This is a genomic window from Kitasatospora sp. NPDC032121 (assembly GCF_055580145.1).
Genome location: NZ_JBVILX010000002.1, coordinates 555,660 through 604,164 on the forward strand (window position 1 = coordinate 555,660; position 48,505 = coordinate 604,164).

Annotated in this window: 33 protein-coding genes and 1 tRNA gene (1 of these 34 running past the window's edge); 17 read left to right on the top strand and 17 right to left on the bottom strand. The window is 73.3% G+C overall.

What is annotated here, in order from left to right; all coding sequences use genetic code 11:
• The 9 genes from ACZ5OX_RS08380 to ACZ5OX_RS08420 all read left to right on the top strand — a co-directional run.
• Nucleotides 1-612: the 3' end of a DUF7059 domain-containing protein gene (locus ACZ5OX_RS08380; RefSeq protein ID WP_465629244.1), read on the top strand. It extends 921 nt beyond the left edge of the window; only the last 612 of its 1,533 coding nucleotides appear in the window; its start codon lies beyond the left edge, outside the window; the stop codon is at nt 610-612.
• Between the two features lie 252 nt (nt 613-864).
• Nucleotides 865-1,323: a hypothetical protein gene (locus ACZ5OX_RS08385; protein WP_465629245.1), complete on the top strand. Its 459-nt coding sequence runs from the start codon at nt 865-867 to the stop codon at nt 1,321-1,323.
• 512 nt (nt 1,324-1,835) lie between these two features.
• Nucleotides 1,836-4,733, top strand: a complete 2,898-nt coding sequence (gene topA, locus ACZ5OX_RS08390; protein WP_465629246.1) for a type I DNA topoisomerase — start codon at nt 1,836-1,838, stop codon at nt 4,731-4,733.
• 157 nt (nt 4,734-4,890) lie between these two features.
• A complete protein-coding gene (gene tmk, locus ACZ5OX_RS08395; protein WP_465629247.1) occupies nt 4,891-8,445 on the top strand; it encodes a dTMP kinase in 3,555 nt (1,184 codons plus the stop codon).
• Nucleotides 8,446-8,722: 277 nt separating this feature from the next.
• The gene (locus ACZ5OX_RS08400; RefSeq protein ID WP_449788533.1) at nt 8,723-9,934 is read left to right on the top strand and encodes a DNA polymerase III subunit delta'; all 1,212 of its coding nucleotides are present in this window, start codon (nt 8,723-8,725) and stop codon (nt 9,932-9,934) included.
• Nucleotides 9,935-10,231: 297 nt separating this feature from the next.
• On the top strand, nt 10,232-11,425 hold the full coding sequence (locus tag ACZ5OX_RS08405) for an alpha/beta hydrolase (protein ID WP_465629248.1): 1,194 nt from the start codon (nt 10,232-10,234) through the stop codon (nt 11,423-11,425).
• A 119-nt stretch (nt 11,426-11,544) separates the two neighbouring features.
• Nucleotides 11,545-13,209: an alpha/beta hydrolase gene (locus ACZ5OX_RS08410; protein ID WP_465629249.1), complete on the top strand. Its 1,665-nt coding sequence runs from the start codon at nt 11,545-11,547 to the stop codon at nt 13,207-13,209.
• Between the two features lie 108 nt (nt 13,210-13,317).
• Nucleotides 13,318-13,968, top strand: a complete 651-nt coding sequence (leuE, locus tag ACZ5OX_RS08415) for a leucine efflux protein LeuE (RefSeq protein WP_465629250.1) — start codon at nt 13,318-13,320, stop codon at nt 13,966-13,968.
• 81 nt (nt 13,969-14,049) lie between these two features.
• Nucleotides 14,050-14,123: transfer RNA gene (locus ACZ5OX_RS08420), tRNA-Thr, on the top strand.
• 15 nt (nt 14,124-14,138) lie between these two features.
• Here the strand turns inward: ACZ5OX_RS08420 and ACZ5OX_RS08425 are convergent.
• Complete coding sequence (locus ACZ5OX_RS08425; protein WP_465629251.1) at nt 14,139-14,486, bottom strand: helix-turn-helix domain-containing protein; 348 nt, start codon at nt 14,484-14,486, stop codon at nt 14,139-14,141.
• 29 nt (nt 14,487-14,515) lie between these two features.
• Entirely contained in the window at nt 14,516-15,289 is a 774-nt protein-coding gene (locus ACZ5OX_RS08430) for an aminotransferase class IV family protein (protein ID WP_465629252.1), read from the bottom strand.
• Between the two features lie 178 nt (nt 15,290-15,467).
• On the opposite strand from ACZ5OX_RS08430, the gene ACZ5OX_RS08435 reads away from it, so the two are divergent.
• The 5 genes from ACZ5OX_RS08435 to ACZ5OX_RS08455 all read left to right on the top strand — a co-directional run bounded on the left by ACZ5OX_RS08435 (nt 15,468) and on the right by ACZ5OX_RS08455 (nt 20,074).
• Nucleotides 15,468-16,097 (top strand): ATP-binding protein, encoded by a 630-nt coding sequence (locus ACZ5OX_RS08435; protein WP_465629253.1) that lies wholly within the window; start codon nt 15,468-15,470, stop codon nt 16,095-16,097.
• Between the two features lie 213 nt (nt 16,098-16,310).
• Nucleotides 16,311-17,213: a phosphotransferase gene (locus ACZ5OX_RS08440; RefSeq protein WP_465629254.1), complete on the top strand. Its 903-nt coding sequence runs from the start codon at nt 16,311-16,313 to the stop codon at nt 17,211-17,213.
• Between the two features lie 34 nt (nt 17,214-17,247).
• Complete coding sequence (locus ACZ5OX_RS08445; protein ID WP_465629255.1) at nt 17,248-18,243, top strand: nucleotidyltransferase domain-containing protein; 996 nt, start codon at nt 17,248-17,250, stop codon at nt 18,241-18,243.
• 10 nt (nt 18,244-18,253) lie between these two features.
• A complete protein-coding gene (locus tag ACZ5OX_RS08450) occupies nt 18,254-18,928 on the top strand; it encodes a histidine phosphatase family protein (RefSeq protein WP_465629256.1) in 675 nt (224 codons plus the stop codon).
• A 9-nt stretch (nt 18,929-18,937) separates the two neighbouring features.
• A complete protein-coding gene (locus ACZ5OX_RS08455; protein WP_465629257.1) occupies nt 18,938-20,074 on the top strand; it encodes a hypothetical protein in 1,137 nt (378 codons plus the stop codon).
• A 29-nt stretch (nt 20,075-20,103) separates the two neighbouring features.
• Here ACZ5OX_RS08455 and ACZ5OX_RS08460 read toward each other — a convergent pair whose 3' ends face one another.
• Together ACZ5OX_RS08460 and ACZ5OX_RS08465 are read right to left on the bottom strand one after the other, a co-directional pair.
• Entirely contained in the window at nt 20,104-20,760 is a 657-nt protein-coding gene (locus tag ACZ5OX_RS08460; RefSeq protein WP_465629258.1) for an Eco29kI family restriction endonuclease, read from the bottom strand.
• A gap of 91 nt (nt 20,761-20,851) precedes the next feature.
• Nucleotides 20,852-21,688 carry an Eco29kI family restriction endonuclease gene (locus ACZ5OX_RS08465; protein ID WP_465629259.1) on the bottom strand — a complete coding sequence of 279 codons (837 nt, stop codon included), beginning with the start codon at nt 21,686-21,688 and terminating at the stop codon, nt 20,852-20,854.
• A gap of 117 nt (nt 21,689-21,805) precedes the next feature.
• Between ACZ5OX_RS08465 and ACZ5OX_RS08470 the strand changes: the two genes are divergently transcribed.
• Together ACZ5OX_RS08470 and ACZ5OX_RS08475 are read left to right on the top strand one after the other, a co-directional pair.
• Nucleotides 21,806-23,155 carry a DNA cytosine methyltransferase gene (locus tag ACZ5OX_RS08470; RefSeq protein ID WP_465629260.1) on the top strand — a complete coding sequence of 450 codons (1,350 nt, stop codon included), beginning with the start codon at nt 21,806-21,808 and terminating at the stop codon, nt 23,153-23,155.
• Nucleotides 23,156-23,447: 292 nt separating this feature from the next.
• On the top strand, nt 23,448-23,960 hold the full coding sequence (locus ACZ5OX_RS08475; protein WP_465629261.1) for a very short patch repair endonuclease: 513 nt from the start codon (nt 23,448-23,450) through the stop codon (nt 23,958-23,960).
• A gap of 357 nt (nt 23,961-24,317) precedes the next feature.
• On the opposite strand, the gene ACZ5OX_RS08480 is transcribed toward ACZ5OX_RS08475, so the two are convergent.
• The 13 genes from ACZ5OX_RS08480 to ACZ5OX_RS08540 form a co-directional block, all read right to left on the bottom strand.
• Nucleotides 24,318-25,055, bottom strand: a complete 738-nt coding sequence (locus ACZ5OX_RS08480) for a DUF4097 family beta strand repeat-containing protein (RefSeq protein ID WP_465629262.1) — start codon at nt 25,053-25,055, stop codon at nt 24,318-24,320.
• Nucleotides 25,052-26,116, bottom strand: coding sequence for a 2,3-diaminopropionate biosynthesis protein SbnB (sbnB, locus tag ACZ5OX_RS08485; RefSeq protein ID WP_465629263.1), 1,065 nt, complete (start codon nt 26,114-26,116; stop codon nt 25,052-25,054). The genes ACZ5OX_RS08480 and sbnB overlap by 4 nt, the downstream gene beginning before the upstream one ends.
• Before the next feature lie 32 nt (nt 26,117-26,148).
• The gene (fabG, locus tag ACZ5OX_RS08490) at nt 26,149-26,877 is read right to left on the bottom strand and encodes a 3-oxoacyl-ACP reductase FabG (RefSeq protein ID WP_465629264.1); all 729 of its coding nucleotides are present in this window, start codon (nt 26,875-26,877) and stop codon (nt 26,149-26,151) included.
• Nucleotides 26,874-27,992 (bottom strand): beta-ketoacyl synthase N-terminal-like domain-containing protein, encoded by a 1,119-nt coding sequence (locus tag ACZ5OX_RS08495; protein ID WP_465629265.1) that lies wholly within the window; start codon nt 27,990-27,992, stop codon nt 26,874-26,876. Before ACZ5OX_RS08495 ends, fabG begins: the two co-directional genes overlap by 4 nt.
• The gene (locus ACZ5OX_RS08500; protein ID WP_465629266.1) at nt 27,992-29,257 is read right to left on the bottom strand and encodes a beta-ketoacyl-[acyl-carrier-protein] synthase family protein; all 1,266 of its coding nucleotides are present in this window, start codon (nt 29,255-29,257) and stop codon (nt 27,992-27,994) included. The genes ACZ5OX_RS08495 and ACZ5OX_RS08500 overlap by 1 nt, the downstream gene beginning before the upstream one ends.
• A complete protein-coding gene (locus ACZ5OX_RS08505) occupies nt 29,251-29,502 on the bottom strand; it encodes an acyl carrier protein (protein WP_465629267.1) in 252 nt (83 codons plus the stop codon). Before ACZ5OX_RS08505 ends, ACZ5OX_RS08500 begins: the two co-directional genes overlap by 7 nt.
• Before the next feature lie 97 nt (nt 29,503-29,599).
• Nucleotides 29,600-30,403 carry an ABC transporter permease gene (locus ACZ5OX_RS08510; RefSeq protein ID WP_465629268.1) on the bottom strand — a complete coding sequence of 268 codons (804 nt, stop codon included), beginning with the start codon at nt 30,401-30,403 and terminating at the stop codon, nt 29,600-29,602.
• Nucleotides 30,400-31,383 carry an ATP-binding cassette domain-containing protein gene (locus ACZ5OX_RS08515; protein WP_465629269.1) on the bottom strand — a complete coding sequence of 328 codons (984 nt, stop codon included), beginning with the start codon at nt 31,381-31,383 and terminating at the stop codon, nt 30,400-30,402. Before ACZ5OX_RS08515 ends, ACZ5OX_RS08510 begins: the two co-directional genes overlap by 4 nt.
• A gap of 3 nt (nt 31,384-31,386) precedes the next feature.
• Nucleotides 31,387-31,590: an MbtH family protein gene (locus ACZ5OX_RS08520; RefSeq protein ID WP_465629270.1), complete on the bottom strand. Its 204-nt coding sequence runs from the start codon at nt 31,588-31,590 to the stop codon at nt 31,387-31,389.
• A complete protein-coding gene (locus tag ACZ5OX_RS08525; protein WP_465629271.1) occupies nt 31,587-38,822 on the bottom strand; it encodes an amino acid adenylation domain-containing protein in 7,236 nt (2,411 codons plus the stop codon). Before ACZ5OX_RS08525 ends, ACZ5OX_RS08520 begins: the two co-directional genes overlap by 4 nt.
• A complete protein-coding gene (locus tag ACZ5OX_RS08530; RefSeq protein WP_465629613.1) occupies nt 38,819-45,313 on the bottom strand; it encodes an amino acid adenylation domain-containing protein in 6,495 nt (2,164 codons plus the stop codon). Before ACZ5OX_RS08530 ends, ACZ5OX_RS08525 begins: the two co-directional genes overlap by 4 nt.
• 2 nt (nt 45,314-45,315) lie before the next feature.
• Entirely contained in the window at nt 45,316-46,308 is a 993-nt protein-coding gene (gene sbnA, locus ACZ5OX_RS08535; RefSeq protein ID WP_465629272.1) for a 2,3-diaminopropionate biosynthesis protein SbnA, read from the bottom strand.
• Nucleotides 46,309-46,543: 235 nt separating this feature from the next.
• Nucleotides 46,544-47,140: an LmbU family transcriptional regulator gene (locus ACZ5OX_RS08540; protein ID WP_465629273.1), complete on the bottom strand. Its 597-nt coding sequence runs from the start codon at nt 47,138-47,140 to the stop codon at nt 46,544-46,546.
• A 472-nt stretch (nt 47,141-47,612) separates the two neighbouring features.
• On the opposite strand from ACZ5OX_RS08540, the gene ACZ5OX_RS08545 reads away from it, so the two are divergent.
• Nucleotides 47,613-48,377 carry an AfsR/SARP family transcriptional regulator gene (locus ACZ5OX_RS08545; protein WP_465629274.1) on the top strand — a complete coding sequence of 255 codons (765 nt, stop codon included), beginning with the start codon at nt 47,613-47,615 and terminating at the stop codon, nt 48,375-48,377.
• Nucleotides 48,378-48,505 lie beyond the last annotated feature (128 nt).

Genomic DNA, 48,505 nt, shown 5'->3' on the forward strand with positions numbered 1-48,505 from the left:
GGCCTGGACGCCTGGATCGTCCAGCGCGAGGTCCAGGACGTGGCCCAGTACGCCGAGTTGTGGCTGCGCGACGGCGGGGACCACCGCGGCCCCGGCGGCGACTACCAGGCCCGGTACGGCGAGTGGCTGGACGCCTTCGAGGCGGGCCGGGTCGAGGGCATCGGCATGGGCTGGATCACCCTGCGGGCGAGTGGCGCCGAGCGTCCGACCGTACGGGTCGAGGAGTGGCCGCACCCGGTGGAGCAGCCGCTCGGCCCGCACATCGAGGCCTGGTTCGACCGGCAGGACTTCCTCCGCTCGCACGACGACGCGGGCCTGCTCGCGGCCCGCTACGTGCTGGCCGACGAGGTGGTCCAGGAGCAGGTCGGCGCGCCGGGCGCGGAGGACCCGGAGCACGTGATCCTGCGTCACAACCGCGGCATGCGGCGGGCCACCAAGGTGGACACCGTGGGTGCCGGCTTCGTCGGGGTCTGCGACGGGACGCTGTCGGCGGGCGAGATCGTGGACGCCATCGCGCAGCTGCTCGGCGAGGACCGGGTGGTCCTGCGGGACCGGGTGCCGGAGTCGCTGCGCCTGCTGACCGAGCAGGGGTTCATCGAGCCGGTCCGCTGAGCCCGGGCACGTCGAGGCCAGGCACGTCGAACCCGGGCACGTCGAGGCCAGGCACGTCGAACCCGGGCACGTCGAGGCCGGCCCCCTCGAGGTGAGCCCTCGCCGGGACCGGCCCTGCCGTTGCCGGGCCGGTTCACCCGCCCGTACCCCCTGGTTCGTCCGGTCGCCGCCGAGCGGCTGTCTCCCGTTGGCTCTCCGCTGTGAAGCTCTGTCCACAGGCTGTGGACAGAGCTGGGGAGCCGGGGGCCAGGGGTGGACGCGACGACGGCGATGGTGGGCGGGTCGGTGCTCGCCCTCTTCGGTGGCGTGCTGCTGCTCTGGTGCGCCGCCGAAGTGAGCCTGCGCCTGCGGGTGCGCCGCCGGGGGACGCCGGCGGTGGCCACCGTGGTGGCCGAGGACGACGTGCACGGCCGGCTGGACAGCGCGCCGCTGCTCTCCTTCTCGGTGCCGCCCTCGGTCGGGGAGCCCGGCGCGTTCGGGATCGCGGGGCTCGTGATCGCCCGTCCGCGCGGGCACACCCCGCTGCGCCGTCCGGACCGTTTCGTGCCCGGCGCCTCGGTGCGGATCTGTTACGACCCGCGGCGCCCGAGCCGGGTGGTGCTGGCGGCGGAGGAGGTCGGCCGGGCGGTCGTCGTCGACCTGCTGTGGAGCGTCCTGGGCGTGGGTTGCCTGGCGGCGGGCGCCGGACTCCTGGCCGCGGCCGGCGGCTGAGCCACCGGCGGTCCCTGAGCACGCTCCCGAGCGCAACCCCTGCTCACACCCCCGAGCGCAACCCCTGCTCACACCGCCGAGCGCAACCCCTGTTCGCACCCCAGACGCACACCCGGCCCCTGTGATCCCGGAGCACCACCCCCGCAGCACCACCCCCGCAGCGCCACCCCCGGGTACCCGCGAGCGGTTCGCGGGCGAGTGCCCGTGCCCGCCCGTCGATTTTCCGTTGACAGATCTTGAAATCCGTCATTCCATCCTCCGGAACCTGCCGAAGGCCCCCCTCCGCGGGGCGCGAACCTCCGTCATCGGGTTACCGTTCGAGTGGCGTCGGAGAGCCCGGCAAGTGAAAAAGCGGGATCCGTCCGTTTGACAAGGGTGGCCGGGGTACGGTCACACTCCGCTGGTGGGGGTGTCGTGCCGCGGCAGCCCCGGGACGGTGAGGGGGTCGGGCGGAGCGCAGCCCGTGCTGCCGCGCCGACCAGCCCCATAAGGACCGGGAGAGAAGAGCGAAGGTGTCCCCGAGCAGCGAGACCGCGCACGGACAGCGACTCGTCATTGTCGAGTCGCCGGCCAAGGCGAAGACGATCAAGGGCTACCTGGGCCCCGGCTACATCGTCGAGGCGAGCGTCGGGCACATCCGCGACCTCCCCAGCACCGCGGCCGAGGTGCCGGACAAGTACACCGGCGAGGTGCGCCGCCTCGGGGTGGACGTCGACCACGACTTCGCGCCCATCTACGTGGTCAACGCGGACAAGAAGTCCCAGGTCAGCAAGTTGAAGTCGCTGCTCGCGGAGTCCGACGAGCTCTTCCTCGCCACCGATGAGGACCGCGAGGGCGAGGCCATCGCGTGGCACCTCCAGCAGGTGCTGAAGCCCAAGGTGCCGGTGCACCGCATGGTGTTCCACGAGATCACCAAGTCGGCGATCCAGGAGGCCGTGGCCAACCCGCGCGAGCTCAACCAGCGCCTGGTCGACGCCCAGGAGACCCGCCGCATCCTCGACCGGCTGTACGGCTTCGAGGTCTCGCCGGTGCTGTGGAAGAAGGTCATGCCGAAGCTGTCGGCGGGCCGCGTGCAGTCCGTCGCCACCCGTCTGGTGGTCGAGCGCGAGCGCGAGCGGATGGCCTTCCGCACCGCCTCGTACTGGGACCTGGTCGGCACCTTCGGCACCGGCCGCACCCCGGTCGACTCCGCCGATCCGGAGACCTTCGGCGCCCGGCTGGCCGCCGTCGACGGCAAGCGGATCGCCAGCGGCCGCGACTTCGGCCAGGACGGCCGGCTGAAGGCCGCCAGCGCGAACACCCTGCACCTGGACGAGCAGGCGGCCCGTCAGTTGGCCGCCGCCCTGGAGCAGACGGCGTTCGCCGTCCGCAGCGTCGAGTCCAAGCCGTACCGCCGCTCGCCGTACGCGCCGTTCCGCACCACGACGCTCCAGCAGGAGGCCAGCCGCAAGCTGGGCTTCGGCGCCAAGCGGACCATGCAGGTGGCCCAGAAGCTGTACGAGAACGGCTTCATCACCTATATGCGTACCGACTCCACCACGCTGTCGGACACCGCGATCACCGCGGCCCGGGCCCAGGTCACCCAGCTGTACGGCGCCGACTACCTGCCGGACGCCCCGCGCACCTACGCCAGCAAGGTCAAGAACGCGCAGGAGGCGCACGAGGCCGTCCGCCCGTCCGGCGACCGCTTCCGCACCCCCGCCGAGACCGGTCTGACCGGTGACGACTTCAAGCTGTACGAGCTGATCTGGATGCGCACCGTCGCCTCCCAGATGAAGGACGCGGTCGGCCAGTCCGTCACCGTCCGGGTCGGCGGCACCTCGGCCGACGGCCGAGACGTCGAGTTCTCCGCCTCCGGCAAGATCATCACCTTCCACGGCTTCCTCAAGGCCTACGTCGAGGGCGCCGACGACCCGAACGCCGAGCTCGACGACCGCGAGCGCCGACTGCCGCAGGTCGCCCAGGGCGACCCGCTGGCCGCCGAGCGGATCACCCCGGAGGGCCACGCCACCAAGCCGCCGGCCCGCTACACCGAGGCCTCGCTGGTCAAGGAGCTGGAGGACCGGGAGATCGGCCGCCCCTCCACCTACGCGTCGATCATCGACACGATCATCCAGCGCCGGTACGTCTTCAAGAAGGGGACGGCGCTCGTCCCGTCCTTCCTCTCCTTCGCCGTGGTCAACCTGCTGGAGAAGCACTTCGGCCGACTGGTCGACTACGACTTCACCGCCAAGATGGAGGACGACCTCGACCGGATCGCCGCCGGCGAGGCGCAGTCCGTGCCGTGGCTGAAGCGCTTCTACTTCGGCGAGGGCGAGGGCCACGCAGCGGGCGGGGCCGCCGAGGCCGGCAACGGCGACGGCGACCACCTGGGCGGCCTGAAGGAACTGGTCACCGACCTCGGCGCGATCGACGCCCGGGAGATCAGCTCGTTCAAGGTCAGCGATGACATCACCCTGCGGGTCGGCCGCTACGGCCCGTACGTCGAGCGCGCCTCGGCCGTCGAGGGCGAGCCCGGCCAGCGCGCCGACATCCCGGACGAGCTGCCGCCGGACGAGCTCACCGTCGAGCTGGCCGAGGAGCTGCTGGCCAAGCCCAGCGGCGACTTCGAGCTCGGCCCGGACCCGGTCAGCGGCAACATGCTGGTCGCCAAGGACGGCCGCTACGGCCCGTACGTGACCGAGATCCTGCCCGAGGGCACGCCGAAGACCGGCAAGAACGCGGTCAAGCCGCGCACCGCCTCGCTGTTCAAGACGATGTCGCTGGACACCGTCACGCTGGAGGACGCGCTGCGGCTGCTCTCGCTGCCGCGGGTGGTCGGCACCGACGCCGAGGGCGCGGAGATCACCGCGCAGAACGGCCGCTACGGCCCGTACCTCAAGCGCGGCACCGACTCCCGGTCGCTCACCAGTGAGGACCAGCTCTTCACGATCACCCTCGACGAGGCGCTGGCGATCTACGCCCAGCCGAAGCAGCGCGGTCGGGCCGCCGCCGCCCCGCCGCTCAAGGAGCTGGGCAACGACCCGGTCAGCGAGCGCCCGGTGGTGGTCAAGGACGGCCGCTTCGGCCCGTACGTGACCGATGGCGAGACCAACGCGACGCTCCGCAAGGACGACGACGTCGAGACCATCACGCCCGAGCGCGGGTACGAGCTGCTCGCCGAGAAGCGGGCGCGCGGACCGGTGAAGAAGGCCGCGAAGAAGGCCCCGGCGAAGAAGGCCGCGGCCAAGAAGACGACCACGGCCAAGACCGCGGCGACCAAGACCGCGGCGAAGAAGACCGCCGCGAAGAAGACCACCGCCACCAAGACGGCGGCGGCGAAGAAGACGGCGGCCAAGAAGACGGCGGCCAAGAAGACCGCCGCCACCAAGACGGCCGCGAGCGAGACCACCGCCACCGACGAGGGCTGAGCCCAGGTCACGGCAGCTGGGCCCGTGCCCCCGATCCCGGGGGTGCGGGCCCGGGGTCGTCCGGGTCCGTGCGGGGTACGTCACAACCCGGTGATGAGCGGGATCCGGAAGCCCGTTCGTCTCATTCCGGCCAGGCCCCGCCCGCTACGCTGACCGTATGACGAGCGAGGAGCAGCCCACCCCCAGCGCCGCCCCGGCCGCCAGAGCCTGGGCGTCCGACCTGCCCGAGGTCGCGCCCGCCGGGACTCCGATGGACCGTGCCCGGGCGCTGCTGCGGACACGTGCCTACCGGCGCCTGTGGACCACCCAGCTGATCGGCGGCACCGCCGACCGGCTCGGTCTGCTGGTGCTGCTCGCGCTCACCGTGATCGCCGCCGCCCAGGGCGGCCAGTTCGGCAGCCTGCCGCGCAGCCTCGCCTTCGCCGTCGCCGCGGTCCTCGCCGTCCGGGTGCTGGCCACCGGGCTGGTCGGCGTCGCGCTGCTCGGCCCGGTGCACCGGCTGGTCGCGGGCCGGCTGGACCGGCGCTGGACGATGTTCGGCGCCGACGTGCTGTGCGCCCTGCTGATCGGCCTCGCGCCCTGGTGGAGCGTCTGGCTGGGCTCCGCCGCCAAGCCCTCCGGGGCCGCCACCTACGTCCTGCTCGCCACCGTGTTCGTGACCGGTGCCGCCGAGCGGGTCCGGGGGATCGCCAGGTCCGCCGTCGTCCCGGGCCTGCTGCCGTCCGCCAACCCCCACCTCCCGGTCGCCGAGCAGCGCCCCTCCGCCGCCAACCTGGAGAGCGTCCGGAGCATCGACCGCTTCACCGGCTGGGTGACGGTGCCGCTCGGCGCCGTCGGCCTGGTGGCCTTCACCCTGCTCAACAACATCGGCGCGGCGCTCGGCTCCGACTGGCTCCGGGCCCACCAGCTCACCTTCACGGCGCTCGGCGCGGCCGGGATGTTCGTCGCCTCGGCGGTCCGCGGCCACCTCCAGCAGCTGCCCGGCGGCCCCGTGTCCGTCGCGCCGGTCTCCCCGCTGCAGGGCCTGCGCGCCCCGACCGACGCGGCCCCCGGCCCCGCGCTGAGCAAGGGCCGCACCGGCAGCGCCCCGTACTTCACCTTCGCCGTCGCGGCCGGCTACGCCTCGATGGCGGGCGTCGCCGCGCTGGCCCTGCTCACCGCCGCCGAGCACCGCGCCGGGCCGATCGGCTACGGCCTGCTGGTGCTCGCCGCCAGCGGGACGCCCGCCCTGGGCGCCCGGCTCACCCGGGCCACGCTGCCCTCGCTGTCCCGCCGCCGACTGCTCGCGCTGGCGCTGCTCACCCAGGGCGTCGCGCTGATCCTGGCCGGGCTGGTGCTCGACTTCGTGCTGGTCCTGCTGCTCACCGTGCTGGCCGGCCTGGCCACCGGGATCGTGGTCTCGGCCGGGCGCACCCTGCTCGCCCAGGAGGTCGAGGAGGCCCGGCTGCCGAAGGTCACCGAGCACCTGTTCGCGGTGCTCCGGGCCGTGGTCGCCGCCGCGCTGGTCGCCGTCCCGCTGATCGCCGCCGCCTACGGGGACGTCGAGTACGGCACCGTCGAGCCCGGCTCCTTCACCTTCATCCACGGCGGCGCGGCCCTGGCCGTCGCCACCGCGGGGCTGCTCACCCTGGTGCTCGCCGCGGTCGTGCTGCTGCGCACCGACGACCGCCGCGGCACCGCGCCGTTCGTCCGGGACCTGGTGGACTCGGTGCGCGGCCCGGGCGGCCCGGTGCCGCACCGGGGCACGGGCACCGGCTTCTTCATCGCGCTGGAGGGCGGCGACGGCGCCGGCAAGTCCACCCAGGCCCAGGCGCTCGCCGAGTGGATCCGCGGCAAGGGGCACGAGGTCGTGCTCACCCGCGAGCCCGGCGGCAGCCCGGTCGGCCAGCGGCTGCGCGGCCTCGTCCTGGACGTCGGCAACACCGGTCTGTCGCACCGCGCGGAGGCGCTGATCTACGCCGCCGACCGCGCCGAGCACGTCGAGAACGTCATCCGGCCGGCCCTCGCCCGCGGCGCCGTGGTGATCACCGACCGGTACATGGACTCCTCCATCGCCTACCAGGGCGCCGGCCGCGACCTGGCCGCGACCGAGGTCGCCCGGATCTCCCGCTGGGCCACCGGCGGGCTGCTGCCCGACCTGACCGTCGTCCTGGACGTCGACCCGACCCGGGCCCGCGAGCGCTTCACCGAGGCGCTGGACCGCCTGGAGTCCGAGCCCACCGAGTTCCACCAGCGGGTCCGGGCCGGCTTCCTCGCCCTCGCCGCCGCCGACCCGGCGCGCTACCTGGTCGTGGACGGCAGCCAGGCCCCCGGCTTCGTCACCACCGCCATCCGCCACCGGCTCGACCGCGAGCTGCCGCTCTCCGAGCAGGAGAAGGCCGCGCGCGCCGAGCGGGAGCGGCTGGCCAAGGAGGAGGCCGAGCGCCGCGCCGCCGAGGAGGCCCGCAAGAAGGCCGAGGAGGAGGCCGCCGAGCGCAAGCGGCAGGAGGTGCTGGCGCAGCTGCGGGCCGAGCAGGCGGAGCAGGAGCGGCTGGCCGAGGAGGAGGCCGAGCGGGCCGCCGCCGAGGCCCGGCGCAAGGCCGAGGAGGAGGCACGGCGCCGGGCGGAGGAGGAGGCCGAGCGCCGCGCCGCCGAGGAGGCCGAGCGCCGCAAGGCCGAGGAGGCCCGACTGGCCGCGGAGGCCGCCGAGCGCAAGCGGATCGCCGACGAGGCGGCCGCCCAGGCCGAACTCCAGCGGCAGCGCGAGCTCGCCCGCGAGGAGCAGCGCCGCCGGGCGGAGGAGGCGCTCCAGCGGGCCGAGGAGGCACGGCTGGCGCAGGCCGCCGCGCTGGCGGCCGCGGCCGCGGCGGCGGAGTCGGCGGAGGGCCGGGCCGTGGGGCGGCCGGGGTCGGAATCGGATTCGGGACCGGCTGACGGTTCGGGCTCGGGCTCGGGTCTGGGATCGGCGGCCGGGGAGACGACCACGGAGCTGCGGGCGGTCCGGGACGTCCCGAAGGACGCTCCGCAGGACTCGGCTCAACCGTCGGCGCAGGCTCCGTCGGGTGGCGGGCTCGGGGACGAGGCGACGCGCGAGCTGTCGCCGCGGGACCGGCAGGCGGCCGTCCGGGCGGCGGAGGCCGTCGAGGCGCGCAAGGCTGCCGAGGCGCGCCGGGCCGCGGGCGCGGACGCCGGCGCGAGCGCCGGTGCGAGCGCCGGTGCGAGCGCCGGTGCGAGTGCCGGTGCGGTGGACGAGACCGCCAAGCTGCCGGTGGTGCCGGCCTCGGCGGTGGACGAGACGGCCGTGCTGCCGAAGGTCCCGGCGGAGGCCGACCGCACCGAGGTACTGCCGCGGATCGAGCCGGGCCGTACCGATGGCCGTACCGATGGCCGGCCGGCGCAGGGGCCGCGGCGCGCGGAGCCGGTGGACAGCACCCGCGAGCTGCCGGTGGTCGGCGCGGAGCCGGCTGTCGAGCCGCAGTCGCAGCAGCAGCCGGGTGCCGATCGGCCGCGGCCGGAGTGGGCCGAGGAGACGCCGCTGGACGACCTGCCGAGCCTCACCGACACCCTGCTCGGTTCGCACGACGAGTGGACGCACTGGGAGCGCGGCGGCCCGGGCCAGGACGCTCCGTACGGCGGCCCGCAGGGTGGCGCGGAGCGGCCCGAGGGCCGTGGCGACGCCCGGGACAAGGGCGACGGCAAGGGCAAGGGCCGTCGCTGGGGCCGCCGGGGCTGACCGGACACGCGTGGGCGGCGCCGCCGGGACCGGTTCCCGGCGGCGCCGCCGCGTTCGGGGCAGGCGTGTTCCGGGCGGACCGCCTTCCGGTGGGGCCGCCCTCCCGTGGGACCGCCTTCCGGTGGGGCCGCGTTCCGTCGGGCGCCGGCCTGGCGTCCGTGAGCCGGCCCCCGCCCGCCGTGACCCGGACGGAGCAGTGGGTGTCGGAGCGGAGACGTATGCTCGACGGCGGGGAAGAGGCGCCACGAGCGCTGCCGTACGGAGCTTGGGAGCAGCAGTGGCCGTCTGGGACGACCTGGTGGGCCAGGAGCGGGTGGTCGAGCAGCTGACCGCCGCCGCCCGGGCGGCCGGGGCGACGGTCGAGGCCGGTCGCGGAGCCGCCCCGGCCGAGGGCGCGAACGCCTCCCTGATGACGCACGCCTGGCTGTTCACCGGCCCGCCCGGCGCCGGGCAGGTCACCGCCGCGCGTGCCTTCGCCGCCGCCCTCCAGTGCACCAGCCCCGACCTCGCGCTCGGCGGCACGCCCGGCTGCGGGTTCTGCGACGGCTGCCACACCGTGCTGGCCGGCAGCCACGCCGACGTGAAGTACGTCCGGACGGACGGCCTCTCCATCGGCGTCGGCGACATGCGTGACCTGGTGATGCGCGCCTCCAGCTACCCGACCGGCGGCCGCTGGTCGGTGATCCTGGTGGACGCCGCCCACCGGCTCACCGAGGCCGCCGCGAACGCGCTGCTCAAGGGCGTGGAGGAGCCCTCCCCGCGCACCGTCTGGCTGCTCTGCGCCCCCTCCGTCCAGGACGTGCTGCCGACCATCCGCTCGCGCTGCCGCCTGCTGGTGCTGCGCACCCCCGCGGCCGAGGCGGTCGCCGACACCCTCGTCCGCCGGGACGGCGTCGACCCGGAGACCGCCCGCCTCGCCGCGCTCGCCGGGCAGGGCGACATCGAGCGCTCGCGCCGCCTCGCCGTCGACGAGCAGGCCCGGACGCGCCGGGCGGAGGTGCTGCGCATCCCGCTGGAGGTCGGCGACATCGGCGGCTGCCTGGCCGCCGCCCAGCGCCTGGTCGACACCGCCAAGGCCGATGCCGAGGCGCTCGCCGAGACCCAGGACGCCAAGGAGACGGACGACCTCAAGGCCGCCTACGGCGCCGCCGAGGGCAGCAAGGCGCCGCGCGGCATGGCCGGCGCGGTCAAGGAGCTGGAGAAGCGGCAGAAGAGCCGGGCCACCCGCACCCGCCGGGAGACCCTCGGCGTCGCCCTGCTCGACCTGCTCGGCTTCTACCGGGACGTGCTCGCCATCCAGCTCGGCTCCACCGGCGCGCTCGCCAACGAGGACCAGCGGCAGGCGCTGAACCGGGTGGCCCAGGCGGGGCCGGCGGAGAGCACGCTGCGGCGGATCGAGGCGGTGCTGGCCTGCCGTCAGGCGCTGGACCGCAACGTGGACCCGCTGCTCGCGGTCGAGGCGATGACGGTGGCGCTGCGCGCGGGCTGAGCCCGGGCCGAGCGCGGTCTGGGTCCGGTCTGATCTGAGCCCGGGCCGAGCGCGGCCTGAGTCGGTCCGGTCTGAGCCCGGGCCGAGCGCGGGCTGCGGGCCTGGCGCCCGTACGCCTCCCGGAGGCGGGCCGCCGTCCCACCTTCGAGTGAACGAGCGACACTCGCCGGGAACACCGTCGTGTGACCGTCGGCCCGTTGTGCACGCTGGGGGCCGACTGCGCCCGCTGCCGGGGTGGTCGTCTCCCCTACGCGCCGGTTCCGGTTCGGCGCGGCCCCTCCAGAGGCGGTGCGTCCCGTGGTTCGTTCGCTCCTCGTCATCCCCCTGCTGGCCGCCGCCATCGGCGGAATCTGGCTGGCCAGGGGCGCCCTACAGCGCTGGCGCGACCTACGCGCCGCCCAGACCTACGAACTGGCCGGCGACCGCTGGCCGATGCTGGTGCGGGCGGCCGGGGCGATGGTCTGCGGGGTGTTCGTCACCGCTCTGACGGTGCTCACCGCGCTCGGCGCCTTCGGCGGCCTCGGCCGGAGCCCCCAGCAGCCGGACCGGGCGGAGCCGGTCATGGACACCGCTGGCTCCGGCTCCGGTGCGGGTCAAGGCGCGGGTGCGGACGCCGGGTCGGGCGGCGGGTCGGGTGCGGCGGCCGTCCGGCAGCAGCAGGCGGCGCCGCCCGCGGCCGCCGAGCCCGCCGCTGCGGCCGCCGGCGGGGCCGCCCCGGCCCCCGTTGCCGCCAGCCGCTTCGACAGCGTCGGCCACCCCGGCGGCGGCGAGCTGCTCCAGTCCGCCGTGCTCGGCCCGGACGGCCAGCCCCGCAACATCCGGGTCTGGCTCCCGCCGCAGTACACCAAGGAACCGAACGCCCGCTTCCCGGTCGTCGTGATGCACGCGGCCACGCCCCAGAAGACCGCCGACTCCGAGATCCCGGACGTCTTCGAGGGCGTCGGTTCGGCTCTCCAGAGCGGCAAGACCCACCCGTTCATCCTGGTCGCCCCCGAGGCGCCGAACGGCACCGCGCACCCCTGCGAACTGGTCGCCGCCGCCCCGGCCGCCGTCGCCGACGACGCGATGCTGCGCACCACCGTCGCGACCTCCTTCCGCACCCTGCCGCCCGGCCCGGCCTCCTGGGGCGTCCTCGGCGTCGAGGGCGGCGCGCCCTGCGCGGCCGCCGCCGGACTGTCCCGGCCCGACCTGTACGGCGTGGCCGCGGCGGTCTCCGGCCGCTACGACGCCCTCGCGCTCGCCGAGGCCGGCGCCGAGGCCCCGGCCGGCAGCGCGGCCAAGCTGCTGCTGGCCGCCGCCAAGGGCGACTCCGCCGGGCTGGACGCCGCGCGCAAGCTCCAGTCCGCGCTGAAGGCCGGCCCCGGAGCGGCGGCCAAGGCGGAGGTGCGGATCTCGGACAACGTGCAGGACTTCACCCCCGACCGGGAGCGGCTGCGGCTGGTCCGGCAGGCGGCGCAGTTCCTGGCCGAGGCGCTGGCCAAGGCGTCCTGAGGGCGGGTTCGGCGGCGCTACGCTGCCCGGTACCCCGGGGCGGGGTGCCGGGCAGCGGCGTTTCCTCCGGGGGCTTCCCCGGTTGTTCCACGTGCTGGTCGATGGCGGAGAGGTGGCGGATGAGGACCTTCGAGCGGGCCCTGGTACCGGTACGGGCGCGGGCGCGGGGATCGGCCGCGGCGCTGGTCGTCGCCGGGCTGCTGGCGGGCGGGTGCAGCCCGGACCCGTCCGGGGCCCCGACGGCGTCCGCCTCGGGCTCGGCGGCCCCGGCGGGCCCGGCGGCCGTCGGGGGCGCGGCGACCCCGCTGGAGCCGCTGCCCGCCGCCGTCCCGGCCGCGCTCGCGCCGTACTACGCGCAGCGCCCGGTCTGGCAGCCCTGCGACAGCGGGTTCGAGTGCACGACGTTCCGGGTGCCGTTGGACTACGACCGCCCGGGCGAGGGCGACCTCACGCTCGCGGCCGCCCGCGCGGCGGCGGAACCGCCGGGCTCCGCCTCCGCCTCCGCTTCTCCCTCCGCGTCCGCCGCTCCGGGCAGCACTCGGCTCGGCTCCCTGCTGCTCAACCCGGGCGGGCCGGGCGGCTCGGCGATCGAGTACCTGGAGACCGCCGCCCGGACGTACGACCGTGGCGTGCGGGCCCAGTACGACCTGGTCGGCCTCGACCCGCGCGGGGTGGGCCGCAGCAACCCCGTCAGCTGCCTGAGCGGCGACCGGATGGACGCCTACACCGCCGTCGGCCTGACCCCCGACGACCAGCCCGGGATCGACGCGCTGATCGCGGCCGACCGGGAGTTCGCCGAGGGCTGCCGGAAGCAGGCCGGGGCGGCGCTCGGCCACCTCAGCACCGTCGAGGCCGCCCGCGACATGGACGTGCTGCGCGCTCTGCTCGGCGACGAGAAGCTGAACTACGTCGGCAAGTCCTACGGCACCTTCCTCGGGGCCACCTACGCCGGGCTGTTCCCGAGCCGGGTCGGGCGGCTGGTGCTGGACGGCGCGATGGACCCGGCGCTCGACTCCGTCACCGGCAACCGCACCCAGGCGGGCGGCTTCGAGACCGCCTGGGCCGCCTTCGCCCAGGACTGCGCCAGGCGCGAGGGCTGCCCGCTCGGCCGTACCGAGCAGCAGGTCGGCGAGCGGCTCACCGCCCTGCTCGCGGGCATCCGCGCCGCCCCGCTGCCCACCACCGGCGGTGGCCGTCGGCTCACCGAGTCCCAGGCGACCACCGGCGTCATCCAGGCCATGTACGCCGACTTCCTCTGGCCCGAGCTGCGCACCGCGCTCGCCGACGCCGAGGCCGGCGACGGCACCGGGCTGCTGAGGCTCTCCGACGACTACTACGGGCGCGAGGCCGACGGCTCGTACCCCAACCTGATGTTCGCCAACACCGCGGTGAACTGCCTCGACCTGCCCGCCCCGTTCCGCGGGCCGGAGGACGTCCAGCGGGCGGTGCCGGAGTTCGAGCGGGTCTCGCCGCACTTCGGGCGCGACATGGCCTGGATGGCGCTGACCTGCGCCTACTGGCCGGTCCTGGCCACCGGCGCGGCGCACACCATCCGGGCCGCCGGCGCCGCCCCGATCGTCGTCATCGGCACCACCCGCGACCCGGCCACTCCGTACGCCTGGGCGCAGTCATTGGCCGGCCAGCTGGAGTCCGGCCGCCTGCTCACCTTCGACGGGGACGGCCACACCGCGTACGGGCGGCACAGCGCCTGCGTGGACGGCGCGGTGAACCGCTTCCTGCTGGCCGGGGAGGCCCCCGAGCCGGGCAAGCGCTGCGAGCGGTAGGGCGGGCCCGGTGCGGGCCGTCCGACAGGTGGTTTCCCCTTCAACCGACTACCGGTGCGACGTTACGATGAGCGCCCCCTGCCGCCCTCCCCTGCACCGGAGCTCATCGTGCTCGGAGTCAACGACCTGGCGACCTACGTCCTCGGCGCCCTCGTCATCATCCTGCTGCCCGGCCCCAACTCCCTGTACGTCCTGTCCGTCGCGGCCCGCAAGGGCATCCGCACCGGCTACCGGGCCGCGGCCGGCGTCTTCATCGGCGACCTCACCCTGATCAGCCTCACCTCGCTGGGCGCGGCCTCCCTGCTCAAGGCCAACCCGGCGGTCTTCGCGGTGGTCAAGTTCGGCGGCGCCGCCTACCTGCTCTGGATCGGCTACGGCATGCTCCGCGCCGCCCGCCAGCTCTGGCGCGAACGCCGGGCCGCGGCCGACCCCACCGCCGAACCGGCCCCCGAGAGCACCGAGAACCCCTTCCGCCGGGCCCTGGTGATCAGCCTCCTCAACCCGAAGGCCATTCTCTTCCTGCTCTCGTTCTTCACCCAGTTCGTCGACCCCTCCTACGGTCAGCCGGTCCTCTCCTTCGTCCTCCTCGGCGGCATCCTCCAGACCTTCAGCTTCCTCTACCTCTCCCTGCTGATCTTCGCGGGAACCACGCTCGCCGCCGCCTTCCGCCGCCGCAAGCGCCTCTCCGCCACCCTCACCAGCGGCGTCGCCGTCCTCTTCGCCGGCTTCGCCGTCAAGCTCGCCGTCTCCTCCGCCTGACCCCGCCCCGGGAAACCCGGGTACGGATCACCCGCGAACCTGTGTAGACTGGCCCGCGTTGCCGCCACACACGGCAGCGGCGCCGCCTTAGCTCAGTTGGCCAGAGCAACGCACTCGTAATGCGTAGGTCGCGGGTTCGAATCCCGCAGGCGGCTCAGTGAAGGCCCAGGTCACATAGCCCGTGACCTGGGTCTTTTGTCATTCCTTGGCGTGCGGGCAGGGGCCGGTAGCGCGCTACAAGATCGCTTGCGTGAGCGATGCGTGAGCGCGGGTGTTGATCTCGGCTCGTGAACCTCCGGGCCGGAGGCGGCCAGCGAGGTGTCCAGGGCGGCCTGGTTGACCGGGCGGGGCGTGATGTCCGCGCCACGCGCCTCCCATTTGGACACCATGCGGTCGCTGACGCCAAGGTGAGCCGCGAACGCCTCGATGCTCATCCGCTTCGCTTGCCGAAGCGCCTTGACCTCGATACCGGTCCATACCTCTACGGTCGCCAACGCGGCCCTCCACCCCACAGCCATCGCGCCCAGCGGTCCCCGCGCTGGGGCACCTACAGTAGATCGGCCGGGAGTTCCGTGTACTCCTTACGGAGTTGTTCGATCACGGGGTGTGTGTCCGGGAAGGCGGCGCCATCCACCGCGCTGATCGCTCGGACGCCGATCCCGATGTTGGTGGCGAAGGCAGCGTCGAAGTCGGCGAGGTCACCCAGGCGAACCGTCGCGGTCGACGACGGGTGAACCTGACGCAGCAGCTCCATCGTGGTGCCGACCAGGCACTCGGCGTCGGGCCAGATGACCTGATCTCCCTTGATGAAGCCGACGTTCCAGGTCCCGCCCTCTGAGATCACGGACGCGGCATCCGTGAAGAGCGCGTCGTCGAAGCCCGCCCGCTGGGCGTTGCGCCGGTGGCGGAGCGAACCGAAGAGGCCGACGCTCTTCACGGCCGGCATGTCACGGGTGTAGACCACGGACTGGACGCGCATTGAGGGAAGGGGCAACGGCCCGGCCGGGCGGGTCGTTACGAGAACGTGGGGGTGGGCGTTGTCACCGACGTGTCCGAGGTCGAGGGCGGGGTCGAAGACCGTCACCCTGACCACACAGTCCCCGGAGGACGGCACGGCGCGGCGGGCGAAGTCCCGGACGCGGTCGAGGTCGAGGTCCGTGTCGAAGACGGCGCGGCAGTCACGGGTCAGGCGCGTCATGTGGAGGGAGAGGCCGCGTACGTGGCCGTCCTCCACGCGGATCGAGGTGAAGTGCCCGTAGTTCGTCAGGGCAAGGGCCTGGAGGTGGTCCAGGCTGATCGGGCTACCGTTCAGTTCGGCCATGGCGCCAAGCATGGCATCGGCCCTGGAGGGCTGGGCGCGGTTCTCGCCCACCCGTTCGGTGAAAGTTCAGTGCCGGGGCAGTGCCAGGACGTACCGGCTTGGTCACCTTCAGCGCCAGCCTAGTCACACAACGTTGGCTTCCCGGCTGGACAGCTCACGGTCTGCATACCCCGAACGGGTGGGCGAGAACCGCGCGGCCAGCCTTCACCCCAAGCAGCTCCCGACCTGGGAGGACACCCCCGTGTCACAAGCACGCTCCGGTTTCAGCCAGTTGGCGCTGGCGGACACTCCGAACGCGGTCGGGTGGGCCCGGCGACACACCGCTGATGTGCTCCGCCATTGGCGAGTGCCGCCCGACACCGTCGACACGGCCCGTCTCGTCGTGTCCGAGCTGATGACCAACGCCATACGGCACACGCACACCGACGAGGGGCTCTCCCCGTACTCGCCGCTGTCGCCGGTGCGGACCGTCACCGTGACCCTCTGGCTCGACGGCGGGCGCCTCACCATCCTCGTTCACGACAACGACCGCCACCCGCCCGTGGTCAAGGCGGTGGGCGAGGACGCGGAGAGCGGTCGGGGTGTCTTCCTGGTCGAGGCGCTGAGCGAGCGATGGGGGTACTACTACCCGTCGCAGTGCTTCGGCAAGATCGTCTGGTCGGAGCTGCTCGTGGTTGCGCGAGACCCCAGATTCATGGACGGCCACTCCGGGCCTCGCCGCGCCGACAGCGGAGGCGAGGCCGCACGGTCCTACGAGGACACACCGTTGGTGATGGCTCGCGCGTTGGTCGGACTCCGCCAACTCTGACCACAAGAATTGCCCGCGCCCAGTGGGCCCACGATCGAGTGGCCGACGCCGAATTCCCCCACGGCAACGGCCACTCAGAGCGCCCCCGCAGCCCCCTGCGAACTCGACGCCCTGCGGGTTCCGCGTCGGGCCGGCGGGGGCGCTCACCCAGTAGCCGGGGCGACACAGCCGTACCTGCTCCACCCCAACTCGGCGCTACGGAAGGATGGATGGATGAGCGACTGGGAGTTTGTGAAGGACAGAACCGCCACCCAAGGCGCGGTGTGGAGGTCGGCCGATGGCCTGCTCTACAAGCGGACGGGTGGCGAGGACCTGCTGGCAGAGATCGAGTTCCAGCAGATGGCTTCAGGACTGGGCTATCCCGTGCCGGAGATCGTAGACAGCGGGTTGGAGGACGGCGGCTACTTCGTTGTCGAGCGCGCCATCGGTGACACCTCGCTACACGAGGAGGCGCTTGCCGACGCCCGGCGGGACGGGCAGGTTACCCACCAGGTGGTCGACACCGCGGCTGCTGTCGCATCGCGTCTCCTACGGGCCCAGGCGCGGCACCCACTGCCGGCAACGTCGTGGTTCGAGAAGGCCGCCTTCGCGGCAGAGGTCTTCGAGGAGAACCCGGACTTCGACACCTCGCGGGTCCACGAGGCGGTCAAGGTTGCCCTCGACCGGCTGGCCACGCTGCCGATGGTGCACGGGCACCTCGACTACGGCCTGCCGAACGTCCTGGAAGCCGGGGTCATCGACTGGCAGCACCACGGGCCGATCCCGCTCGGCTATGACGTCTACCCCGCGCTGGACATCGTGGCCTTCAAGGGCGGTGGCAAGGGCTACACGGTCACCTCGGGACAGCGCGCCGCCTACACCGCCGCGCTCGACGAGACCACCGCGTCCCTGATCGGGCAGCGGGTGAGCGAGCACCTGGGCGACTTCCTGCTCGTCAAGTGCTTCTTCTTCCTCGCCCTCATGCGGCCCACCGACCCCACGCGGCACGACAAGCACATCAAGTGGCAATACCGCCGCACCCTTTTCACGATGGGACTTGATCAGTATGAGTCGTCCAACACGATCGACACCGGCACCTTCCCCACTCTGGAACGGTTCACCGCTGAACACCGGTAGGCCGGTCCCCACCGTCCGCGATCGCGACTACTTGATGGACCATCACGGAGTGGTCTTCAAGGTCATCGGTGACAGCCACCCCGGCAGCCACTACCTCGGCTACGTCAAGTACCACCCCGACGAGAAGGGCGACCGGCGACTGTTCGGCCGGACCTACCGGCAGAACAGCGTGGTGTCGAAGTCCTTCGGCATCCTGGCCGGCAGGCCGGAGTGTTACGTCTACTCCGACACCCTCGGCTGCGTGATCACCGGTATCCCGCGCGAGGACGTCGCCGTCCACTACTCCTGCCGCCAAGCGCTCGCCGCCATCCACGAGGAGCCCGGCGCGGTCGCCGACAACCCGGCGGGCAAGGACCTCCTGGCGATCACCGAGTGGATCACCGCGAACGGCGTCCAGGGCTTGATCGGCGTCACCGGCTCCTTCCTCGTCGGCTGCTTCAACGAACGCTCGGACATCGACCTCGTCTGCTACGGACCGGAGGGCTATCAGGCCGCCCACGAGCTGTTCCAGCAGGCCGACCTGATCCGGCCGTACGACGGGGACGACCTCACCCGGCTGTACATCCGCCGGGCCAAGTACATGGAGGGCAGCTCCTTCGACGCCCTCATCAAGCAGGAACGCCGCAAGCTCCAAGGGCTCACCGCGAACGCCGGCGCGCACATCAACTGCGAACCCATCCGCTCCGACCGTGACAGGACCTTCGCCCGGATCTCCTCCAAGGAGATCGGCGAGATCTCCCTTCTCGCGAAGATCACCGACCACGCCGAGGGCCTCACCACCCCGGCCGTCTACGGGATCAAGGTCAAGACGATCCTCAGCTCCACCATCGACGAGGCCGACTCCTTCGCTCGCAGGATCACCCACATGCGGTCGTACCTCGGTGCCTACACGGGAGCCTTCAGGTCCGGCGACACCGTGCACCTGTCCGGCAAGCTCGTCCACACCCAGGACGGCGAACACAGCGGCTTCGGCATCGAACTCACCCCCTGGACCGTCAGCGGCTCCTACGTCGCCAACCTCGCCGGATAGGAGCCTCTTCTTGCCCCTGCTTGTCATCCGACACGCCGAGTCCGTCGAGAACGCCGACAAGTACAACGGCTTCTACCAGGACCCCCGCCCCTACAGCGGCCACGCCGCGCACGCCATCTCCCGCACCGTCGTCGGCCTGACCCCTCGCGGCTTCCGGCAGGCCCAGTGGCTGGCCGGCGTCCTGCCGGAGCTCGTCGGCCCGGAGCCGTGCGTTTACACCTCGACCTACCGCAGGGCGATCGACACCGCCACGATCGCCCTGCCCGACCTCCCTGACGGGTGGCCTCAGCAGACCGCGCTCCTGGACGAGCAGCACTACGGCGACGCCACCTACATGACCAAGCGCGAGCTCTACGACAGCTACCCCGAACTCGCCGAGGACCGCCGCCTGCGCAAGCACATCTGGACCGCGCCGGGCGGCGGCGAGTCGCTCGCCGAGGGCGTGCTCAACCGGGCCGCCGAGTTCGCCGCCCTCGCCCAGGCCGAACTCCAGCAATCCCGCACCGTCGTCGCCTTCACCCACCAGACCGCCGCGGTAGCCCTTCGATCCCTGCTCGAAGCCTGCACCTTGCCCGAGATCCTCGCCGAGGAGCGGAAGGGCAAGATGCCCAACGCCGCGATCCTCCACTACGAACTGCGAGACGGCCGGTTCACCCGGACGGGAACCACCACCCCGCCGATCTAGGAGGAGCCCGTGCGACACCTGTTCCTCAACGGGCCCGTCCAGAACGGCCCCTTCACCTTCGACACCCGCCCCGGCAAGGCCGTGGGCATCCGCCTCGCCGCCGCCCTCAACGCCATCCTGGGCTTACCGCCCGCACCCCACCTGTGGAACACCGTCACCCTCGCCGGAGACCTCCGCCACCGCCAGGCCGAGGGCCCGATGATCCCCCGCCAGCGGTTCGAGGCCGATCTGATCGCCGCCAAGTACACGTCCGGACAGTCCCCGGCGGGCGGCATCCTGACCGACACCGACGCGGAGGTCGCCAACCTCGCGCTGGAGATGATCGAGAACAACCTCCGCGCCGGCACCCTCACCATCGGCCGCGAGACCGTCCCCACCTGCCGGGCCTGCGGTCACATGACCGGCACCGGCAGCCACCCTTGCAACGCCTGTGGCAGCACCGACACCGAAGACCGCAGGGGCCTCCACCTCGTCGCCGAACTCGCGAGGGACCGCCCCGTCCTCGACCGCTCGGACATCCACGCCAGCCACCGCCAGCAGCCCAAGCACCTCCAGCACACTGCCGGCAATGTCGCCGAGCGGCTGATCCTCTCCCGAACCCGCGACCACGGCATCGACCTCTCGCCCCTCGGCCTCAACGGCCTCGTCCTCGACCCGCGCGTCGGCATCCATGCCACCGTCCTCGCCGCAGCCCGGCGGCGCGAAGCGGACACGGCCGTCATGACCATCACCGAGAACGCGGCCAACCACATCGCCGCCCATGGCCAGCACTTCCGCGAACACGAGGGCACCCGGCTTCAGTACGCCCTGCACGGTCACCTCCCCTACGACCACACGGCCAGCCTGCAGCCGCTGCATGAGGCGTACCGAGCCACCCAGGAGGTCAGGGACGGCTTCGAAGCGTGGTTCCTGCCGCTCTTCTCGCTGAGGACCAAGACCGTAACCGGGCCGGATCAGTTGCCCGCGCTCTTCAAGCACTTCATGCGGGCACACCTGGCCAAGCCTGTTGCGCTCGACGAAGCCGCCTTCGAAGCCGTTCAGCGCTCGGTTTCCGCTGGTGACACGGAATGGATCACGAACAAGCAAGCGCTGGCCAACGTGATGACTGCCCGTGAGACAGCGCCGCCCGCCGCTGCGAGTGCCTGACAAACCGCTCCGACGTTTTGTGCGCCAGATCAGGCAGTGTCGAGGTCGAGGAGCACATCGGCGGCTGGATGGGGCCATGCAAGTGAGTCGTAGCCGCTGACCTGCTGCTCGATATGCGCCTTGGCCGTGGCGATCAACGATTCGGAATCATGGACCACCCCGCCGTGTGTGCGCCGACGACCGTCGTGCACGGTGTCCCACATGCTCTTCTTGCTCTTGCGGGTGCTGGCGCCCTGCTCCTTGCTGCCGAAGCCCTTGAGCTTGCTGTTCCATATCGGTTGGTAGCCGACGCGCAGACCATTTTCGCCCAGATCGGCGTGCACGTCGGGGAGCAGGAGAGCCCGGAAGCGGAACTCGGCGATGGGCAGGCCGCCCTCGATGATCGAAAGCCGGTGCTGCTTGAGGCGGCTGTGAAGAGGGTACTTTTCCCGGACCTTCTCCCCGGTAGCGCTGTTACTGGAGAGTGCCTGGCCCGCGTACACGGGGATCTGCAGGTGAGCGAGAGGCAAATACAAATCCACGCTCGCGCCACGGTAGTAGAGCGCGTACAGCCCCGAACCCTCGAATCGCGGGATCTCGTGAGTCATGGAGACCAGCGGCTGTCGTTCGAACGTCTCGCAGATGGTGTTCGCGATCTGCTCGGTCGACAGAGGATCGAACGAGTTCGGTGTGTACTCGGAGGTCATGTCTTCCTGCTCATCCAGAGCCAGGTCCGACCTGGGGCCAACAGGTGCGGCCAGGTCCGGATCGGGCTCACTGACTGGTGTACGTACGCGATCATTCCTCGTCGAATAGGTCGTCCTGGCCGATCTCCTCGGGTGAGGCTTCGGGCTCAGCTTCGACCACAGTTCCGGACCGGAAGTATCTCCACGCGCTCTTGTACTCGTTTGGCGAGTCCGCATACATGATCACATAGCCCATGAGGGCCGCTACCTGCCATGCTTCGGGCAGCGCCTCGGAAAGCAGGCGGAACGCCTCGTTGGCCGAGAGCCCAGCGTGCGGCACCGTCACAAACGAGGACTTTGAGCGCGGTGGCTCCGCGTACCGGAAGTTGTAGGGCAGCCCGCTCTTGAGCGCCTTCAAGAAGGCGTGCAGAGAGGTATCTCCCGCGACAAGCCCCTCGACGGGTCGGTCCAGGTCGATCGGGAACACGACGTCGAAGTGGTTCTTCTTCAGGATCGTGCTGTCACGCTGGCGCCCCGGGTCTTTGTTACCGAAGCCGTTGTTGTTCCAGGGGATGCTGCCCATCTCCTTGTGATGGCTGATGAGCAGCTGTTCCGGCGCGAGCGCGGAGAAGTCCTCCGCGACGTACAGGCAGGAGAATGCGACGTCATCAAGGTCGATGTTGCGGCGCCCCGAGAGCTTGCGCAAGTGGTTCCGCAGCCGGCCAGGCAGGGTCTTGTCGGCCTTGCCGACGTAGACGAAGTCGCCACCTAGGTAGAGCTGGTACACGCCGGGCCGCTCGTCGAGTTGTACGAGGTTCTCGTCGGCCAGCGGCGCGCGTCCCAGATGGGAGAGCGCGTCGGCCAGCTGATCACCAAGTGCCTTGGTGATGCTCAGCCGGAAGTCGTCGTGGTAGGTGCCCCGACCGTTCGGCCTGGCCGCCTGTGTCATCTCGCACCGCTCCTCGTCCGGTATTGATCAAGGCAACCCTATGTTCTTGCTCACTATCAGGGGACACGTTCGGGTGAAATCCCGCCAAGATCACCAACTCCGCGGTATGGTTCTCGCATGGTTGACCAGCCTGAAGACATGAAGAAGCCGCGTACCAGTGTTGAGCTGTTCGCGGGCGGAGGCGGCCTTGCCATGGCGGTCCACCAGGCGGGCTTCCGCCCACTGCTGTTCAACGAGTTCAACAATCGGGCCTGCGAGACCCTTGTGGCCAGCGCGCGGAAGACCCTTGGCGTCGACGGCCTGCTGCGTACCGAGGAGCGCAGGCCCTCGCCGCCGAAGCCGGGCGAACCGGCCCCTCTCTACCCGGGGGACGTCCGCGATCTCGACATGAGCAAGCTCAAGGGGCAGGTCGACGTCCTCGCCGGTGGACCCCCATGCCAGCCGTTCAGCGCGGGCGGAGTCGCCAAGGGCGACGAGGACAAGCGCAACATGTTCCCCGCCATGTTCCAGGCGGTGCGGGAGATCCGGCCGAAGGCCGTCATCTGCGAGAACGTCCGAGGTCTGCTGCGGCCGTCGTTCGCGGAGTACTTCCAGTACATCCAGAACGAATTGAGCCTCCCGTTCGAGAAGCGGGACGATGAGGCGAGGTGGCAGGATCACAACGCCCACCTGACGCGCATCCTCGGGGGGCTCTCCGACGACGACGGCGACCCCGACCACTACAAGGTGGTGATGGTCCCGGTCAACGCCGCCGACTACGGCGTCCCGCAGATTCGGAATCGCGTGGTCCTTGTGGCCTTCCGGGCCGACCTGGGCGTCGACATCGAGGCTTTCACCAAGTACGTCAAGACGCAGCCGTTCTCGGAGCCGGCCCTGCAGCGCTCGATGCGGGACGAGGACGGTCCCTACTGGCAGCGCCATCCAGATGTGCCGGGGCATGTGCGTGACCGAGTTCGCGCGCGCCTGCCCAAGGTGATCAAGGAAGACGACTGCCAGCCGTGGCGCACGCTGCGCGACGCCATTGAGGGCTACGGCACAGACGAGAAGCTTCCGGCCCTGCCGGCGGTTGACCTGAGCCGACTCCACGAGAAGTTCAACTTCGGCAAGGAGATCGGCGTCGTCGATCACATCGGCTGGCCCGGTGCCCGGATCTACAAGGGCCACACGCCGAACGAGCTCGACCGGCCCGCCAAGACGGTCAAGGCCGGCGTCCACGGCGTCCCAGGAGGCGAGTCGGTAATGCTCACGGACAAGCTTGTCCGTGAGCCGTCCGCCGGCGGCGAGACCTACCAGCACCGCTACATGACCGTGCGGGAGACCGCCCGCGTCATGACATTCCCCGATGAGTGGCTCGGCTCCGGCCCTCGGGGCGAGCAAATGCGGCAACTCGGCAACGCGGTTCCGGTCGTGCTCGGCGAGTTCTTCGCCCACGCCGTCGCCGACGCCCTGACGGCAGCGGGACACTGATCGTATGCCGCAGATAGGGGATGGGGGGCACTGGAAAGAGCGGCTCCCCCCAGAGCGCGCGTACAAACGACGAGCTGGGGCCATCGCGCCAGCGCTGGAGCAGGACCGTGCGGCCGGAGGTCGCAACCATCGCAGTGTCGCTGTCGGCGACGGGCGCTTCGCACGTGCATCGATCACGCTTCGGCTGTACCGGCGTACGCGGCGCATTCGCGCGTACTTGCGCTGGTCACAGGACGGTGAAACCCAAGAGAGGTACATCTGCGAGGTCGAGCGAGACTCCCGGAAGGAGAACTTGGCCGACGCGTGGCGACACGCACGGGAGAAGGGCCTGGTGACGGAAGAGCCGCTGCCGCCCGAGTCGAAGGCATCCTCGCGGGAGGTCCGCGCATCCATGCGAGCGAACCGGGGCAAGGACACTGGGCCGGAACTGGCGCTGCGCAGCCTGCTCTACAGCCGTGGCCTGCGTTACAGGGTCAACGCCAGGCCGCTAGCTGAAATCCGACGCACTGCGGACCTGGTGTTTCCCGGCGACAAGGTCGCGGTCTTCGTGGACGGTTGTTTCTGGCACGGTTGCCCGGAGCACTACCGGCCGGCGACCAGGAACGCCGACTTCTGGCGAGAGAAGATCGATGGCAATCGGGCCCGGGATGCTGAGACAACAGAGAAGCTGAGTGCGGCTGGCTGGACGGTGATCCGAGTCTGGGAGCACGAAGACCCAGCCGCAGCCGCAGAACGGGTCGACCAGTTGATCCGACGGCGCCGGACCCCGGTGGCCTCGGGGAACGCTTCCACGGTTGGTCGTTGAAGCGGCCTCGCCGGTGCTGGGCTGGCCGCTCTCCGGGCCTTTACGCGAGAGTCCTTGCGTGAGCGATGCGTGAGCGGACGGTGCAACACGCAGCAGTTCGAGCGAGATCGTGAAACAGCAAACAGGGCCATGACCTGCGCAAACACCGCCAGGTGAGAGATGCTGGCAGCAGCCATCATGATCACTCTCGGGCTCGTAATGCGTAGGTCGCGGGTTCGAATCCCGCAGGCGGCTCCATGGTGAAACCCCAGGTCAGTTCTTTGACCTGGGGTTTTCTCGTTCCGGTGGCCGGTGGCCGGTGGCCGGTGGCCGGGGGCCGGGGCGGGCCCGCGGGTTGGGTGGGTGGGCCGCCGGGTGTCAGGGGGTGGGGAGGACGGAGACGTTGCCGACGTCGGAGTGCAGGTTCAGGCGGGTGGCCGCGGACGGGTCGTTGGTGACCCGTACGGTGCGGTCGCCGACGTCCGTCGAGGCTTCCACGGCGTAGTGGCCGTTCGGGACGCGGAGGGTGACGTCGCCCGCGGAGCTGGTGGCCTTCACGTTGCCCGGTGCCGTGGCGAAGGCCAGGTCGATGTCGCCGCCGTCGGTGCTCGCCGTCAGCGCGCCCGACACGCCGTCGGCCTTGATGTCGCCCGCCTCGCTGTGGAGTTCGCCGCCGCCGGTCGTTCCCGTCAGGGTGACGTCGCCGGCCGAGCCGCGGAGGTTGACCTTGGCCCCCTTGGGCACCTCGACGGTGTAGTCCACCGAGCAGGTCGCGTTCGCGCCCAGGGCGGAGCCGCAGCCGCCGGCCGACAGGGTGAGGGTGCCGCCGTTCCGGGTGCGGGTGGTGGTCGGCTTCGTCGACCGGTAGCGCACCGTCTCGGTGACCTTGGTGGTGCTGCCGCCGGCGGGACGGGTGACGATGTTCCCGTGGGCGGTGGTCACCACCAGTTCGGTGACCTGCTCGGTGAACTCGAACTCCGCCACGTGGGCGGGCCCGTCGCCGACGCCGGTCACGTCGCCGGCGTCGCAGCCGGCCGGGCCGGCGACGGCGATGACCGCGACGGCGGAGGCGACGGCGGTGCGCCGGACGCGCCGGACGCGCCGCGGCAGGGTCACTGTCGGCCTTCCGTGGGCGCCGGATCCGCGAGCGTCCGGCCGTAGCGGTCGGTGTCGTGGAAGAAGTCGGGCACGGTGCGGAGGTCGCCGGCGGTGGAGACGGCGTCGTAGACGTGCTTGGCGACGACGAGGTCGAGGACGCCGAGGCCGAAGGGGGAGAAGACGACGGGCTTGTCGGCGGGCGGGGTGATGCGGGCGGTGAGGACGTCGGCGAGGGTGCCCGCGATGAACTCGCGGTTGCCGACGGCCTGTTCGGTCAGGTGCGGGGAGGTGTCGGCCTTGAGGCAGTGTTCGACGTCGTCCACCGCGTTCCAGGCGGAGAGGATGATCTCGGTGGAGAGGTCGCGTAGGGAGAGGTGCAGGACCAGGGGGTTGTGGGAGAAGAAGGCCGGGTCGTGGACGTGGGGCTCGCCCGCGACGGTGGCGAAGACCACCAGGTCGCTGGACCGGATCAGGTCCTCGGCCGTGTCGTGCACGGTGACGTCCGAGGGCTGCGCCCCGCGCAGGTGGTCGGAGAGGCCCGCGGCGTGCTCGGCGGACAGGTCGTACACGCCGATCTCGTCGAAGCCGAACCCGGCCGCCGCGAGGTAGGTGTGCACGTAGCGGGCGATGAGCCCGGCCCCGACGAAGCCGAGGCGGCGCGGCTTGGTGCCGCGTGCCTCGCCGAGCGCGCGGGCGGCCAGGGCGGCCGACGCGGCGGTCCTGGCCGCGCTGATGATCGAACTCTCCAGCAGGGCGAACGGGTAGCCGGTCTCGGCGTCGTTCAGCACCAGCACCGCGGAGGCGCGCGGGATGCCGGCGGCCACGTTCTCCGGGAAGCTGGCGATCCACTTGAGGCCGTGCACGTCCACCTCCCCGCCCACCGAGGCGGGCAGGGCGATGATCCGTGACGAGGGCCGGTCGGGGAAGCGCAGGAAGTAGGAGTCGGGGTTGACGGTCTCACCGGCGCCGTGCAGCCGGTACGCCTTCTCGACCGCCGTGATGACGGCCTGCTCCCGGCCGGCCGTGGCGTGGTGCACTTGGGCGCCGGAGATCACGGCGAAACTGGGAATCCGGGACATGGTCACTTCTCCACGGGCTAGGGGTGGGTGGGTCAGAGGGTGAGGCCGCCGTGCACCTCGAACACCGATCCGGTCACGTAGGCCGCACGGTCGGAGGCGAGGAAGCCGACCAGTTCGGCGACCTCCTCGGGACGGCCCAGCCGACGCAGCGGCACGTTCTGCAGGATCCGCCCGATCGCGGCCTCGGAGGCGCCGCCCACCATGTCGGTGTCGATCAGGCCCGGCGCGACGGCGTTGGCCCGCACGCCGCGCGGACCGAGTTCCTTCGCCAGGCTCTTGGTGAAGGCGATGATCCCGGCCTTGGAGGCCGAGTAGTTGGCCTGCCCGGCGTTGCCGGAGATCCCGGAGACCGAGGAGAGGTTGACCACGCACCCGCGGCCGCGCTTGGCCATGCCGGGCACCGCCGCCCGGCACAGGTGGTAGACCCCGTCCAGGTTGACGTTCAGCACCTGCCGCCAGTCCTCGTCGCCCATCAGCACCAGCGGACGGTCCCGGGTGATGCCGGCCGACGCCACCACGGTGTCCACCGGCCCCAGTTCGCGCTCCGCCTCGCGCACCCAGGCCCTTACGGCGGCACCGTCCGAGGTGTCGCAGCGGGCCGCGACGACCCGGGTGCCCAGCTCCGCCGTCTCCTTCAGCAGCGACTCGGCGGCGGCCTCGTCGGACCGGTAGCAGAAGGCCACGTCGTGGCCGTCCCGGGCGAGCCGCAGCACGACCGCCCGTCCGATGCCCCGCGAACCTCCGGTCACCAACGCGGTCATGACGTCACCTCGAGGAGTCGCAGTACGGCGACGGCGACGGTGCCGTCCCGGTCCACCGCCGAGACCAGCGCCACGCGGCCGGCGGCCGTCGGGTCGGCCCCGGCGATCACGAGCAGCGCCGCGATCTGCAGCGTCGCGGACGCGGCGCCGGTGTCGCCGAGCAGTGCCATCGACGGGATCCGGTCCAGTGCCTCCGGCGGCACCAGCCCGGCCAGCGCGGCGTGCTCCGCCGCGCCCTCAGGGGTCGGCGCGGCCGTGGGGACGGCGGCCCACACCTCCTCCGGCGCGACGCCCGCCCGGTCGAGGGCGCGGCGCGCGCAGGAGGCCACGGCCGCCTGCGGGTCGTCGTCCACGTCGATGCCGGTGGAGACGTCCAACACCACGGCGAGCGGCGGCAGTCGGCCGGCGCCGGCCGGTTCCAGCAGCAGCAGCCCACAGCCCTCGCCGAGCAGCGGGGCGGGCTCCCCTCGGGTGCCGGCGGCCTGCTCCAGCCAGGCCTGGGTGGGGGCGAACTCCTCGGCGGAACCGACCAGGCAGTTGTCGGCGCGGCCCTGGTCGAGCAGGCGGCGCGCGTAGTTGAGGGCGAGCAGGCCGCTCACCCGGCCGCCGCCGACCGTGGCGTTGGGGCCGCGCAGGTCGTGCCGGATCGCGGCGGCACCGGCGGAGTGGTTCATCACGCAGCCCGGGATCAGGCCGACGTCGACGTAGAACGGCCGCGCGTTGGTCAGCGAGCCCCGGATGACCGCGGCCATGGTCTCCTTGCCGCCCATGGTGGTCCCCATGACCAGGCCGGTGCGTTCGTCGGTGTGCGGTACGGGTCCGCCCTCCGGGTCGGCCAGCAGCTGGTCCGTGGCGAGCAGGGCCATGACGGCCAGCCGGTCGAGGGTGTAGCTGTACTCCTGGCCGAGCAGGCCGGGACGGTCGAGGTCGGGTACCAGGCAGGCGTCGGGGCGGGGCAGTCGCGGGCCGTCGGGCTCGGTGCGGGCCGCGGCCAGGCCCGAGCGCACCCCGTCGGCGAAGTCCCGCCGGGAGAGGCCGTGCGCCGAGACCGCCGACCAGCCGGTGATGACGGGACCGTCGGCCGGCACGGGTACTGCTTCCGCGGGCGCGGACATCAGACACGCTCCTTGAGGGAACCGAGGATCAGGACGGCGTTGTTGCCGCCGAAGGCGCTGGAGTTGTTCTGGACGATCCGCACGTCAGCCGTGACCGCGTGGTTGGGGACGCAGTCCACCGGGCACTGCGGGTCGGTCTCCTGGTGGTTGATCGTCGGCGGGATGAACCCGTTGTGGATCGACAGCGCGCAGGCGGCGGCGGCCAGGGCGCTGGCCGCGCCCATCGAGTGGCCCAGCATCGACTTCAACCCGACGGTGCGGGGCGGGCGTTCGCCGTAGACGTCGACGATGGCGCCGGCCTCGGCGGCGTCGTTGGCGCGGGTGCCGGTGGCGTGCGCCGAGATGTAGTCCACCTGGTCCTTCTTGACTCCCGCGTCGGCCAGGGCGAGTTCCATGGCCCGGGCGACGCCGTCCCGGCTGGGCGCGGTGGGGTGCTGCGCGTCGCAGGAGAGCCCGTAGCCCAGGACCTCGGCGTAGATGCGGGCACCGCGGGCGAGGGCGGACTCCAGGGACTCCAGCACCAGGACGCCGCCGCCCTCGCCGGTGAGGATGCCCTTGCGGTGCACGTCGAACGGCCGCACCACGTCGGGGGTGATGGCGCCGAGCCGCTGGAAGGTGGCGAAGGTCTTGCGGCACACGGCGTCGGCGCCGCCGCACAGCGCGATGTCGGCCTCACCGGAACGGATGACGTCCAGGCCGTAGCCGATGGAGTAGTTGCCGGCCGCGCAGGCCGTGGTGAGGGTGACCGCCTCCGCGTCGCGGAGCCGCAGTTCGCGGGCGACCGCGGTGGACAGCCGGCCCGAGCCCAGGCGCCGGGCCAGCAACGGGTCCAACGCGTCGGGGCCGCCGTCCCCCAGCTCCTGCTCGACCAGGGTGCCGAGGTCGTGGGACTCGCCGTCGGTCGTGCCGATGCTGATCAGCACGTGCCGGGCCGCGAGCTCCTCGTCCGTCAGCCCGGCGTTCTCGACGGCCTGCCGGGCCGCGGCGACGGCGAAGTGCCCGGCGCGACCGGTGTAGTCGAGCGGGATGTTGCGGATCCAGCGGGCCGGCTCGAAGTCCTCGACCTCGGCGGCGTTCTTCCGCAGGAATCCGGTGGTGTCGATCCGGGTGAGCGGGCGGGCTCCGGAACGGCCCTCCCGCAGTGCCACGGCGTACTCGTCGGCACCCGTGCCTATGCTGCTGATGACGCCGATGCCGGTGACAACGACGGTGCGGCGGCTGCGGGCCGCCGGCCGGGAGGCAGTGGACAAGGGACTCCCTACCATCCCGCCGCGCGCGCGGTGACCCGGTGGATCGCCTCGACGTCGACCATCTCGGGCAGCTCCTCCATGTCGATGACGATGGTGAACTCCATCTCGATCGCGCTGAGGATGTCGATGAGCTTCAGCGAGTCCACGCCCAACTCGTCGACCAGGTGCGTCGAGTCGCCGAGGGCGGAGAACTCGACGCCGATCTGCTTCGCGACGATCTCCTTGATCCGGGTGTAGTGCTCAGGGGTGACGGTGGACATGGTTCTCCTTCGAGCTCGACGCTTCAGGCCCCGGTGGTTCCGGACGCCAACCTAGGAGGCTCCGATGATTGGCAACTGACATCCCGCTGACGTTGGATCACCGCCCCACGGCGCGCCGGAATCCGCGCAGCGCGGCGGGTACGACGGCCAGCAGCACGACTCCGAGCGAGAAGGCGACGACGACCCCGGGGTGGGTCGCCGGGAACCCGGCGGCCGCCGGCCCGGTCGGCTCGTTGCCCCACAGGTGGCGGCAGACGGTGATGACGGAACTGACCGGGTTCCACTCCGCCGCAGGGCGGAGCCAGCCCGGCAGCCCGCTCACCGAGACGTAGGCGTTGGACAGGAAGGAGAGCACGACCAGGATCAGCGCCCCGGTGCCGTCGATCGCCTCCACGTTCCGCATGGTGGTGCCGAGCAGGATGCCGACCCACAGCATGACGAAGGAGAAGGCAAGCAGCACCGCGAAGCCGGCCGCGATCCGCCCCGGCCCTCCGTGCGGGCGCCAGCCGAGCAGGAGGCCGAGACCGGAGACGGCCGCCAGCCCGGCCGCCGCGGTGAGCATGTCCGACAGGGCGCGGCCGACGAGCACGCTGCTGGCCGATATCGGCAGCGAGCGGTAGCGGTCGACCAGTCCGTCGCGCAGGTCGACGGCCACGCCCAGGGCGGTCGGCCCCACCCCGGCCAGGGCGACCTGGGCGGCGATCCCGGCCATGATGTAGTCCTCGTAGGAGGCCACGCCGGGGATGGCGATCGAGTCGCGGAACAGGTAGCCGATGGCGATCAGCATGACGGCGGGGGTCATGGTGACCAGCAGCAGCCTGCCCGGCGACCGGCGCAGATGGCGCAGGTGGCGGCCGGTCAGGACTGCGGTGTCGGCCAGATAGGCGGCCAGCGCCGTCATGGCTGATCGGTTCCTTCCGAGGAGGGGGCCCCGGTCGGGGCGGCGGCCCCGGTGAGGGCGAAGAACACGTCGTCGAGCGAGGGCCTGCGGACCCGGAAGTCCGCGGCGGTGATGCCGCGGCCGCGCAGCTCGGAGGCGGCCAACGCGACGTCGTCCAGCCCGTGTTCGAGCGGGACGGTGACCCGGCAGCCGTCCTCGTGGACGGTGGGGGCGCGGCCGCCGAGCGCGGCGAGCGCGGCGGCCGCCGCCCGCAGCTGTCCGGGCTGGGCCACGGTCACCTCCAGGCTGTCCGTGCCGACCTTGCGCTTCAGCTCGTCGGGGCTGCCCTCGGCGACGACCCGACCGGTGTCGATGACCACGACGCGGTCGGCCAGCTCGTCCGCCTCCTCCAGGTACTGGGTGGTCAGCAGTACGGTGACGCCGCCGGCGACCAGGCCGCGCACCTCGTTCCACAGCACGTTCCGGCTGACCGGGTCGAGGCCTGTGGTCGGCTCGTCGAGGAACAGCACCTCGGGCTCTCCGACGACGCAGGCGGCCAGGTCGAGCCGGCGGCGCATCCCGCCGGAGTAGGTGCCGACCGTCCGCTCCGCGGCGTCCAGCAGCCCGAAGCGGTCGAGCAGTTCCTGGGCGCGCGCCGCCGCGCCGCGTCGCCCGAGCCGCAGGAGCCGGCCCAGCAGCACCAGGTTCTCCCGGCCGGTCAGCAGCGCGTCCACAGCGGCGTACTGCCCGGCCAGGCCGATGCGGCGGCGCACCGCGCGGGGGTCGCGGGCGACGTCGTGTCCGGCCACCACGGCACGGCCGCCGTCCGGTTGCAGGAGGGTGGCGAGGATCCGGACGGTGGTGGTCTTGCCGGCGCCGTTCGGGCCGAGCACGCCCAGGACCGTCCCGGTCGGCACGGCCAGGTCGATGCCGTGCAGGGCGGTGTGGGTGGCGTAGCGCTTGCTCAGCCCCTCGGCGAGGATCGCCTTGTCGGTGGCCACCGGCTAGCCCCGGTTCCGCAGGCTCAGCGGTCGCATGTCGGTCCAGTGCCGCTCGATGTGCTCGACGGCGCCGGCGCGGTCGGTCTCGGCGAGTGCGACGGTCCAACCGTCCGGCAGGTCCGCGAAGGACGGCCACAGCGAGTACTGGTCCTCCTCGTTGACCAGCACGAGGAAGCGGCCCTCGGGGTTGTCGAAGGGGTTGCTCATGAGTCGTCTCCCAGGTCGTCGGAGGTCGTGCGGTGGGTGGCGGCGGGGGAGTGCAGGGCGGCCAGCCGGTGTTCGACCAACCGGCCGATCGCGGCGGCCGGGCCCGGGCCCAGCATGTCCGCGTGGGCACAGGGCACCGGGTGGACGTCGACCCCGCCGGTCACGTACCGCTCCCAGGTCTTGGCGCGGATCCGTACGTCCTGCCCGTCCGGGGACCCGGTGGCGACCAGCAGGGTCATCCCGCCGTCGAAGGTCTCCGGGGTGTGGCCGCGGAACAGGTCGACGTTGGCGCGCATGACCGTGAGCAGCCGGGCCAGGGCGGCTTCGTCGAAGGCCGCGAGCGGGCCGCCGGTCCGGGCGAGCAGGGCCGCGACGGCCTCGACGGTCGGCCGGGGCGGCACGTCGGCGCCGAGGCCCGCCTCGGTGAGGAAGTCCGTGAGGAACTCCTCGTCCGTGGGCTGCGACTCGGGGGCGGAGTCCGGGTAGGCGTCGAGGTTGGCGAGGAAGGCGACCTCCTCGCCCTCGGCGCGCAGCCGCACGGCCATCGCCTGCGCCACGATGCCTCCGTAGGACCAGCCGAGCAGGTGGTAGGGGCCGCTGGGCCGGACGGTCCGGATCCGGGCGACGTAGTCCTCGGCGACGGCGGCGAGGTCCCCCGGCGGGGTCTGCTCGCGGGCGAGGCCGGGTGCCTGGAGGGCGTGGACCGGCTGCTCCGGGTCGAGGTGACGGGCGAGTTCGGCGAAGGGCAGGCCGAAGCCCAGGCCGCCGTGCACGCAGAACAGCGGCGCCCTGGATCCGCCGGAGCGGATCGGCAGCAGCGGGGCGAGCAGGTCGACCGGGCCGTCGGCGGCGGCCGGCCGGCCGGACTCGTCGGGGCGGCCCGCCACGGCCAGTTCCGCCAGGGTGCGGTACTGGAAGACGGCGGCGAGGTCCAGCCGCAGCCCGGCCCGTCCGGCGGCGTTCACCAGGCGGATGGCCTTGAGGCTGTCGCCGCCGAGCGCGAAGAACCCGTCGTCGGGGCCGACCGCCGCCCGCCCCAGCACCTCGGCCGCCGCCTCGCAGATCACGCGCTCGGCCGGTGTGCGGGGCAGCGCGGGGGCCGCCTCCGCCGGCGCCGGGGCGGGCAGTGCCGCGGTGTCCAGCTTTCCGTTGGGCGTCAGCGGCAGCTCAGGGAGCAGCACGAACGCGCCGGGGACGGCGTGGGCGGGCAGGGTCCGGCCCAGGTCCCGCCGGAGGTCCGCCGGTTCGGGGTCGGGGCCGTTCGGCGCGGGCACCAGGTAGGCGACCAGCAGGCGGTCCCCGGAGCCGTCGTCCCGGACGGTGACGGCGGCCCGGGCGACCGACGGGTGCGCGGCCAGGGCCCGTTCGACCTCACCGGTCTCGATGCGGTATCCGCGGACCTTCACCTGGTGGTCGCTGCGGCCCGTGAAGTCCAGGCGGCCGTCCACGTCCCAGCGCACCAGGTCGCCCGTGCGGTACATCCGGGTGCCGGGCGGGCCGAAGGGGTTCGCGACGAAGTGCCCGGCGGTCAGCCCGGGGCGGCCGAGGTAGCCGCGGGCCAGGCCGGGGCCGGCCACGTACAGCTCGCCGACGGCGCCGTACGGGACGGGGCGCAGGGCCTCGTCCAGGACGTACACCGAGGTGTCGCCGATCGGCAGGCCGATGGGGACGGAGGAGGCCTCGGGCGCCAGCTCGTGCACCTGGTGGACGGTGGCGATGACGGCGGCCTCGGTCGGCCCGTAGGCGTCCACCACCGCCGTGCCGGGCAGCGCCCGGCACAGCCGGCGCACGTGCTCCGCCGAGACGGCCTCGCCGCCGGTGAGCAGCAGCCGCAGCGGGGCGAGGCAGGCCGGGTCGAGGTCGGCGATGACGTTGACCAGCCGGGGGGTGAGCAGGGAGACGGTGACGCCGGTGCCCCGCAGCAGTGCGCCGAGCCGTCCGGGGTCGGTCGGCCCCGGCGGGTTCACCGCCAGCCGGGCGCCGTGTGCCAGGGCCGTCCACACCTCGAACACCGAGGCGTCGAAGGCCGGCGAGGCGTTCCACAGGAAGGTGTCCGCGCGGGCGAAGCCCAGCGCGGGCATGCCGTGCACCAGCCGGGCGGTGGCCCGGTGGGAGACGCCGACGCCCTTGGGGGTGCCGGTCGAGCCGGAGGTGTAGATGACGTAGAGCAGGTCGTCCGGGTCGGGCCCGCCCTCCGGCGCGGTAGCGGGGAGGGCGTCGATCTCCCGGCGGGTGCGCGGGTCGTCCAGGCGGACGGCCGCGCAGCCGCCCTCCGGGTCGGCGCCCGCCGCCTCGGCGGCCAGGGACTGCTGGGTGAGCAGCACCCGGGCGCCGCTGTCGGTGACCATGTGCCGCAGCCGGGCGGCCGGGTAGGCAGGGTCGAGCGGCAGGTAGGCGGCACCGAGCCTTGCCGCCGCCAGCATGGCGACGACCGCGTCCGGCCCGCGTTCCAGGCACAGCGCCACGATGTCGCCCCGGCCGACGCCGCGGGACGCCAGATGGCGGGCGGTCCGGTTGGCGGCGGCGTCGAGTCGGCGGTACGTCATGGCGCCGTCGAGGCCGGTCCCGGTTCCGGTGGCGAACAGCAGCGCGGTCGCCTCGGGCGCGGTGGCCAGGTGGGCGTCGAACAGGGCGGTGACCGTGGTGCGGGGCGTGTCCACGGGCCCCTGTCCCAGGGCGCGCAGGTCGCTGCGCGCCTCGGGGGTGAGGACCTCCAGGTGGGAGAGCGGGCGGGTGGGCGCGTCGGTGGCCGAGGCCAGCAGCCGCAGCAGCGCGGCGGCGAGGCGCCGCACGGTGCGCTCCTCGAACAGGTCGCTCGCGTACTCGACCGCCAGGTCCATCCGGTCGGCCTCGGGGCCCGCGGTCAGCTGGACGAACAGGTCCCACTTGGCGGTGCTGCCCGCGGTCGGTACCGGCTCCATCGTGAGGTCCGGGCCGGTGTCGGGGACGGGATCGGCGTCCCGGCAGTCCAGGATGACCTGGAACAGCGGATTGCGGGACAGTGACCGCTCCGGATTGAGCGCCTCCACCAGGCGCTCGAACGGCAGGTCCTGGTTCTCGTAGGCGGCCAGGTCGAACTCCCGGACCCTGGATAGGAGTTCGGAGAACGACGGATCGCCGGAGGTGTCGGTGCGCAGCACCAGGGTGTTGACGAACATGCCGACCAGGCCGTGCAGTCGGGCGTCGCCGCGCCCCGCCACCGGGCTGCCGAGGGGGATGTCGGTGCCGGCGCCGTAGCGGGTGAGCAGGGCCGCGAGCCCGGCCTGCGCCACCATGAACAGGCTGGTGCCGGAGTCGCGGGCGAACGCCCTTAGCGCGCGGACGAGTTCGGCGGGCAGGGGTAGGTGCACCGTGCCGCCCCGGTGGGTGGCGAGGGCCTGCCGGGGCCGGTCGAAGGGCAGCCCGATCTCGACCGGCAGTCCGTCCAGTGCCTGGCTCCAGTGGGCGAGTTGGCGGGACAGCTCGCTGTGCGGGTCCTGCTCCGAGCCGAGCAGCTGCCGCTGCCACAGTGTGAAGTCGGCGTACTGGACGGGGAGTCGGGTGAAGGCGGGAGGCCGTCCGGCGAGCCGGGACCGGTACGCCTCGGCCAGGTCGTTCGCCAGCGGCCCGAGGGACCAGCCGTCGGCCGCGATGTGGTGCAGCACCAGCGCGAACACGTGGTCGTCGGGCGCCAGGGCGAACAGCGTGGCCCGCAGCGGGGGGCGGACGGCGAGGTCGAAGCCGCGGGCGGCCTCGGCGGCGAGCGCCCGCGACAGCTCCTCCTCGGTGCAGTCCACCAGGGGCAGCGGCAGGTCGACGGCCTCCGGGGCGAGCACGCGCTGCTCGGCGCCGGTGCCGTCGCCGCCGACGGCCGGGAAGACGGTCCGCAGGGACTCGTGGCGGGCGACCACGTCGTGCAGCGCCGCCCGCAGCGCGTCGGCGTCCAGCGCCCCGCGCATCCGCACCGCGAAGGGGACGGCGTACAGCCCGTCGGGCACCCCGAGCCGCTGCAGGAACCACAGCCGCTCCTGCGCGTGGGAGAGCGGGACGGACGCCGGCCGCTCCCCGGCGACGAGTTCGGGGAGCGCGCGGGGCTGCGCGCCGTCCGCGTCGGAGCGGTCCGGGCGGGCGGCCAGCAGGGCGGCCAGGGCTGCGGCGCTGGGGGCCTCGAACACCTCCCGCACCGACAGCGGGCTGCCGAGTCTGGCCCGCACCAGGTTGGCCACCCGCGCGGCCAGCAGCGAGTGCCCGCCGAGGGCGAAGAAGTCGTCGTCCGCGCCGACCGGGTCGAGGCCGAGCACCTCGCCGAGGATCGCGCACAGCTCCCGCTCCTCGGCGGTCCCGGGCGGCCGGCCGGCGGCGGTGTGTTCGGGGGCGGGCAGCGCCCGGACGTCCACCTTGCCGTTCGGGGTGACCGGCAGCGCCGCGAGCACGACCAGGGCGGCGGGCACCATGTGGGCCGGGAGGGCGGCGGCGGCGTGCGCCCGCAGCTCCTCCACGTCCAGCCCGGCGCGGCCGGAGGGCACCGCGTAGCCGACCAGGCGGCGGTCCCCGGGCCGGTCCTCCCGGACCGTCACCGCGACCTGGGCGACGGACGGGTGGCTCCCGAGCACGGCCTCGATCTCGCCCGGCTCGATGCGGAAGCCGCGCAGCTTGACCTGCTGGTCGGCGCGGCCGACGTAGTCCAGCGCGCCGTCCTCCAGCCGGCGCACCACGTCGCCGGTGCGGTACATCCGGGCGCCGGGCGGCCCGAACGGGCAGGCGGTGAACCGGGCGGCGGTCAGGCCGGGACGGTCGTGGTAGCCGCCGGCCAGCCCGGGGCCGGCCACGTACAACTCGCCGGCCACACCGGTCGGCACCGGCCGCAGGGCCGAGTCGAGGACGAACAGCCGGAAGGCCGAGACCGGTGAGCCGATCGGCGGCCTGCCCGCGCCGTGCAGCGGTTCGCTGACGCTCGCGCAGACCGAGGTCTCGCTCGGCCCGTAGGCGTTGCGCAGCTCGACGCGGGCCGACCAGCGTTCGGCCAGGGCCGCGGGCAGCGCCTCACCGGCGGTGAACAGGCGTAGGTCGGAGGGAAGTTCGGCGTCCCCGGGCAGGCCGGCCAGGACGGTCGGCGGCAGCACCGCGTGGTTGATCCGGTGCACGGTGAACAGGCGGGCCAGCGCCTCCCCGGACATCCGGCTCTCCGCCGTGGCCAGCACCAGGGCGCCGCCGGTGTAGAGCGAGGCGCACAGCTCCCACACCGTGGCGTCGAAGCTGAACGACGCGAACTGCAGGGCCCTGGCCCCCGGCCCCGCGCCCAGCCGGGCGGCGTGGTGGGCGGCCAGGTTGACGGCACCCTCGTGCGGGACCACGACGCCCTTGGGGCGGCCGGTCGACCCGGAGGTGTAGACGACGTAGGCGGGGCTGCCCGGTGCGGCGACGGCCGGGCGCACCGGGGCCCCCGGGGCCGGCGCCGGCCGGGAGCGCGGCAGGTCGAGGTCGACGCGCGGCGCGGCGCAGCCGTCCGGCAGCCGGGTCGCCGAGGTGGTGACCACCAGCGCGGGGGCCGCGTCGGCGAGCATGTAGGCGATCCGCTCGGGCGGATAGGCCAGGTCGACCGGCAGGTACGCGGCCCCGGCCTTGAGCACCGCGAGCAGCGCGACGATCATGTCGGCGCCGCGCGGCAGGGCCAGGGCCACGAAGGTGCCGGGGCGCGCGCCGGACGCAGCCAGCCGCTCGGCCAGCCGGTCCGAGGCGGTGTCGAGCTGCCCGTAGTCCAGGGTGCGCGCCGCGGCCGGGTCGTCCGGCCGGTCCTCGTCCGGGACGATCAGGGCGGGCACCCCGGGGTTCCGCTCCGCGTGCCCCCGGAACAGCTCGTGCAGGGTGGCGCCGCGGGTGCGGTCGTCGCGCAGGTCGGGGCCGGCGCCCGGCCCCTCGGGGGCCTCGCCGCCGCCGACGATCCGGGCCAGCGGGGTGTCGGGGGCCGCGGCCGTCCGCTCCAGGGCGTCGACGAACAGGTCGAGCGCGCGGGCGGCCGTGCGGGCGCCGTCGCCGTCGAACGCGCCGGGCGCGTGGGCGAGGGAGAGGTCGAGCCCGTCGCCCGGGGTCACGGTCAGGCCCAGCGCGAAGTGGGTGGCGGTGCGCACCCGGATGTCGTCGAGCACCAGGCCGCGGTCGTCGGAGGGCGCCGTCCGCGCCATGGGGTAGCTCTGGAAGGCGACCGCGGTGTCGAACAGTTCGCCGCGCAGGCCGGCCGCGGCCTGCACCTCGGCGAGCGGCAGGTGGGTGTGCGGCAGCAGGTGCACCTGCTGCCGGGCCAGGGCGCGGACCAGCTCGGCGACGGTCCGGTCGGGGCGCAGCTCGGCGCGCACCGGCACCGTGTTGGCGAACAGCCCGATCATCGTCTCGACGCCCGGCAGCTCGGCCGGACGGCCGGAGGTGACGGTGCCGAAGACCACGTCCTGGCGGCCGGACAGGTAGCCGATCGCCACCGCCCAGCAGGCCTGCACGGCCGAGTTGAGGGTGACGCCCTCGGCCGCGCACCAGGAGGAGAGCGCCCGGGTCAGCGCGGGGGAGAGGGCGGCCGAGCGGACCTCGGGCAGTGCCCCGGCGTCCTGTCCGACGGAGTGCGGCGCGAGGCGCAGCGGGCCGTCGAGGCCGGCCAGGGTCTCGGCCCAGGCGGCGCGGGCGGCCTCCCGGTCCTGCCCCGCCAGCCAGCGCAGGTACGTCCGGTACGGGGCGGGCTCGGGCAGCGGCTCGGCCCCGGCGAGGCCCGCCAGGGCGAGCAGCTCCCGCGCGGCGAGCGGCATCGACCAGCCGTCCAGCAGCAGGTGGTGCACCGACCACAGCAGCCGGTGGCGGCGCCGGCCGAGCCGGATCGCGGTGAACCGCATCAGCGGCGGCCGGGCCGGGTCGAAGCGCTCCAGCCGGTCCTCGTCGGCGATCCGGTCGGACTCGGCGCGGCGCCTGCGGTACGGGAGGCCCGCCAGGTCCACCTCCCGCCAGGGGACGTGGACCGAGCCCTCGTCCAGGACCACCTGGACGATCTCGCCGTTGCGGCGGGGCCGGAAGCAGCTCCGCAGGTGCGGGTGGCGGCCCAGCAGCGCCGCCGCCGCCTCCCGGAGGCGGTCGACGGGCAGCTCGCCCTCGACCCGCACCGACAGCTGGAGGACGTACGGGTCGGGTCCGCTTCCCTCGGCGGCGAGGTAGTGCAGCCCCTGCTGGAGCGGGGAGAGCGGCAGTGCTTCGACGATCCTCGGCTTGCCCGTCACAGCATGTCCTCGTTCAAGTCGTTCTCCATCAGGGCCAGTTCGTCGTCGTCGAGGGCCAGCAGGGGCTCCTGCGGCGCGGCGGGCGGCTCGGGCCGGTGCGCCTCGGCGACCTCGGCCAGGGCCGCGACCGTCCGGCCGGCGAACACGTCCCGCACGGCGAACACCAGGCCTTCGAGGTGCGCCCGGCTGACCACCTGGATCGCCCGGATGCTGTCGCCGCCGAGGGTGAAGAAGTCGTCGTCCGCGCCCACCCGTTCGACGCCCAGCACCTGCGCGAAGACGGCGCACAGGGCCTCCTCGCGGGCGGTCCGGGGCGCGCGCGGCGCGGCGGCGGGGCCGCCCGGTGCGGCGGCCGGCGCCGGGGCGGCCGCCGCACCGGCCAGCGGCCGCAGCGGCGAGCCCGTGCGGGCCAGCGTGGTGCCGGGGGCGGTGGCGGCTAGGTGCAGCAGCGCGGTGAACCGCTCGGCGACCGCGGCCACCCGGTCGGGCCGGAAGGCGGCGGGCAGGTAGTCCAGCCGCAGCCGCAGCCGGTCGCCGTCCGGCAGCACTGCCATGCTCAGCGGGTGGTGCCGGGCGTCGCGGGCCTCGGCGCGCAGCACCTGCACCCGGTCCGTTCCGGCGCCGCCCGAGGCCGCTCCGGAGCCGATCGGGAAGTTCTCGAACAGCAGCACGGTGTCGAAGACCTCGCCGACGAGCCCGGCGGCCCGGTGGATCTCGGCCAGCCCGAGGTGCTCGTGCGGCAGGAGCTCGGCGCGCTCGTCCTGCAGGGTGCGCAGCAGGCCGCCGAGCGTGGCGTCGGGGTGCAGCCGGACCCGTACCGGGACGGTGGTGAGGAACATGCCCACCATCGACTCGATCCCGGGGACCTCCGCGGGCCGGCCGGCCGTGATCGCGCCGAACACCACGTCCTGGGAGCCGGTCAGTTCGCCGAGCAGCAGGGCCCAGCAGCCCTGCACCACGGTGTTGACGGTCAGGCCGGCGGTGCGGGAGGTGGCGAGGAGCCGGGCGGTGAGCTCCGGGTCGAGGTCGAGGTGCAGCGACTCCGGGAGGGAGAGCGCCGCCGCGTCCGCGGCCGGGGCGACCAGGGTCGGGCCGGGGAGCTCGGCGAGCGAGCGCCGCCAGGCCTCGCGCGCCGCCTCGCGGTCGCGGGCGGCGAGCCAGGCGTGGTACCGGCGGTGCGGGGCGGGCCCCGGCAGCTCGGCCTTCTCGGTGACGGTGGCGCCCTCGCTGCCCTCGCCGCCCTCGCTGCCCTCGCCGCCCTCGCTGTACTCGGCGAGCAGGGCGAGCAGCTCCTCGACCAGGATCGGCATCGACCAGCCGTCGACCAGCAGGTGGTGGCTGGTCCACAGGAACCGGTACCGCTGCGGCCCGGTCCTGAGCAGGGTGAAGCGCAGCAGCGGCGGGGCCGCCAGGTCGAACCGGCGGGTGCGCTCCTCGTCGGTCAGGCGCTCCGTCTCGGCCGCCCGCTCCGACTCCGGAAGGTGCGTCAGGTCGACTTCCTCCCAGGGGAGTTCGGCGTCCGAGGGGATCAGCTGGACGGGGTCTCCGGAGGCGCGGTGGAGGAAGGCGGCCCGCAGCGCCGGGTGGCGCCGCAGCAGCGTCCGGCCCGCGGCCCGCAGCGCCGCGGGATCGAGCTCGCCCTCCAGGTCGGCGGCGATCTGCAGGGTGTAGACGTCCACCCCGTCCTGCTCGGCCTCGTGGTGGAACAGCAGCCCGCGCTGCAGCGGGGTGAGCGGCAGCACGTCCGAGAGCGCCTGCCCCGGGGCGAGCGCGGGGTTCGATCCGGCCAGCTCGGCCTCGTACCGTTCGATCTCCTCCTGGTCGAGGGCGACCAGCGGGAAGTCGGCCGGGGTGGCGCCGCCCGCGTCCGGCGACGCGGCGTACTCGGCCAGGGCGCGCAGCGCCCGGAACCAGGCGTCGGCCAGTTCCTCGACGGACTCCCGGTCGAGGATGCCGTCGGCGAAGGTCCAGTTGGCGACCAGGTGCGGTCCGTCGGCGCGGTCCTCGGTGGCCGGGGTGAGCGCGAGGACGTGCTCCAGCGGCATGGCCGGCTGGGTGCCGGTGCCGACGATGCCGTCCCCGGTGACCGGCGACCAGAGCACGTCCTCCCGGGCGTCGAAGCGGCCCATGTAGTTGAAGCCGATCTGCGGCCGGGGGTACCGGGAGAGCAGCCGCGCGGCCTGCGGGTTGAGGTGGCGCAGCAGGCCGTGGCCGATCCCGTGCTCGGGTACCTCCCGCAGCTGCTCCTTGACCAGCTTGACCGCCCGGCCGAGTGCCTCGTGGGGCCGGGGGCCCGGGTCGAGCCGGACCGGGTGGATGCTGGTGAACCAGCCGACGGTGCGGGACAGGTCCAGGCCGTCCGCGATCTCCTCGCGGCCGTGGCCCTCCAGTTCGATCAGCGTGGCGCTCGTGCCGTCGCCGCGGTGCCGGTGCCGCCACTCGGCGACGGCGACCGCCAGGGCGGTCAGCAGGACGTCGTTGACCTCGGCCCTCAGGGCCGCGGGGACGGTGCTCAGCAGCAGCCCGGTGACCTCGGGCGGGAGCTCGGTGCGCAGGGTGCCGGCGGTGGCCCTGACGTCCCGCGCCGGGTCCAGCCGGCGGGGGCCGAGCAGCGGGTCGGGGCCGGTCAGGATGCGCTGCCACACGGCCAGTTCGGCGCCGCGCAGCTCGGTGCGGGCCCGGTCGGTCAGCAGCCTGCTCCAGGCCCGGAAGGACGTGCCGACCGCCTGGGGCTCGGGCCGGCGTCCCTCGGCGAGGGCGGCGCAGGCGGCGGACAGGTCGGTCAGCAGGATGCGCCAGGACACTCCGTCGACGGCCAGGTGGTGCCCGACCAGGAGCAGGACCTGCTCGTCCGGCTCCGCCGCGGGGCCGGGGATCAGGACGGCGCGGACCATCCGGGCGGCCGCGGGGTCGAGCCGGCTGCGGGCGGCCGCGGCCTGCCGGTCGATCAGCCGGAGCAGCGCCGACCGGTCCGCGGGCGGTCGCTCGTCCGGCAGGGTGAGGACCAGGCCGTCGTCGGCGGGGACCGCGCCGCGCGGGAGCACCTCCGTCTGCCACAGGCCGGGGGCCGGCTCGGTGAGCCGCGTCCTGAGGGCGTCGTGGTGGTCGATCAGGGACCGCAGCGCGACGGTCAGCCGGTCGGCGTCCAGCCCGGCGGGCACCCGGACGGCGATGTGCTGGCTGAAGGCGGCGGCGGGGCCGGTCGTCGAGCCGGTGTCCTCCTGGAGGCGGGCGGCGATGGGGGTGAGGTCGAGGACGCCCACCGGCTCCACCTGCCCGCCGTCCTGCCCGGCGCCGGTGGCCGGTCGGGCGATCCGGGCGAGGACGCGGGCGGTGCGCCCGGTGAAGACGTCGCGGGTGCTGAGCACCAGGCCCGCGCGGCGGGCCGCGCCGACCACCTCGATGGCGCGGATGCTGTCGCCGCCGAGGGCGAAGAAGTCGTCGTCCGCGCCGACCCCGGCCAGGCCGAGGACCTGGGCGAACACCGTGCCCAGGGTCTGCTCGGCACCGTTGTGCGGCCCGCGCGGCGGGTCGGCGGGGGTGGCGTTCACAGCGTTCACGGTGTTCACGGCGTTCACGGCGTTGCCCACGGCCGGGCCGCTCGGTGCCGAAACGTTTCCGCTCGGCGCGGGCAGCGCCTTGCGGTCGACCTTGCCGTTCGCGGTCAGCGGCAGCGCGTCCAGGACGACCCACCGGCCCGGCACCATCCAGGCCGGCAGGACCGCGCCGACCCGGTCCCGCAGCAGGGCCGCGTCGACGCCGCTCGGGGCGGCCACGTAGCCGGCCAGTCCGGAGCCGTGCGCGACCACGACGGCGTCCAGGACGCCCGGTACCGCGCGCACCGCCGCCTCGATCTCGCCCAGCTCGACGCGCCGGCCGCGGACCTTCACCTGGAAGTCGCGCCGTTCGACGAACTCCAGCTGTCCGTCCGGACGCAGCACCACGCGGTCGCCGGTGCGGTACATCCGGGTGCCGCCGCCCGCGAACGGGTCGGCCGGGAAGACGGAGGCCGTGCGGACCGGGTCGCCCACGTAGCCGCGGCCCACCCCGACACCGCCCACCCAGAGCTCCCCGGGCACGCCGACGGGCATCGGGCGCAGCCCGTCCCCGAGCACGTACAGCCGGGTGCCGCGCACCGGGCGCCCGATCGGCACCCGCCCGGCGGCCGCGTCCTGCGGGGTGACGAAGGCGTGCGTCACGTCGTCGGAGCACTCCGTCGGCCCGTAGGCGTTGACCATGCCGATCCCCGGGAAGCGGGCGTACCAGCGGGAGCACAGGTCGGCCGGCAGGGCCTCCCCGGTGACCATCAGCCGGCGCAGACCCGGAAGCCGGGGTGCCTCCCCACGGGCGTCCCACAGGTCGAGCGCGGCGCGCAGCAGGGAGGGAACCACCTCCAGCACGGCGACGTCCTCGTCGACGGCCAGGGCGAACAGGGCGTCGGGGTCGGCGGCCGTCTCCGGGTCGGCGACCACGGTGCACCCGCCGACCAGCAGCGGCGACAGCAGCTGCCAGACGTGCACGTCGAAGGTGAGCGGGGCGTTGGCGACGACCCCCTCGCCGGGGCGCAGCGCCAGGTCGTCGACCTTGGCCCGCAGGTGGTTCAGCATGCCGTCCCGGTGCACCATCGCGCCCTTGGGGCGGCCGGTGGAGCCCGAGGTGAACATCACGTAGGCGAGGTCCTGGCCCGATCCGACCGGGGGCACGGCCGGGACCTGCGCCGCCCGGCCGTCCGAGGCCAGTTCCAGCGGCAGGACCGGGACGCCTCCGGCCAGTTCGGCGGCCTCCCGGCCCTGCTCGTCGAAGCCGTCGCCGGTGAGCAGCACCGTGACCCCGGCGTCGCCCAGCAGCGAGGCGGTGCGGGTGGCGGGCGCGGCGACCTCCAGCGGCAGCCAGGCCGCCCCCACCGTCTGAACGGCGAGGATCGCGGCGAGGTAGCCCGCGCCGGGCCGGGTCAGCAGGGCGACCACGGTGTCCGGGCCGCAGCCCGCGGCCCGCAGCCGGGCGGCCACGCCCTCGACGCGGCGCAGCAGTTCGGCGTGGGTCAGCCGGCGGGCGCCGTCGACCACGGCGACGGCGTCGGGCGTACGGGCGGCGGCGGCCCGCACCAGTGCGATCGTGTCCTCCGGGGTGGCCCCGGCGGCGGGGCCGGTGAGCAGCCCGCCCGGCTCCCCGGGCAGGACCACGTCCAGGCGGTCGACGACCGTGTCCGGCGGGCAGCTCGCGAAGGCGCGCAGGAAGGCCCCGAACCGGGCGGCGTGCGCGGCCAGTTCGTCGCCGTCGTACAGCTCGCTGTTGCCGTCCAGGTGCAGTTCCAGGGAGCCGTCGCCGGTGTTGAGGACGGTCAGGATCAGGTCGTTGACGATGCCGGTGGACAGGTTCACCACCTGGCCGCGGCACGCGCCGAACTCCAGCACCGGTTCCTGGTCCAGGACGTTGACGAAGGGCCCGAACGGGCGCCGGTCGTCCGTGCGCAGGCCGAGGTCGCGGCGGATCCGCTCGCCCCGGTAGCGCTGGTGCCGCAGCGCGTTGGCGATCTCGACCCAGGCGGCGCGCAGCAGTTCGTCGCGGGTCGCGCCGTGGCGGACCGGTACGGCCAGCGGGAGGTAGTTGGCGACCATCCCGGGGACGCCGCGGGCGGCCGCACCGACCCGGGCGGTGACCGGCAGGGTGAGCAGCGGCTCCTCCAGGCCGGTCATCCGCTGCACGTAGGCGGCCATCGCCGCGGCCACCAGGACGGCCGGGGTGGCCCCGGCCCCGGTGGCGGCGGTGCGCAGCCGGTCCGCGTCGGCGGCGTCCAGCACCTCGGTGCGGCGCAGGGCGACGAGGCCGGGGGCGGGTTCGCGGGTGGAGAGCGAGGACGGCTCGGGCGAGCCGGTGGTGAGCCGGGTGGTCCAGTAGGCGCGGTCCTTGGCGAGGCGCGGCGACTCCCGGTAGGCGGCCTCCGCGTCCAGCAGCAGCCGGAACGGCGGCGGCGCCGACGGGGCGAGACCCGCCTCGTCGCCGCCGGCCGCGAGGTGGCTGTAGATCGCCGCGAGGCGCGGGTGGACCAGGTTGCGGCTGTACCCGTCGGACAGGATGTGGTGCATGCACAGGTAAAGGCGGTGGTGCTCGGCGCCGAGGCGGAGCAGCGCGCTGCGCAGCAGCGGCGGTTCGGCGGCCTTCATCGGCAGGTCGAGGTCGCGGAGCATCCACGCCTCGGAGGCGGCCACCGGGTCCGGTTCGGCGCCGAGGTCGACCAGGGTGAGGGAGCCGTCCGCCGGCGGTGCGACGGACTGGCCGACCACCCCGTCGTGCTCGGTGAAGCGCACCCGCAGGCCCTCGGCCTCCACCGACAGCCGTCGCAGGGCGCGTTCCAGCAGCGCCGGGTCGAGGGGGCCGCGCAGGTCGATGTAGTCGCCCATGGCGTAGCCGAGCGGCCCGGTCGTGAACTGCTCGTCGTACCAGATCTCGGACTGCGCCGCGGTGAGCGGCAGGTTGCCGCCAGGGGACACGGTCAACGCGCTGCCCGCCCTTCGTTCCGCTCCTCGCCGCCGGCCAGCGCCGCGTCGCCGAAGGTGCCGCGGACCCAGTTGTCGTCGTAGAGGGTGTCGAGGTAGCGCTCGCCCAGGTCGGGGGCGATGGTGACGGCCGTGGTGCGGCGGTCGGCGCCGTTCTCCCGCAGCCAGGCGAGTGCGCCGCCGACCGCGGTCCCGGTCGATCCGCCGAAGTGGTAGCCGTGCGCGGCCAGTCGGCGGCAGATCCGCACCGTCTCCTCCTCGTCGACGTGGACGACGGAGTCGACGAAGGACTCGTCCAGGAGCGCCGGCCGGATGCTGGTGCCGAGACCGGGGATGTGCCGCGGGCCCGGGACCCCGCCGAAGGTGACGGAGCCGACCGCGTCGACGGCGACCACCCGCACGTCGGGCCGGTGCTCGTGGAAGTAGCGGGCACAGCCCATCAGGGTGCCGGTGGTGCCGGCGCCGATCAGCAGGACGTCGAGCCCGGGGAAGCGGTCGGCGATGGCGGGCGCGGTGGTGCGGTAGTGGGCCATCCAGTTGCCCGGCGCCTCGTACTGGTTGAGCCACACCACCTTCTCGTCGGCGGCGCACATCTCCTGGACGTAGCGGATCCGGGCGCCGAGGTAGCCCTCGGTGGGGTGTGCCTCGGTGATGACGTGGACGTCGGCGCCGAACGCCTTCATGGTGCGGCGGGTGGCCGCGTTGCAGCGGGAGTCCGTCACGCACACGAAGCGGTAACCGCGGTCGGCGGCGAGCATGCTGAGGGCGACGCCCATGTTCCCCGAGGAGGACTCGACCAGGGTCGATCCTGGGCCGAGGACCCCCGCCGCCTCGGCCTGGGCCACGATCTCGCGGGCGGCCTTCAGCTTGATCGATCCGGCGAAGTTGAACCCCTCCACCTTGAGGTAGAGCTGTCGGGCGAAGATCGGATGCAGATCGACGAACAGATCGCTGACGTCGAATTCGTGCGGCGCAGATATGACAGGCATGGCAAGCTCCCGGCCGTCGGCGGTACGTCGTGACGTCGACAGCCTCGAGCTTCCATCCAGGCTCTGACCGGGCGCTGACACGGTGCTGACGTGGTGTCGCCGGGGCCTCGGGGGCGGCCAGGACGTCCACCGCCCGCGCGCCCGGAGGCGGTGCCCCCACCGGGTGCGTGGCGTGTTCCTCGGAGGATCACACCGGCACGGGTGGCGGGAACCGCCTCCGTTCAGGGGCGTTCGGTCATCGATGCTCGGATCGCGCCGAGGGGCCGGGGCCGGGGGCTCCGTCCGCCCCGGCATCCGGCTGTCCCAGCAACTCTGCCGCGGCCGAGTCGAGTTGGCGGGCCACCCATTCCCCGAGCGTCACCTGGGAGCGCTCGGCCGCCCGCTGCCACTGGCCCAGGCGGTCGCGGTCCACCACCATCCGGGGCAGCGAAGCCGTCTCGCGCGGTTCGGGAGCGGCCTGGCGACCGCCCTTGATCTCCGAACGCAGCCGGTTCCTCGACCACTGGTGGTACTCGGCGAGGGCCATCCAGAGGTCCTGCTCGTAGTCCGGGAGGGCGGCCACCTCGGCGTGGTGCCCGAAGCTGAGGCCTTCCCGGCGCCGTGGCGGCTCGAACCGCCGGGCCACCCAGACGTAGTTGCGGATGGTCTGGTAGTCCAGCCCCGCCGCCTCCATGGCCCGCCGGTAGCGATCGGGAAAACGGTTGCGGCCGAAGAGCACCCAGTCGCCGAGGCACCAGGCGGAGGAGTCGGCCATTCGCGCGAGGCCGACGCCGGCCCGTTCCCAGTCCTCGAACGACACCGCACCGGGAACCCGCAGTCCCACCTTCGTCATCAGGATCCGGGAGCCCGCGTTCCATTTCTCGATTGCAGTCAATTTCGCTTCCCCGCCCGTCGTAAGCCCGGCTCTCCACCAGGCAGTTTCCGCTGCCGCATGTTCCCGTTCACCGATTGGCGGGGCGAATGCCGGCATTCCAAGATCCACGATCTTGGAATGGCCGTGGTATTCCGCCCGGACCGGCCAATCGCGCTCGATCGGCGCCGGTGAAGTCGACCGCCGCCGTGAATACTCACCAGTAGGCGTGCCTAAAAGCGGCCATACGGTCCTATACGCCCTCCGCTGTCGTGGTGGCGGCCGCCCCGCCCTGTCCCGCCGGCGGGACAGGGCATCCCGCGCCACTTCCGTGCGCCATGGAAATCGCACAGGTGCCTTGGCGTCCCATCTGATTTCGGCTGTAATGTTCGGGCGTCAGGCCGCCCATTGATTCGGCCCCTCCAGAGGTGCCACTGGGACACGGGGGAATTTCATGTACATCACAATGCTGGGACCGCTGCGCGCCGCAAGCGGAATCGGATCTGCCGCTTTGGATGCCAAGAAGGTCCGCATTGCGCTGGCCGTACTGGCCCTGCGCGCGGGCCAGGTGGTCAGTTTCGACGAACTCATTGACGAACTGTGGGGGGAGGCCCCGCTCAAGAACACGAGAAACTCACTCCAGGGCATTGTGGCCCGGATGAGAAGATCGCTCGGGCGCATCGAACTGGACCCGACCGACCAGGGCGTCGTCCGCACCGTCGGCAACGGCTACGTGCTGGACATGCCCGCGGACCAGCTCGACGCCGACCGCTTCCTGCGGCAGGCCGCGGAGGGCCGCGGCCTGATCGGACGGTCGCCGCAGAAGGCCGCCGAGCTGCTCCGCGGCGCGCTCGCCATGTGGTACGGACCGGCGCTGGTCGACGTCGGCGACGGGCAGCGCTGCCGTGCCGCCGCACTGCGCCTCGACGAACAGCGCAGACTCGTCCAGGAGGATCTGATCTCCGCCCAGCTGGAGGCCGGCGAGGCCGGGGCGGTCGTACCGGAGCTGAAGCAGTTGCACGCCGAACACCCCGAGCGGGAGCGGTTCAGCGAGCAGCTGATGCTCGCGCTGTACCGGACCGGCCGGCAGTCCGAGGCGATCGCCACCTTCCACCGCACGCGCAAGCAACTCGACGACGAGATGGGGCTGTTGCCCAGCCGTCAACTGCAGCGGCTCTACCAGGCGATCATCAGTCAGGACGCGTCGCTGTCGCGCTGACCGCACGTGGGGCGGGTACCGGACCAGGTCCGGTACCCGCCCCCCACAAGGTTTTCCCCCCCCTTCCCCACCGGCTCCCAGGGGGAGGGTGCGAAAAGCTCCTCATCTCCCACGACAACGACGGCTGG

Excerpts from the sequence above, each read along its gene's own strand:
- ACZ5OX_RS08440 (WP_465629254.1), top strand. The coding sequence starts at position 16,311 with ATGAGCGACTGGGAGTTTGTGAAGGACAGAACCGCCACCCAAGGCGCG.
- ACZ5OX_RS08410 (WP_465629249.1), top strand. The coding sequence starts at position 11,545 with ATGAGGACCTTCGAGCGGGCCCTGGTACCGGTACGGGCGCGGGCGCGG.
- ACZ5OX_RS08445 (WP_465629255.1), top strand. The coding sequence starts at position 17,248 with ATGGACCATCACGGAGTGGTCTTCAAGGTCATCGGTGACAGCCACCCC.
- ACZ5OX_RS08470 (WP_465629260.1), top strand. The coding sequence starts at position 21,806 with ATGGTTGACCAGCCTGAAGACATGAAGAAGCCGCGTACCAGTGTTGAG.
- ACZ5OX_RS08430 (WP_465629252.1), bottom strand. The coding sequence starts at position 15,289 with ATGGCCGAACTGAACGGTAGCCCGATCAGCCTGGACCACCTCCAGGCC.
- ACZ5OX_RS08505 (WP_465629267.1), bottom strand. The coding sequence starts at position 29,502 with ATGTCCACCGTCACCCCTGAGCACTACACCCGGATCAAGGAGATCGTC.
- fabG (WP_465629264.1), bottom strand. The coding sequence starts at position 26,877 with ATGACCGCGTTGGTGACCGGAGGTTCGCGGGGCATCGGACGGGCGGTC.
- ACZ5OX_RS08465 (WP_465629259.1), bottom strand. The coding sequence starts at position 21,688 with ATGACACAGGCGGCCAGGCCGAACGGTCGGGGCACCTACCACGACGAC.
- ACZ5OX_RS08540 (WP_465629273.1), bottom strand. The coding sequence starts at position 47,140 with ATGACGAAGGTGGGACTGCGGGTTCCCGGTGCGGTGTCGTTCGAGGAC.
- ACZ5OX_RS08495 (WP_465629265.1), bottom strand. The coding sequence starts at position 27,992 with ATGTCCGCGCCCGCGGAAGCAGTACCCGTGCCGGCCGACGGTCCCGTC.
- ACZ5OX_RS08520 (WP_465629270.1), bottom strand. The coding sequence starts at position 31,590 with ATGAGCAACCCCTTCGACAACCCCGAGGGCCGCTTCCTCGTGCTGGTC.
- ACZ5OX_RS08460 (WP_465629258.1), bottom strand. The coding sequence starts at position 20,760 with ATGACCTCCGAGTACACACCGAACTCGTTCGATCCTCTGTCGACCGAG.
- ACZ5OX_RS08510 (WP_465629268.1), bottom strand. The coding sequence starts at position 30,403 with ATGACGGCGCTGGCCGCCTATCTGGCCGACACCGCAGTCCTGACCGGC.
- sbnB (WP_465629263.1), bottom strand. The coding sequence starts at position 26,116 with ATGTCCCGGATTCCCAGTTTCGCCGTGATCTCCGGCGCCCAAGTGCAC.
- ACZ5OX_RS08500 (WP_465629266.1), bottom strand. The coding sequence starts at position 29,257 with ATGGTAGGGAGTCCCTTGTCCACTGCCTCCCGGCCGGCGGCCCGCAGC.
- sbnA (WP_465629272.1), bottom strand. The coding sequence starts at position 46,308 with ATGCCTGTCATATCTGCGCCGCACGAATTCGACGTCAGCGATCTGTTC.
- ACZ5OX_RS08545 (WP_465629274.1), top strand. The coding sequence starts at position 47,613 with ATGTACATCACAATGCTGGGACCGCTGCGCGCCGCAAGCGGAATCGGA.
- ACZ5OX_RS08425 (WP_465629251.1), bottom strand. The coding sequence starts at position 14,486 with ATGGCTGTGGGGTGGAGGGCCGCGTTGGCGACCGTAGAGGTATGGACC.
- tmk (WP_465629247.1), top strand. The coding sequence starts at position 4,891 with ATGACGAGCGAGGAGCAGCCCACCCCCAGCGCCGCCCCGGCCGCCAGA.